At 36.1% G+C, this 57,671-nt stretch carries 53 protein-coding genes, 11 tRNA genes and 4 rRNA genes (2 of these 68 only partly in view); 1 reads left to right on the forward strand and 67 read right to left on the reverse strand.

Annotation, left to right across the window (positions count from 1 at the left end; genetic code table 11):
* From ABID96_RS20300 to metG, 58 genes are all read right to left on the reverse strand, one after another.
* Positions 1 to 121, reverse strand: a 16S ribosomal RNA gene (locus tag ABID96_RS20300) (it extends 1,429 nt beyond the left edge of the window).
* An 89-nt stretch (positions 122 to 210) separates the two neighbouring features.
* Positions 211 to 286 (reverse strand) — tRNA-Ala (locus tag ABID96_RS20305).
* Positions 287 to 296: 10 nt separating this feature from the next.
* Positions 297 to 373, reverse strand: a tRNA-Pro gene (locus ABID96_RS20310).
* 5 nt (positions 374 to 378) lie between these two features.
* Positions 379 to 455, reverse strand: a tRNA-Arg gene (locus tag ABID96_RS20315).
* Positions 456 to 465: 10 nt separating this feature from the next.
* Positions 466 to 552: transfer RNA gene (locus ABID96_RS20320), tRNA-Leu, on the reverse strand.
* Positions 553 to 560: 8 nt separating this feature from the next.
* Positions 561 to 635: transfer RNA gene (locus ABID96_RS20325), tRNA-Gly, on the reverse strand.
* Positions 636 to 658: 23 nt separating this feature from the next.
* Positions 659 to 742: transfer RNA gene (locus tag ABID96_RS20330), tRNA-Leu, on the reverse strand.
* Positions 743 to 762: 20 nt separating this feature from the next.
* Positions 763 to 838: transfer RNA gene (locus ABID96_RS20335), tRNA-Lys, on the reverse strand.
* 8 nt (positions 839 to 846) lie between these two features.
* Positions 847 to 919, reverse strand: a tRNA-Thr gene (locus ABID96_RS20340).
* A gap of 3 nt (positions 920 to 922) precedes the next feature.
* Positions 923 to 998, reverse strand: a tRNA-Val gene (locus ABID96_RS20345).
* A gap of 6 nt (positions 999 to 1,004) precedes the next feature.
* Positions 1,005 to 1,120 (reverse strand): 5S ribosomal RNA (gene rrf / locus ABID96_RS20350).
* Positions 1,121 to 1,247: 127 nt separating this feature from the next.
* A 23S ribosomal RNA gene (locus ABID96_RS20355) occupies positions 1,248 to 4,187 on the reverse strand.
* A 151-nt stretch (positions 4,188 to 4,338) separates the two neighbouring features.
* Positions 4,339 to 5,888: ribosomal RNA gene (locus ABID96_RS20360) — 16S ribosomal RNA — on the reverse strand.
* The 16S, 23S and 5S rRNA genes sit together here with 9 tRNA genes alongside, the layout of an rRNA operon.
* 385 nt (positions 5,889 to 6,273) lie before the next feature.
* Positions 6,274 to 7,755: a lysine--tRNA ligase gene (gene lysS / locus ABID96_RS20365; protein ID WP_088004100.1), complete on the reverse strand. Its 1,482-nt coding sequence runs from the start codon at positions 7,753 to 7,755 to the stop codon at positions 6,274 to 6,276.
* A gap of 132 nt (positions 7,756 to 7,887) precedes the next feature.
* Positions 7,888 to 8,886 (reverse strand): tRNA dihydrouridine synthase DusB, encoded by a 999-nt coding sequence (gene dusB, locus ABID96_RS20370; protein ID WP_192604350.1) that lies wholly within the window; start codon positions 8,884 to 8,886, stop codon positions 7,888 to 7,890.
* A 37-nt stretch (positions 8,887 to 8,923) separates the two neighbouring features.
* The gene (locus ABID96_RS20375; protein WP_088004095.1) at positions 8,924 to 9,124 is read right to left on the reverse strand and encodes a helix-turn-helix domain-containing protein; all 201 of its coding nucleotides are present in this window, start codon (positions 9,122 to 9,124) and stop codon (positions 8,924 to 8,926) included.
* Entirely contained in the window at positions 9,076 to 9,573 is a 498-nt protein-coding gene (gene folK, locus ABID96_RS20380; protein WP_192604351.1) for a 2-amino-4-hydroxy-6-hydroxymethyldihydropteridine diphosphokinase, read from the reverse strand. The genes ABID96_RS20375 and folK overlap by 49 nt, the downstream gene beginning before the upstream one ends.
* A complete protein-coding gene (gene folB, locus ABID96_RS20385; protein WP_088004091.1) occupies positions 9,566 to 9,931 on the reverse strand; it encodes a dihydroneopterin aldolase in 366 nt (121 codons plus the stop codon). Before folB ends, folK begins: the two co-directional genes overlap by 8 nt.
* Positions 9,931 to 10,767 carry a dihydropteroate synthase gene (gene folP, locus ABID96_RS20390; protein ID WP_192604352.1) on the reverse strand — a complete coding sequence of 279 codons (837 nt, stop codon included), beginning with the start codon at positions 10,765 to 10,767 and terminating at the stop codon, positions 9,931 to 9,933. The genes folB and folP overlap by 1 nt, the downstream gene beginning before the upstream one ends.
* Positions 10,768 to 10,769: 2 nt before the next feature.
* On the reverse strand, positions 10,770 to 11,636 hold the full coding sequence (gene pabC, locus ABID96_RS20395; RefSeq protein ID WP_192604353.1) for an aminodeoxychorismate lyase: 867 nt from the start codon (positions 11,634 to 11,636) through the stop codon (positions 10,770 to 10,772).
* Positions 11,633 to 12,220: an aminodeoxychorismate/anthranilate synthase component II gene (gene pabA / locus ABID96_RS20400; RefSeq protein ID WP_192604354.1), complete on the reverse strand. Its 588-nt coding sequence runs from the start codon at positions 12,218 to 12,220 to the stop codon at positions 11,633 to 11,635. The genes pabC and pabA overlap by 4 nt, the downstream gene beginning before the upstream one ends.
* The gene (locus tag ABID96_RS20405) at positions 12,217 to 13,632 is read right to left on the reverse strand and encodes an anthranilate synthase component I family protein (protein WP_192604355.1); all 1,416 of its coding nucleotides are present in this window, start codon (positions 13,630 to 13,632) and stop codon (positions 12,217 to 12,219) included. Before ABID96_RS20405 ends, pabA begins: the two co-directional genes overlap by 4 nt.
* 127 nt (positions 13,633 to 13,759) lie before the next feature.
* Positions 13,760 to 14,680, reverse strand: a complete 921-nt coding sequence (gene cysK, locus ABID96_RS20410; RefSeq protein WP_088004081.1) for a cysteine synthase A — start codon at positions 14,678 to 14,680, stop codon at positions 13,760 to 13,762.
* Between the two features lie 155 nt (positions 14,681 to 14,835).
* On the reverse strand, positions 14,836 to 15,711 hold the full coding sequence (gene hslO, locus ABID96_RS20415; RefSeq protein WP_192604356.1) for an Hsp33 family molecular chaperone HslO: 876 nt from the start codon (positions 15,709 to 15,711) through the stop codon (positions 14,836 to 14,838).
* Between the two features lie 13 nt (positions 15,712 to 15,724).
* On the reverse strand, positions 15,725 to 16,489 hold the full coding sequence (locus ABID96_RS20420; protein WP_192604357.1) for a type III pantothenate kinase: 765 nt from the start codon (positions 16,487 to 16,489) through the stop codon (positions 15,725 to 15,727).
* Between the two features lie 173 nt (positions 16,490 to 16,662).
* Positions 16,663 to 18,579, reverse strand: coding sequence for an ATP-dependent zinc metalloprotease FtsH (gene ftsH, locus ABID96_RS20425; protein WP_192604358.1), 1,917 nt, complete (start codon positions 18,577 to 18,579; stop codon positions 16,663 to 16,665).
* 80 nt (positions 18,580 to 18,659) lie between these two features.
* A complete protein-coding gene (gene hpt / locus ABID96_RS20430) occupies positions 18,660 to 19,199 on the reverse strand; it encodes a hypoxanthine phosphoribosyltransferase (RefSeq protein WP_088004071.1) in 540 nt (179 codons plus the stop codon).
* A gap of 9 nt (positions 19,200 to 19,208) precedes the next feature.
* Positions 19,209 to 20,597, reverse strand: coding sequence for a tRNA lysidine(34) synthetase TilS (gene tilS, locus ABID96_RS20435; RefSeq protein WP_192604359.1), 1,389 nt, complete (start codon positions 20,595 to 20,597; stop codon positions 19,209 to 19,211).
* A 70-nt stretch (positions 20,598 to 20,667) separates the two neighbouring features.
* Complete coding sequence (locus ABID96_RS20440) at positions 20,668 to 21,684, reverse strand: protein kinase domain-containing protein (RefSeq protein WP_192604360.1); 1,017 nt, start codon at positions 21,682 to 21,684, stop codon at positions 20,668 to 20,670.
* The gene (locus tag ABID96_RS20445) at positions 21,647 to 22,402 is read right to left on the reverse strand and encodes a VWA domain-containing protein (protein ID WP_483301295.1); all 756 of its coding nucleotides are present in this window, start codon (positions 22,400 to 22,402) and stop codon (positions 21,647 to 21,649) included. The genes ABID96_RS20440 and ABID96_RS20445 overlap by 38 nt, the downstream gene beginning before the upstream one ends.
* Before the next feature lie 60 nt (positions 22,403 to 22,462).
* Entirely contained in the window at positions 22,463 to 24,937 is a 2,475-nt protein-coding gene (gene spoIIE, locus ABID96_RS20450) for a stage II sporulation protein E (RefSeq protein WP_192604362.1), read from the reverse strand.
* Positions 24,938 to 25,337: 400 nt separating this feature from the next.
* Positions 25,338 to 25,409: transfer RNA gene (locus tag ABID96_RS20455), tRNA-Glu, on the reverse strand.
* Between the two features lie 10 nt (positions 25,410 to 25,419).
* Positions 25,420 to 25,496 (reverse strand) — tRNA-Met (locus ABID96_RS20460).
* A gap of 190 nt (positions 25,497 to 25,686) precedes the next feature.
* On the reverse strand, positions 25,687 to 26,157 hold the full coding sequence (locus ABID96_RS20465; RefSeq protein ID WP_088004059.1) for a S1 domain-containing RNA-binding protein: 471 nt from the start codon (positions 26,155 to 26,157) through the stop codon (positions 25,687 to 25,689).
* Positions 26,158 to 26,241: 84 nt separating this feature from the next.
* A complete protein-coding gene (locus ABID96_RS20470) occupies positions 26,242 to 26,619 on the reverse strand; it encodes an FtsB family cell division protein (protein WP_088004057.1) in 378 nt (125 codons plus the stop codon).
* Positions 26,620 to 27,231, reverse strand: coding sequence for a spore cortex biosynthesis protein YabQ (yabQ, locus tag ABID96_RS20475; RefSeq protein WP_192604363.1), 612 nt, complete (start codon positions 27,229 to 27,231; stop codon positions 26,620 to 26,622). It abuts the gene before it with no gap.
* Positions 27,228 to 27,536, reverse strand: coding sequence for a sporulation protein YabP (gene yabP, locus ABID96_RS20480; RefSeq protein WP_088004052.1), 309 nt, complete (start codon positions 27,534 to 27,536; stop codon positions 27,228 to 27,230). The genes yabQ and yabP overlap by 4 nt, the downstream gene beginning before the upstream one ends.
* Before the next feature lie 87 nt (positions 27,537 to 27,623).
* Positions 27,624 to 27,893 carry an RNA-binding S4 domain-containing protein gene (locus tag ABID96_RS20485; RefSeq protein WP_088004050.1) on the reverse strand — a complete coding sequence of 90 codons (270 nt, stop codon included), beginning with the start codon at positions 27,891 to 27,893 and terminating at the stop codon, positions 27,624 to 27,626.
* A 23-nt stretch (positions 27,894 to 27,916) separates the two neighbouring features.
* Entirely contained in the window at positions 27,917 to 29,371 is a 1,455-nt protein-coding gene (gene yabN, locus ABID96_RS20490) for a bifunctional methyltransferase/pyrophosphohydrolase YabN (RefSeq protein ID WP_192604364.1), read from the reverse strand.
* Positions 29,372 to 29,389: 18 nt separating this feature from the next.
* Positions 29,390 to 30,979 carry a putative polysaccharide biosynthesis protein gene (locus ABID96_RS20495; RefSeq protein WP_192604365.1) on the reverse strand — a complete coding sequence of 530 codons (1,590 nt, stop codon included), beginning with the start codon at positions 30,977 to 30,979 and terminating at the stop codon, positions 29,390 to 29,392.
* A gap of 428 nt (positions 30,980 to 31,407) precedes the next feature.
* Positions 31,408 to 31,944 (reverse strand): stage V sporulation protein T, encoded by a 537-nt coding sequence (spoVT, locus tag ABID96_RS20500; protein ID WP_088004044.1) that lies wholly within the window; start codon positions 31,942 to 31,944, stop codon positions 31,408 to 31,410.
* A 298-nt stretch (positions 31,945 to 32,242) separates the two neighbouring features.
* Entirely contained in the window at positions 32,243 to 35,773 is a 3,531-nt protein-coding gene (gene mfd, locus ABID96_RS20505; RefSeq protein ID WP_192604366.1) for a transcription-repair coupling factor, read from the reverse strand.
* Between the two features lie 124 nt (positions 35,774 to 35,897).
* A complete protein-coding gene (locus ABID96_RS20510) occupies positions 35,898 to 36,164 on the reverse strand; it encodes an anti-sigma-F factor Fin (protein WP_088004039.1) in 267 nt (88 codons plus the stop codon).
* A gap of 62 nt (positions 36,165 to 36,226) precedes the next feature.
* A complete protein-coding gene (pth, locus tag ABID96_RS20515) occupies positions 36,227 to 36,790 on the reverse strand; it encodes an aminoacyl-tRNA hydrolase (RefSeq protein ID WP_192604367.1) in 564 nt (187 codons plus the stop codon).
* Positions 36,791 to 36,885: 95 nt separating this feature from the next.
* A complete protein-coding gene (locus ABID96_RS20520; protein WP_088004035.1) occupies positions 36,886 to 37,839 on the reverse strand; it encodes a ribose-phosphate diphosphokinase in 954 nt (317 codons plus the stop codon).
* Between the two features lie 39 nt (positions 37,840 to 37,878).
* Positions 37,879 to 39,237, reverse strand: coding sequence for a bifunctional UDP-N-acetylglucosamine diphosphorylase/glucosamine-1-phosphate N-acetyltransferase GlmU (gene glmU, locus ABID96_RS20525; RefSeq protein ID WP_192604368.1), 1,359 nt, complete (start codon positions 39,235 to 39,237; stop codon positions 37,879 to 37,881).
* A 132-nt stretch (positions 39,238 to 39,369) separates the two neighbouring features.
* Positions 39,370 to 39,660: a septation regulator SpoVG gene (gene spoVG / locus ABID96_RS20530; protein WP_056474486.1), complete on the reverse strand. Its 291-nt coding sequence runs from the start codon at positions 39,658 to 39,660 to the stop codon at positions 39,370 to 39,372.
* 217 nt (positions 39,661 to 39,877) lie between these two features.
* A complete protein-coding gene (locus ABID96_RS20535; RefSeq protein ID WP_088004030.1) occupies positions 39,878 to 40,249 on the reverse strand; it encodes a RidA family protein in 372 nt (123 codons plus the stop codon).
* Positions 40,250 to 40,295: 46 nt separating this feature from the next.
* Entirely contained in the window at positions 40,296 to 41,132 is an 837-nt protein-coding gene (gene purR, locus ABID96_RS20540) for a pur operon repressor (protein ID WP_192604369.1), read from the reverse strand.
* A 53-nt stretch (positions 41,133 to 41,185) separates the two neighbouring features.
* Entirely contained in the window at positions 41,186 to 42,055 is an 870-nt protein-coding gene (ispE, locus tag ABID96_RS20545; protein ID WP_192604370.1) for a 4-(cytidine 5'-diphospho)-2-C-methyl-D-erythritol kinase, read from the reverse strand.
* Between the two features lie 164 nt (positions 42,056 to 42,219).
* Positions 42,220 to 42,399 (reverse strand): small, acid-soluble spore protein, alpha/beta type, encoded by a 180-nt coding sequence (locus ABID96_RS20550; protein ID WP_088004024.1) that lies wholly within the window; start codon positions 42,397 to 42,399, stop codon positions 42,220 to 42,222.
* 92 nt (positions 42,400 to 42,491) lie between these two features.
* The gene (gene veg, locus ABID96_RS20555) at positions 42,492 to 42,761 is read right to left on the reverse strand and encodes a biofilm formation stimulator Veg (RefSeq protein ID WP_069033953.1); all 270 of its coding nucleotides are present in this window, start codon (positions 42,759 to 42,761) and stop codon (positions 42,492 to 42,494) included.
* Between the two features lie 206 nt (positions 42,762 to 42,967).
* Positions 42,968 to 43,843 carry a sporulation peptidase YabG gene (gene yabG / locus ABID96_RS20560; protein WP_192604371.1) on the reverse strand — a complete coding sequence of 292 codons (876 nt, stop codon included), beginning with the start codon at positions 43,841 to 43,843 and terminating at the stop codon, positions 42,968 to 42,970.
* A gap of 221 nt (positions 43,844 to 44,064) precedes the next feature.
* Entirely contained in the window at positions 44,065 to 44,940 is an 876-nt protein-coding gene (gene rsmA, locus ABID96_RS20565; protein WP_192604372.1) for a 16S rRNA (adenine(1518)-N(6)/adenine(1519)-N(6))-dimethyltransferase RsmA, read from the reverse strand.
* The gene (rnmV, locus tag ABID96_RS20570) at positions 44,940 to 45,494 is read right to left on the reverse strand and encodes a ribonuclease M5 (protein WP_088004017.1); all 555 of its coding nucleotides are present in this window, start codon (positions 45,492 to 45,494) and stop codon (positions 44,940 to 44,942) included. Before rnmV ends, rsmA begins: the two co-directional genes overlap by 1 nt.
* Before the next feature lie 293 nt (positions 45,495 to 45,787).
* Positions 45,788 to 46,996, reverse strand: a complete 1,209-nt coding sequence (locus ABID96_RS20575) for a resuscitation-promoting factor (protein WP_192604373.1) — start codon at positions 46,994 to 46,996, stop codon at positions 45,788 to 45,790.
* Positions 46,997 to 47,179: 183 nt separating this feature from the next.
* On the reverse strand, positions 47,180 to 47,950 hold the full coding sequence (locus ABID96_RS20580; protein ID WP_088004013.1) for a TatD family hydrolase: 771 nt from the start codon (positions 47,948 to 47,950) through the stop codon (positions 47,180 to 47,182).
* Between the two features lie 423 nt (positions 47,951 to 48,373).
* Positions 48,374 to 50,353, reverse strand: coding sequence for a methionine--tRNA ligase (gene metG / locus ABID96_RS20585; protein WP_192604374.1), 1,980 nt, complete (start codon positions 50,351 to 50,353; stop codon positions 48,374 to 48,376).
* A 314-nt stretch (positions 50,354 to 50,667) separates the two neighbouring features.
* Here metG and ABID96_RS20590 point away from each other — a divergent pair, with 314 nt between their 5' ends.
* Positions 50,668 to 50,955, forward strand: coding sequence for an AbrB/MazE/SpoVT family DNA-binding domain-containing protein (locus ABID96_RS20590; RefSeq protein ID WP_088004009.1), 288 nt, complete (start codon positions 50,668 to 50,670; stop codon positions 50,953 to 50,955).
* 129 nt (positions 50,956 to 51,084) lie between these two features.
* On the opposite strand, the gene rsmI is transcribed toward ABID96_RS20590, so the two are convergent.
* From rsmI to ABID96_RS20635, 9 genes are all read right to left on the reverse strand, one after another.
* Entirely contained in the window at positions 51,085 to 51,963 is an 879-nt protein-coding gene (gene rsmI, locus ABID96_RS20595) for a 16S rRNA (cytidine(1402)-2'-O)-methyltransferase (RefSeq protein ID WP_192604379.1), read from the reverse strand.
* Complete coding sequence (locus ABID96_RS20600) at positions 51,963 to 52,226, reverse strand: GIY-YIG nuclease family protein (protein ID WP_192604375.1); 264 nt, start codon at positions 52,224 to 52,226, stop codon at positions 51,963 to 51,965. Before ABID96_RS20600 ends, rsmI begins: the two co-directional genes overlap by 1 nt.
* On the reverse strand, positions 52,213 to 52,950 hold the full coding sequence (locus ABID96_RS20605) for a tRNA1(Val) (adenine(37)-N6)-methyltransferase (protein ID WP_088004004.1): 738 nt from the start codon (positions 52,948 to 52,950) through the stop codon (positions 52,213 to 52,215). Before ABID96_RS20605 ends, ABID96_RS20600 begins: the two co-directional genes overlap by 14 nt.
* Before the next feature lie 198 nt (positions 52,951 to 53,148).
* Positions 53,149 to 53,508: a DNA replication initiation control protein YabA gene (yabA, locus tag ABID96_RS20610; RefSeq protein WP_142283146.1), complete on the reverse strand. Its 360-nt coding sequence runs from the start codon at positions 53,506 to 53,508 to the stop codon at positions 53,149 to 53,151.
* A 12-nt stretch (positions 53,509 to 53,520) separates the two neighbouring features.
* Positions 53,521 to 54,348, reverse strand: coding sequence for a PSP1 domain-containing protein (locus tag ABID96_RS20615; protein WP_088004002.1), 828 nt, complete (start codon positions 54,346 to 54,348; stop codon positions 53,521 to 53,523).
* 3 nt (positions 54,349 to 54,351) lie between these two features.
* Positions 54,352 to 55,347, reverse strand: a complete 996-nt coding sequence (holB, locus tag ABID96_RS20620) for a DNA polymerase III subunit delta' (protein WP_192604376.1) — start codon at positions 55,345 to 55,347, stop codon at positions 54,352 to 54,354.
* 12 nt (positions 55,348 to 55,359) lie between these two features.
* Positions 55,360 to 55,800: a YaaR family protein gene (locus tag ABID96_RS20625; protein ID WP_088003998.1), complete on the reverse strand. Its 441-nt coding sequence runs from the start codon at positions 55,798 to 55,800 to the stop codon at positions 55,360 to 55,362.
* A gap of 96 nt (positions 55,801 to 55,896) precedes the next feature.
* Entirely contained in the window at positions 55,897 to 56,526 is a 630-nt protein-coding gene (gene tmk / locus ABID96_RS20630) for a dTMP kinase (protein ID WP_192604377.1), read from the reverse strand.
* Between the two features lie 11 nt (positions 56,527 to 56,537).
* Positions 56,538 to 57,671: the 3' portion of an aminotransferase class I/II-fold pyridoxal phosphate-dependent enzyme gene (locus ABID96_RS20635; RefSeq protein WP_192604378.1), read on the reverse strand. Its footprint extends 285 nt past the window's final position; the window shows 1,134 of its 1,419 coding nt (coding positions 286-1,419); its start codon lies beyond the right edge, outside the window; its stop codon occupies positions 56,538 to 56,540.

Below are 57,671 nucleotides of genomic sequence, written 5' to 3' on the forward strand. Positions count from 1 at the left end.
ACGTGTTACTCACCCGTCCGCCGCTAACCTGCAGGAGCAAGCTCCTACAAGTCCGCTCGACTTGCATGTATTAGGCACGCCGCCAGCGTTCGTCCTGAGCCAGGATCAAACTCTCCATAATAGTTAAGTTTAAATCTTGTATTGCTCAAAAAAACTAATAATTGACGTTTTACTTCATGTTTTGTTTAGTTTTCAAGGATCATATATAAATGGTGGAGCCTAGCGGGATCGAACCGCTGACCTCCTGCGTGCAAGGCAGGCGCTCTCCCAGCTGAGCTAAGGCCCCGTAATGAAAATGGTCGGGAAGACAGGATTTGAACCTGCGACCCCCTGGTCCCAAACCAGGTGCTCTACCAAGCTGAGCCACTTCCCGTAATATGGCGCGCCCGAAAGGACTCGAACCCATAACCTTTTGATCCGTAGTCAAACGCTCTATCCAATTGAGCTACGGGCGCATATTAAAAATGGTACCGAGGGCCGGACTCGAACCGGCACGGGGTCAACCCCCGCAGGATTTTAAGTCCTGTGTGTCTGCCATTCCACCACCCCGGCAGCATATGTGGAGCGGAAGACGGGGCTCGAACCCGCGACCCCAACCTTGGCAAGGTTGTATTCTACCACTGAACTACTTCCGCATATATACTGTTTAACAAATAAATGGTGCGGGTGAAGGGACTCGAACCCCCACGCCATAGGCGCCAGATCCTAAGTCTGGTGCGTCTGCCAATTCCGCCACACCCGCATGCATTATTTACAAAAAAATGGTGAGCCATGAAGGATTCGAACCTTCGACCCTCTGATTAAAAGTCAGATGCTCTACCTACTGAGCTAATGGCTCGTAAAGAGTGCCGACTAAAGGACTTGAACCCTCAACCTACTGATTACAAGTCAGTTGCTCTACCAATTGAGCTAAGTCGGCATATGGTGGAGGATGACGGGCTCGAACCGCCGACCCCCTGCTTGTAAGGCAGGTGCTCTCCCAGCTGAGCTAATCCTCCATCAAAACCAAGCGACGTTCTACTCTCACAGGGGGAAACCCCCAACTACCATCGACGCTGAAGAGCTTAACTGCCGTGTTCGGTATGGGAACGGGTGTGACCTCTTCGCTATCATCACTTGATTCATTTTCTTTGGGACATTGATTATTATAACAAAATATCAATCAAAGTCAATACTTTTTTAAAGGATATTTTACAAGCTTACGCTTTTTATACCCTCAAAACTAGATAATGTCATTATCAAACTTGTTAGTTAAGTCCTCGACCGATTAGTATCAGTCAGCTCCACGTGTCACCACGCTTCCACCTCTGACCTATCAACCTGATCATCTCTCAGGGGTCTTACTAGCTTAACGCTATGGGAAATCTCATCTTGAGGGGGGCTTCATGCTTAGATGCTTTCAGCACTTATCCCTTCCACACATAGCTACCCAGCCATGCTCTTGGCAGAACAACTGGTACACCAGCGGTGTGTCCATCCCGGTCCTCTCGTACTAAGGACAGCTCCTCTCAAATTTCCTGCGCCCACGACGGATAGGGACCGAACTGTCTCACGACGTTCTGAACCCAGCTCGCGTACCGCTTTAATGGGCGAACAGCCCAACCCTTGGGACCGACTACAGCCCCAGGATGCGATGAGCCGACATCGAGGTGCCAAACCTCCCCGTCGATGTGGACTCTTGGGGGAGATAAGCCTGTTATCCCCGGGGTAGCTTTTATCCGTTGAGCGATGGCCCTTCCATGCGGAACCACCGGATCACTAAGCCCGACTTTCGTCCCTGCTCGACTTGTAGGTCTCGCAGTCAAGCTCCCTTATGCCTTTACACTCTTCGAATGATTTCCAACCATTCTGAGGGAACCTTTGGGCGCCTCCGTTACTCTTTAGGAGGCGACCGCCCCAGTCAAACTGCCCACCTGACACTGTCTCCGAGCCGGATAACGGCTCTAGGTTAGAATTTCAATACAGCCAGGGTAGTATCCCACCGACGCCTCCACCGAAGCTGGCGCTCCGGCTTCTCAGGCTCCTACCTATCCTGTACAAGCTGTACCAAAATTCAATATCAAGCTGCAGTAAAGCTCCACGGGGTCTTTCCGTCCTGTCGCGGGTAACCTGCATCTTCACAGGTACTATAATTTCACCGAGTCTATGGTTGAGACAGTGCCCAAATCGTTACGCCTTTCGTGCGGGTCGGAACTTACCCGACAAGGAATTTCGCTACCTTAGGACCGTTATAGTTACGGCCGCCGTTTACTGGGGCTTCAATTCAGAGCTTCTCCCGTAAGGGATAACCCCTCCTCTTAACCTTCCAGCACCGGGCAGGCGTCAGCCCCTATACTTCGCCTTACGGCTTCGCAGAGACCTGTGTTTTTGCTAAACAGTCGCTTGGGCCTTTTCACTGCGGCTCTCCCGGGCTTGCACCCAAAAGAGCACCCCTTCTCCCGAAGTTACGGGGTCATTTTGCCGAGTTCCTTAACCATAGTTCTCTCGCTCACCTTAGGATTCTCTCCTCGCCTACCTGTGTCGGTTTGCGGTACAGGCACCTATTTCCTCGCTAGAAGCTTTTCTTGGCAGCGTAGAATCAGGAACTTCGGTACTATATTTCCCTCGCCATCACAACTCAGCCTTAACGATGTGCGGATTTGCCTACACATCAGCCTAATTGCTTGGACGCGCATATCCAGCAGCGCGCTTACCCTATCTTTCTGCGTCCCTCCATTGCTCAAACGGAAATCAGGTGGTACAGGAATATCAACCTGTTGTCCATCGCCTACGCCTGTCGGCCTCGGCTTAGGTCCTGACTAACCCTGGGAGGACGAGCCTTCCCCAGGAAACCTTAGGCATACGGTGGACGGGATTCTCACCCGTCTTTCGCTACTCATACCGGCATTCTCACTTCTAAGCGCTCCACCAGTCCTTACGATCTAGCTTCAACGCCCTTAGAACGCTCCCCTACCACTGATACCATACGGTATCAATCCGCAGCTTCGGTGATACGTTTAGCCCCGTTACATTTTCGGCGCAGAGTCACTCGACCAGTGAGCTATTACGCACTCTTTAAATGGTGGCTGCTTCTAAGCCAACATCCTGGTTGTCTAAGCAACTCCACATCCTTTTCCACTTAACGTATACTTTGGGACCTTAGCTGGCGGTCTGGGCTGTTTCCCTCTTGACCACGGATCTTATCACTCGTAGTCTGACTCCTATGGATAAGTCATTGGCATTCGGAGTTTGACTGAATTCGGTAACCCGTTGGGGGCCCCTAGTCCAATCAGTGCTCTACCTCCAAGACTCTAACACATAAGGCTAGCCCTAAAGCTATTTCGGGGAGAACCAGCTATCTCCGAGTTCGATTGGAATTTCTCCGCTACCCACACCTCATCCCCGCACTTTTCAACGTGCGTGGGTTCGGACCTCCATTCAGTGTTACCTGAACTTCATCCTGGACATGGGTAGATCACTCGGTTTCGGGTCTACGACCACGTACTATATCGCCCTATTCAGACTCGCTTTCGCTGCGGCTCCGTCTCTTCAACTTAACCTTGCACGGGATCGTAACTCGCCGGTTCATTCTACAAAAGGCACGCCATCACTCATTAACGAGCTCTGACTATTTGTAAGCACACGGTTTCAGGTTCTCTTTCACTCCCCTTCCGGGGTGCTTTTCACCTTTCCCTCACGGTACTGGTTCACTATCGGTCACTAGGTAGTATTTAGCCTTGGGAGATGGTCCTCCCAGATTCCGACGGAATTTCACGTGTTCCGCCGTACTCAGGATCCACTCAAGAGGGAACGAGGTTTCAACTACAGGGTTTTTACCTTCTTCGACGGACCTTTCCAGGTCGCTTCATTTACCCCGTTCCTTTGTAACTCCGTATAGAGTGTCCTACAACCCCAAGAGGCAAGCCTCTTGGTTTGGGCTATCTTCCGTTTCGCTCGCCGCTACTCAGGAAATCGCATTTTGCTTTCTGTTCCTCCAGGTACTTAGATGTTTCAGTTCCCTGGGTCTGTCCTCAGTACCCTATGTATTCAGGTAAAGATACTACTCCATTACGAGTAGTGGGTTCCCCCATTCGGAAATCTCCGGATCAAAGCTTACTTACAGCTCCCCGAAGCATATCGGTGTTAGTCCCGTCCTTCATCGACTCCTAGTGCCAAGGCATCCACCGTGCGCCCTTTCTAACTTAACTAATTTTAAAACTTAAATTAAACTTACGCAGTTTAATGAATGACATTATCTAGTTTTCAAGGTACAAATTGAGAGTGAACTCTCAAAACTAAACAAAACAATGAAGAAACATCTTTTCATGCATGAACCAACGGTTCATGATGTCTCCATAGAAAGGAGGTGATCCAGCCGCACCTTCCGATACGGCTACCTTGTTACGACTTCACCCCAATCATCTGTCCCACCTTAGGCGGCTGGCCCCTAAAAGGTTACCCCACCGACTTCGGGTGTTACAAACTCTCGTGGTGTGACGGGCGGTGTGTACAAGGCCCGGGAACGTATTCACCGCGGCATGCTGATCCGCGATTACTAGTGATTCCGGCTTCATGTAGGCGAGTTGCAGCCTACAATCCGAACTGAGAATAGTTTTATGGGATTAGCTCCACCTCGCGGTCTTGCAACCCTTTGTACTATCCATTGTAGCACGTGTGTAGCCCAGGTCATAAGGGGCATGATGATTTGACGTCATCCCCACCTTCCTCCGGTTTGTCACCGGCAGTCACCTTAGAGTGCCCAACTGAATGCTGGCAACTAAGATCAAGGGTTGCGCTCGTTGCGGGACTTAACCCAACATCTCACGACACGAGCTGACGACAACCATGCACCACCTGTCACTCTGTCCCCGAAGGGAACGCCCTATCTCTAGGGTTGTCAGAGGATGTCAAGACCTGGTAAGGTTCTTCGCGTTGCTTCGAATTAAACCACATGCTCCACCACTTGTGCGGGCCCCCGTCAATTCCTTTGAGTTTCAGTCTTGCGACCGTACTCCCCAGGCGGAGTGCTTAATGCGTTAACTTCAGCACTAAAGGGCGGAAACCCTCTAACACTTAGCACTCATCGTTTACAGCGTGGACTACCAGGGTATCTAATCCTGTTTGCTCCCCACGCTTTCGCGCCTCAGCGTCAGTTACAGACCAGAAAGTCGCCTTCGCCACTGGTGTTCCTCCAAATCTCTACGCATTTCACCGCTACACTTGGAATTCCACTTTCCTCTTCTGCACTCAAGTTTCCCAGTTTCCAATGACCCTCCCCGGTTGAGCCGGGGGCTTTCACATCAGACTTAAGAAACCGCCTGCGCGCGCTTTACGCCCAATAATTCCGGACAACGCTTGCCACCTACGTATTACCGCGGCTGCTGGCACGTAGTTAGCCGTGGCTTTCTGGTTAGGTACCGTCAAGGTGCCAGCTTATTTAACTAGCACTTGTTCTTCCCTAACAACAGAACTTTACGACCCGAAGGCCTTCATCGTTCACGCGGCGTTGCTCCGTCAGACTTTCGTCCATTGCGGAAGATTCCCTACTGCTGCCTCCCGTAGGAGTCTGGGCCGTGTCTCAGTCCCAGTGTGGCCGATCACCCTCTCAGGTCGGCTACGCATCGTCGCCTTGGTGAGCCGTTACCTCACCAACTAGCTAATGCGCCGCGGGCCCATCTGTAAGTGATAGCCGAAGCCATCTTTCAATAAAGGAACAGGAGTTCCTTTATGTCATCCGGTATTAGCTCCGGTTTCCCGAAGTTATCCCAGTCTTACAGGTAGGTTGCCCACGTGTTACTCACCCGTCCGCCGCTAACCTGCAGGAGCAAGCTCCTACAAGTCCGCTCGACTTGCATGTATTAGGCACGCCGCCAGCGTTCGTCCTGAGCCAGGATCAAACTCTCCATAATAGTTAAGTTTAAATCTTGTATTGCTCAAAAAACTAATAATTGACGTTTCACTTCATGTTTTGTTTAGTTTTCAAAGTTCACTTCGTCGCTTCAGAAGCGACTTAAACATCGTAACATTTTCTTTCAAATGTTGTCAATGTTTTTTTGATTTTTTCTTTTGTCGTCGACATCGTTTTAATGTGACAACGTTTAATAATATAACATCAAAAAACTATAAACACAATACCTAAATTTAAATTCTTTTTATTCAGAATCTACATTCTAATCTATGTGCAAATTGAGTTTAATTAAGTACGCTTTTCTTAACGTCAATACGATACTAAATGGACAGAAAGAATTAAAAAAGCTGACTAAACTGTATTCGTTTAGTCAGCCAAATTCTATATTATTTATGTCTCATAAGCGGGAATAATAATACGTCACGAATTGAAGGCGAGTTAGTTAACAACATAACTAGTCTGTCGATACCAATTCCTAATCCTCCAGTTGGTGGCATACCATGTTCTAATGCTTCGATATAATCATCATCCATCATATGCGCTTCATCATTTCCAAGCTCACGTTCTTTCAATTGAGCTTCAAAGCGTTGTTTTTGATCAATTGGATCATTTAGCTCTGTGAATGCATTTGCATGCTCACGAGCTACGATAAATAATTCAAAACGATCTGTGAAACGAGGATCATCTGCGTTCTTTTTCGCTAATGGTGAAATTTCAACCGGATGACCATAAATAAATGTAGGTTGAATTAATGTTTCTTCTACTTTTTGTTCAAAGAACTCATTAATGATATGTCCTACAGACATATTGTTATTAATCTCTACATTATGCTCTTTAGCAAAATCCCTTGCTTGTTCTACTGACATTTCAGGCCAGAAATCCACTCCACATGCTTCTTTAATAGCATCAACCATATGAAGTCTTGTCCATTTTGGCTCTAAGTTAACTGTATACTCACCATAAGGGATCGTTGTTGTACCTAAAACTTCTTTAGCAATGTGAGCTATTAAGTTCTCAGTCAGTTCCATGATATCTTGATAATCTGCATAAGCTTCATATAATTCAATCATAGTAAACTCTGGATTATGACGAGTTGAAATACCTTCGTTACGGAATACACGACCGATTTCATAAACTTTTTCAAGTCCACCCACGATTAATCGTTTTAAGTGTAACTCAATAGCGATACGCATATATAATTCCATATCAAGTGCATTATGATGTGTGATAAACGGTCTAGCTGAAGCTCCGCCTGCGATTGCATGCAACATAGGCGTTTCAACTTCTAAATAACCTTGGCTATCTAAGTAACGTCTCATTGATTGGATGATTTTACTACGAGAAATGAACGTTTGACGACTTTCCATGTTCATTAAATCTAAGTAACGTTGGCGATATCGTTGTTCCACATCTTGTAAACCATGGAACTTATCTGGAAGAGGTAATAATGCTTTCGCTAGGAAAGTATATTCCTTTACCTTAATAGATAATTCTCCAACATTTGTTTTAAATACTTCACCTTTAACACCAACAATGTCACCTAGGTCAGTAATATCAAAGATTTCGTAGCTCTCTTCACCTACAGCATCTTTACGAACATAGATTTGAACTTGTCCATTTAAATCTTGTACGTGAGCAAATCCAGCTTTCCCTTTACCACGTTTCGTCATTACACGGCCTGCGAATGAAACTATAATTGCTTTTTCTTCTAATTCTTCTTTAGAAAATTGATCAAACTGTGCTAATAGTTCACTTGAAGAGTGTGAACGTATAAATTTTTTACCGAAAGGATCGATTCCTTTTTCTTCAAGAGTTTTCAATTTTTCCCTACGAATCAGGGCTTGGTCATTTAATTCTTCGTGACTCATCTTCTCATCTCCACGTTTTTATTAATAAGTATATAAATACAATTTGATTTTAATAGAAAAACTGCCAGGTATCTATCTGGCAGTTTTGTTTACTATATCATATTATATTTTGTCAAGGGAAACCTGTCAAACTTACAAAGCTTCAACAGCTTCCATTTTCGCTTCTACATCATTAACATACGCCGTTAATAGATTAACCATTTCTTCTCGAGTATTCACTTCGTTGATTTGGTTACGAACTGTTGTAGTACCTTTCATACCTTTTAAATACCATGCAGCATGTTTTCTCATTTCCAATACAGCAACATGTTCATTTTTCAATTCAATTAATCGGTCCATATGCAACAGACATACATCAATTTTTTCACGCGGTGCTGGCTCTGGCATTAAAATGCCTGATTCCAGATACTTAACCGTACGATAAATCATCCAAGGATTTCCTAGTGCCGCTCTACCAATCATTACACCATCACAGCCAGTTTCATCTAACATACGCTTAGCATCTTGAGGCGATTCTACATCACCATTTCCGATAACTGGAATTGAAACCTGATTTTTAACTTCTTTAATCCAGCTCCAATCAGATTTACCCTCATACATTTGATAGCGTGTACGACCATGAATTGCAACAGCCTTTCCGCCAGCAGCTTCAACAGCTTTTGCATTTTCCACTACATATATATGATCATCATCCCAACCAAGTCGCATTTTAACAGTTACTGGTTTACTTACATTTTGAGATACTGCATAAACCATTTCATGAATCTTATTAGGGTCTAGTAACCATTTTGCACCTGCATCAACTTTTGTTATTTTTGGTACAGGGCAACCCATATTAATATCAATAATATCTGCATTTGTATTTTGATCTACGTACTTAGCAGCTTCTACTAATGATGATTTTTCACCACCAAAGATTTGTAAGCTTAATGGTTTTTCTCGTTCATCCATATATAGCATATCTAATGTTCTTTTGTTGTTGTGAAGAATCGCTTTATCACTTACCATTTCAGCGCAAACTAATCCTGCGCCAAATTCTTTTACAGTTAATCTAAAAGCCGAGTTACATACCCCGGCCATTGGTGCTAGTACGACGGGATTTTTCATCTCGATGTCACCAATTTTCAGCACATCCCATCCTCCTTCCATTTTACTTCAAACCTAAAATCTATATCGATAGTTCCTCTACACTTACTTTTAATTGTTTTGCACACTCATGCAAAAACTGTTCCGATGGCATACGATTCCCACGTTCAACTTCTCCTAGAACGGAAACGGATACGCCTAGATTTTTTGCAAAACCTTCTTGGGTATAGCCTTTTAACTTTCTAAAAGCCCTAATTCTTCTCCCCCATTTTTCTGCTTCCATAATCGTACCCCTTTGTCTTCTAACAATTTATTTTCAACCTTAAATGATGGGTTAATTTCTTTTAAAGGTATTAATACAAAGCTTCTTTCAAACATTCTAGGGTGAGGTATTCTTAGGTGCTCAACTTCTATATTTTCTTGATTATAGAGTAAAATGTCAAGGTCTATTGTTCTTGGACCCCATCGTATTTCTCTCTTTCTACCAAGATTTTTTTCTATATTCTGTGTTGCTTCAAGCAATTGTAGCGGCGTTAAATTGGTAGAAATTTTAATGACTAAATTTAGAAATGGTTCTTGATCAATGTAACCTACTGGATCTGTTTCATATATTGATGAAACTTGTTCAAGAATTATACTTTCATGTTGTCCGATTTCTTGTGTTGCTTTTTTAAGAAAACCTTCTCGATCTCCTATATTCGTACCTAAACTTATGTATGATTGATTATTCATGACGGCCCCTTGTTATTTCTACTGCTACGTAATCATAATGACCCGGTATCGGCGGATCTGGTTTGATCACTTTCACTGTACATTGCTGTATTAAATCGTATGTATGTAATATTTGTGAGGCAACCTCTTCAGCCACTGCCTCAACTAAATCATACGGTTTACCTTGAACGACTTCTTCGCATGTCTTGAATAAATCTGCGTAACTTACTGAATACGCCAAATCATCCGTTTTTCCTGCTTTTTTTGTATCTAATTCGACAATTAAATCCACATTAAATCGTTGTCCAAGTGTTTTCTCTTCTTTGTAAACACCGTGGTACCCATAGAATTTCATCCCTGTTACATAAATTTTATCCATTATTGATCTCCTATCTGTAACATTGCATCCATCATTTTAGCCATTCGAGAAATCGGAAGAACATCATGAACTCGTATGATTTCACAACCCTTTGTTATACCAAGACAAACAGTCGCTCCTGTCCCTTCCAATCTCTCATCGACTTCAGTTCCAAGGACTTGTCCAATAAATCTTTTTTTCGAAGTACCAAGTAGAACTGGGTAATCTAGAGATTTAATTTGCTCTAATTGATTCATTACTTCTAAATTTTGTTTAGCTGTCTTTGCAAATCCGATTCCTGGATCGAGAATAATCATCTCATCTTTTACACCAGCACGCTTTGCAATTTGAATACTTTCAACTAAATCACATATCAAATCGCTCATCAAACTGTAATAATTTTCGCTTGTTCGATTATGCATTAAACAAATTGGAACATTGTAAGATGCTGCAACTTCTGCAATACGAGGATCTTTTTTCGCTCCCCAAACATCATTAATGATTGTTGCACCAGCTTCAACTGCTTGTTTTGCTACTTCAGATTTATATGTGTCTATTGAAATCGGAACGTCTATTTCATCAGAAAGAGCTTTGATGATTGGAACAACCCGTTTAATTTCTTCTTCCTCACTTACCACTGCCGCTCCAGGTCTTGTAGATTCTCCGCCTACATCTATAATCTTCGCTCCATCAGCAATTAGTTTCTTTGCATGTTGAATGGCTAGTTCTACCTCGTTATATTTGCCACCATCGGAAAATGAGTCTGGCGTGGCATTTAAAATTCCCATAATAATTGTTTCATTGTGTATTGGTAATGAATAATTCCCGCAAAGCAAAGGTGTTCTTGCTCTTCTCATGATTATTCACTCCTTTCTAATTCATATCTGCTAAATAAACGTGATGTGTAGTTATGATAATTTTTTTGAAGTTTATAAATAAGACTGTCCTCATGTAAGACATATTCATGCTTATCAATTGTCGTAATTGGAATCATTTCTTGGATTGAGTTTGTAATAAAAATCTCATCACTATCAATCAACTCTGCTTCTGTATAGAAACCTTCTTCGCAAATAATACCGTTTATATTTGACCAATGAAGTACAAATTGTCTTGTAATCCCATTTAATATTCCAGTATCGATGTGAGGAGTATACATTCTACCATTCTTTATAAAAAAGATATTTGAAACGATCCCCTCGGAAATGTATCCTTCCTTCGTTAAAAAAATCCCTTCTAAACTAGGGGAGCTACCGATTTCTTTCTTACCAATAATATTATTTAGATAATGATGCGACTTTAATCTTTCTTTACCTTCAGGAGAATTTCTTGGTGTATGTAGAATGACCCCTTCCTTTTCAGTAATGTTTGAATGGGGCATTGGTTTAACAAAGATGATCGTATTTGGTTTTTGATACATTCCCGTATATAGACCAATCTCTCCATCGCCTGCAGAAACATTTAAACGAATATAAGCATTGTTTAAATTGTTCATCTCAACTAATTGAATTAATATATCTCGTATTTCGTCATTTGACATATTCCACTCAATATTTAATTCATTTAAGGAATTTCTTAAACGATTAAGATGATCGAATAATAGGAATGGGTGTCCATCATAAATTCTAAATGTCTCAAACACACCTAATCCATATAAAAACCCATGATCAAATGGAGAAATCTTCACTTCAAAATCATTTAAGTAATCTCCATTGAAGTAAATCTTCATACTTTACTCCTAGATGGTTTATATAACTCTAAAAAGTTCTTAAGCATCTCTTTTCCAAACTGAGACATAATTGATTCAGGATGGAATTGAACACCTTCAATAGGCAATGTTTTATGTTTTAAGGCCATTATTTCTCCATCACTTGTCCAAGCGGTAACTTGTAATTGATCTGGGAAGCTTTTCTCATCAACAATTAAAGAGTGATACCTCGTCACATCAATCGGTGATGGCAAGTCGCTAAATAACCCCATGCCTTCGTGAGTAATAGAAGATGTCTTACCATGCATAAGTGTTTTTGCACGTATTACTTCACCACCGAACACTTGAGCAATCGACTGGTGACCTAAACATACACCTAAAATAGGAATTTTACCGGCGAAATATTCAATGGCTTTTAAACTTATACCTGCTTCATTTGGAGTACATGGTCCTGGTGAAATCATCAAATAAGTAGGGGCCATAGCTTCTATTTCCTCTAAAGTGATTTCATCGTTTCTTTTTACAACCAGTTCTTCACCTAGTTCACCTAAATATTGTACAAGGTTGTAAGTAAAAGAATCGTAGTTATCAATCATTAAAATCATGCTTGTATACCACCTAACTTAGCTTTTTGTTCACTTACCTTCTTTGCCGTCCATAACGCTTGAGCTTTCTTAATGCTTTCCAAATACTCGTGCTTAGGGTTTGAATCAATTACGATACCCGCTCCTGCTTGTACATATGCTTGTTGATCCTTCGTAATCATAGTTCGGATTGTAATATTTAACTCCATATCACCTGTAAAGCTAATCCAACCAACCGAACCTGTATAAATTCCTCGTTTGGTTGGCTCTAGCTCCTCAATAATCTCCATTGTGCGGATTTTAGGTGCACCTGTAATTGTTCCCCCGGGAAATACTGCTTTTAGCAAATCAAATGAATCTTTATCTTCTTTTAATTCTCCTCGTACATTTGAAACCAAATGCATAACATGTGAGTATTTCTCAATTACTAATAACTCATCCACTTCGACTGAACCATATTTACATACTCGTCCTAAATCATTACGCTCTAAATCAACTAACATAATATGTTCAGCCTGTTCTTTTTCATTCGAACGTAGTTCTTCCATTAATTGAGCTTCTTCCTCAGGTGTGTTACCTCGAGACCTCGTACCAGCGATTGGTCTTGTCCAAACTTCTTGGTCTCTCTTTGCTACAAGTAGCTCTGGTGAACAACTTACAATTTGAAATTCATCAAATTCTAAAAATGACATATATGGAGAAGGATTGATTTCTCTTAATTGCTCGTAAATATGAATCGGGTCTGTAACCAATGTTTCTGATTGAAGAACAGATAAATTCACTTGAAATACATCACCAGCACCAATATAATCCTTTACCTTCCCTACAGCCTCAGTAAAGATATCCTCAGACATATAAACTGTTTTTTGAAGCTGATCGGAGCTTTTTGTATCTATTTTTATTTTTTCCACTTCTTTTATAAAGAATGCTTCTAGTACTTCTAACTTCTCTAATGCAGTCTCTTTATTTTCAATTTCATCAATCGCAATTAAATATAATAACTGGTCTTTATGGTCGAAAATGATAACCTCATGAAATACAAGTAAATATACATCAGGTATGTTATATACGTCTTCTGCAAGACTTGGAATGTCCTCGATATAACGATTGCAATCATATGTGAAATACCCAATCGCTCCACCTTGAAATGGAGGTAAATCATCGCGCTTTTTGATTGTGAATTTCGTTAAATACTTTTTCGCCAAATCAATCGGATTACCGTTCTCTTCTGTTTTTCCTAAATGATCTTCTATTGTTAACTGATTATGTTTGCCATAAATTTTTGCAACGGGATTTGATGCCATAATTGAATATCTTCCATCACGTCCACTTTCAAGTAGTACGGCATTCTTTTTATCTTTGACCATCTCTACAAAGTGGTTGAAGAAAGATTTATTAAAATTTAATACTTTTGAAAATATTTCATACTTCATGAGAAATCCCCCTCTGATTGCTTCCTTTTTTCATTTTACACAAAAATTAGGAACTATACATCAAAGCATTTCATTGAATAACAAAAAATCCCTCCGCCTTAAGCAAAGGGATTGTTTAAACTTTATTTTATTCGAATTGATATAAAGCGGTACTTAAGTAACGCTCACCATTACTTGGAATAATAGCTAGCACTTTCTTACCTTTTCCTAGCTTTTTAGCGACTTGTTGAGCTGCATTGATAGCTGCTCCAGAAGAAATACCAACTAAGATTCCTTCTTCTTTTGCTACTTTTCTTGCAGTCTCCATTGCTACATCATTTTTAATTTGAATAACTTCATCATAAATTTCAGTATTTAAGATGTCTGGAATAAATCCTGCACCTATTCCTTGAATTTTATGTGGTCCTGGTTTACCACCTGATAAAACCGGTGAATCTTCAGGCTCAACAGCTACAATTTTTATACCTGGATATGCTTCTTTTAATACTGCTCCAGCACCAGAAATTGTACCACCTGTACCAACACCTGAAACAAATGCATCTAATTGTTCGCCCATTTGATCAACTATCTCAGGACCCGTTGTTAAACGATGTACTTCAGGATTTGATAAATTTTTGAATTGCTGCGGAATAAAGTATCCATGTTCTTTTGCAAGCTCATCTGCTTTACGAATTGCTCCACCCATACCTTCTGGACCTGGTGTTAATACTAATTCTGCTCCATAAGCACGTAGAAGATTGCGTCTTTCAATACTCATCGTTTCTGGCATTACTAATATTGTTTTATAACCTTTAGCAGCAGCAACCATCGCTAGTCCAATCCCTGTGTTTCCACTAGTTGGTTCGATAATTGTGTCGCCTTGTTTTAATAAGCCTTTTTTCTCTGAATCCTCAATCATTGCTAAAGCAATACGATCCTTTACACTGCTACCTGGATTCATAAACTCCAGTTTTAAGTAAATTTCCGCACTGTCCTCTTCTACAAATCTGTTTAGTTTCACTATTGGAGTTTGACCGATTAATTCATAAACCGAATTTGCAACCTTCATTTCCCTTCACTCCTAATCCCAAGTATATTGACCTGTTTAATATACATTATTATAAAAAGAAAAGAATCTGTCAAACAATTTATACTATTCACAAACTTGTATGCCTACATAACAAATTATGAATGGTTTATCTGACAAATTCCTAAATTTTCACCTTACATTTGGCTGATTAATTCTTTTAATTGCTCTTCTGAAAAATGGTAAGCTTCGTTACAGAAATGACATTTAACTTCTGCCTCACCATCTTCTTCTAAAATTAGTTGTAGTTCCTGTTTACCTATACTAACTAATGCCCCTTCGATTCTTTCTCTAGAGCATTGGCATTGGAATTTTACATCCATTGTTTCTAAGATTCGTACATCTTCTTTCCCTAAAACTTCATATAGAATTTCTTCCGGAGTAAGTCCTTCTTCAATTAATTTAGAAACTGGTTTAATTGTCTTTAAGCGATTTTCAATTTTTGTAATACACTCGTCGTTTGCGCCAGGTAGGATTTGAATAATAAATCCTCCACTAGCCAAAATCGTATGATCAGGGTTTACTAGAACACCTACCCCTACAGATGAAGGTGTTTGCTCTGATACTGCAAAATAGTATGTGAAATCTTCTCCTAGCTCACCAGATACAATTGGTACTTGACCAGTAAATGGCTCTTTCATACCAATATCTTTTACTACTGATACTGTGCCTACTGTCCCAACTGCCTTAGCAACATCAATTTTTCCAAATTGATTCAGTTCAGTTTGTACATGTGGATTCGCAACATAGCCACGAACCTCACCTTTTGCATTACTATCAACTAAAATATGTCCAAGTGGACCATTACCTTCAATCTTAAGTGTTAATTTTTCCTCACCTTTAAGCATAGCACCCATCATAGCTCCAGCAGTTAACGTACGACCTAAAGCTGCAGATGCATTTGACCATGTATCATGACGTTCTTGCGCTTCCCTTACGATGTTTGTTGATCTAACACTATATGCACGTACCTCACCATTAAAAGCCAATGCTTTTACTAAATAATCCTTCATGATAAACTCCTTTTTATGAATTTCGTTTATAAATTAAATGTAATCCTTTTAATGTTAAATATGGATCCATCACATCAATAATATCCGACTCTTTAGATATTAAAGATGCAAGACCACCAGTTGCTATTACAGTAGGTTCTACCTTTGCCTGTTCTTTCATTCGTTTCACAATACCTTCAACTTGACCAACATAACCATAGAGAATCCCAACCTGCATTGCCTCAACTGTTGTTCGGCCAACAATATTAGATGGTCTAGTTAGTTCAATTCGTGGTAACTTAGAAGCCTTTGTATAAAGTGCTTCTGTGGAAATATTAATTCCTGGTGCAATCGCTCCACCAATATAATTTTTATTTTCATCAATATAACAATATGTCGTAGCTGTACCAAAATCTACAATAATTAGAGGACTACCATATTGCGCAATTCCAGCAACAGCATTTACAATTCGATCTGCACCGACTTCTTTCGGATTATCATATTTAATGTTTAAGCCTGTCTTAATTCCAGGACCAACAATTAATGGTTTTTGTTTAAAGTATTTCGTAGCCATTCTTTCTAACGAAAACATGATAGGTGGGACTACTGATGAGATAATCACCGCGTGGAATTCACCAAACTGTATTCCTGCATATTGTAATAATGAACCAATCACCATTCCATATTCATCTTCTGTTTTATATCGATTTGTTTCGATTCTCCAATGATGTATTAATTCATCTTCTTGATATACACCAAGAACAGTATTTGTATTTCCAACATCTATTACAAATAACATAATATCCACCGACTCTCCATTTCAGAAATAAAACCGATAATTTTTTATATTTTTCGTTTCAAACCTCATTTTTATCACTATAAAAAATATGATAACACAAGTTATTATTAGATTAAAAATAGTTGCTTTGAGAACAAAAAAAGAAAGAGTGTCTGGATAGACACTCTCTATTTTTATTCTGTAATTTTTGGTTCAGTTGGTTCATCGTCCTTTTTAGGAGCAATGTTAACTTTAACCTCGTCAGTAGAAGCTGTTGATGTAGGAAGTGTACCTTGTTCCCAAAGACTCTTAATCGCTTTAGCATCTAGCGTTTCTACTTCTAATAAAGTGTTAGCAAGTAAGTCTAATTTATCGCGGTGCTTCGTGATAATATCAGTTGCCTTTGCGTAACAGTCTTTAATAATTGTTTGAATTTCCACGTCAATTTCATAAGCAATCTTATCACTGTAATTTTGCTCATTATTAAAGTCTCTTCCAAGGAATACGTTACCTCCTTGAGATTGACCGAACTGAAGTGGACCTAATTTATCACTCATACCAAATTCAGTAACCATACGACGAGCGATACCTGTTGCACGTTGGAAGTCATTATGAGCACCTGTACTTACTTCACCAAACACTACTTCTTCAGCTACACGTCCACCAAGTAAACCTGTAATTTTATCTAGTAATTCTGGCTTCGTCATAAAGTATCGATCTTCTTTTGGTAACATAACTGCGTAACCACCAGCTTGACCACGAGGTACGATTGTTACTTTGTGTACCATTTCAGCTTCATCAAGCACTTGGCCAATTACTGTGTGACCAGCCTCGTGGAACGCAACAATTTTACGTTCTTTTTCAGATATGACTTTGTTTTTCTTAGCAGGACCAGCAATTACTCGGTCAGTTGCTTCGTCAATATCAAGCATATCAATTTTCTTTTTATCACGACGAGCTGCTACTAAAGCTGCTTCGTTTAATAAGTTTTCTAAGTCTGCACCAGAAAATCCAGGTGTTCTTTGCGCGATCGCTTTTAAATCTACTTCCGGATCTAATGGTTTGTTTCTTGAATGAACTTTTAATACTGCCTCACGTCCCACAACATCTGGACGGTCAACTGTAATTTGTCTATCAAAACGTCCCGGACGTAATAACGCTGGGTCTAGTACATCAGCACGGTTTGTTGCAGCAATGATAATGATTCCTTCGTTTTCACCGAAACCATCCATTTCTACAAGTAATTGGTTAAGTGTTTGCTCACGCTCATCGTGACCTCCACCTAATCCAGCACCACGTTGACGACCTACTGCATCAATTTCATCAATGAAAATGATACATGGCGCATTTTTCTTCGCATTTTCAAATAAATCACGAACTCGAGAAGCACCTACTCCGACAAACATTTCAACGAAATCAGAACCACTGATTGAGAAGAATGGTACACCAGCTTCTCCAGCTACAGCTCGCGCTAATAATGTTTTACCAGTACCTGGAGGTCCTACTAAAAGTACCCCTTTTGGTATTCTTGCACCAAGTTCTGAGAATTTACGCGGATCTTTTAAGAATTCAACAACTTCAACAAGCTCTTGTTTCTCTTCATCTGCACCTGCAACATCTTTAAAACGCACTTTTTTCTTTTCGTCATTATAAAGACGTGCTTTGCTCTTCCCAAAGTTCATTACACGGCTTCCGCCACCTTGAGCTTGATTCATCAAGAAGAAGAACAGAATGAAAATGATAACAAATGGGATTAACGAAGTAAGTATTTGAACCCATGCACTTGTTGTTTCAGCTTGCTTAACGTCTACAACTGTATCTTTTTCTGCGATTGCAGCATTTATGATTTTAGTTGTTTCATCGCTAATAGGTACTTGTGTTTGGAATTGTTCTCCTTTTTTCGCACCTTCAAATTGCCCTCTTACTATGTATACTCCATTTTTAGGTTGGTACTCGAATTTAGTAACTTCACCTTGCTGTAACGCATTATAAAATTTATCGTAACTTACTTTCTTTACTTGAGATTCGGACCCATTGAAATATGTAACAACGCCGATCACAACTAAGAAGATTAATATGTAAAAGACTGTATTACGGAAAATTCGATTCATTCCAAACCTCCTCTCTTTCGATTTGATTACTTTATATAGTAGCATAGTTATACTATGTAAACAAACGAATAAAACTTGACTTATTTCGTATAAACTTCAGGCTTTAAAACGCCAACATAAGGCAGATTTCGATAACGTTCGATATAATCTAAACCATATCCAACTACGAAAGCATCAGGTACTTCAAAACCTACAAGATCTGCTTCAATGTTTGCTTTACGACCGCTTGGCTTATCTAATAAAGTTACAATCTTTACTGTATTAGCTTTACGGTGTTTAAATAATTCAACTAAATAGTTTAATGTAAGACCACTATCAATAATATCTTCTAGAATAACGACATCTCTTCCTTCGACAGAAGTGTTTAAATCTTTGACGATTTTTACCTCACCAGAAGAAACTGTGCTATGTCCATAACTTGAAACGTCCATAAAATCGATTTCAATATATGTATCGATATGTTTAATTAAATCAGACATGAAAGGAAGAGCACCTTTTAAAACACCCACTACAAGTGGAAAGCGATCTTTGTATTCTTCTGTTAGGACTTTACCTAATTCTTTCACTTTTTCTTGAATTGCCTCTTCACTAACTAATACTTGTTGAATGTCTTGTTTCATTTTTTCCTCCTAGAAACTCTTTGAAACGACCTGTATTGCAATAAGTGGTTCATCAACCGAAAAATTTCTTTCAAAAGCAGATTTTTTTACGAATGGAATCCAAAGGATCTGATCTTGACTATCGGTAACAATCGGCCATTCATTGCGTAATGATAGTTTCATTTTTTCATCAATAAATATATCTTTTATCTTTTTTGACCCATTCATACCCTTTAATGACATTCTGTCACCATTCTTTCTATTTCGAACGATGAGTGGAAAAGATACATCTTTAATTGAGCAAATAAACATATCATTTTTTGAGTCATGATATTCGCTTATATATTCAATTTTAAACGTAAAACCGTTCGGAGTTTCATATATACCTGGCTCTTGAATTGAAATAGTATAATACTTCACATTCACATCCGTGAACGCAAATGAACATTCATCATAAGAGCGTGTTACGATTAAACCTTCAGGTAAATGCTGTTCCCAAGCAGTTTTTCCGTCCTTAAACAAAGTCAGAATTGAATTTATATGACCTTGTGTCAAGCCATTAGGGATATGTAGGTAAACATATTCTAATATTAGTTGAATACATCTTCTTTGTAAAGATATAGGCATTTTTAATAACAGTTCTATATCAATAGTAACTGCTTGTTTTTGTTTATTTTTTATAACTGTATTCAAAGCTTCTACAGATAATTCCATTAAATAGTGCTCATCTTCAAGAAGTTGTCTGCTAAACGTTTGGAATCGTTTATGAGCTATTGGGTTCTCCTCAAAAATAAATGGAAGTACTTGATGTCTAAAGCGATTTCTCGTATAAACGTTTTTAGCGTTGCTTGGGTCTTGACGAGGAGTTATTTGATGATCTTGACAATAAGAAATTAAATCATGTTTTCTAAGCTCTAAAAAAGGTCGTATAATCTCTCCTGCACTAAATGGACGTCTTTCTCTTATTCCAGCATAACCTACTGTAGAGCTTCCCCTAACAAGTCTCATTAATATTGTTTCAATCTGATCTTCACCATGATGACCGAGCGCTAAAAAGTTTGCATGATATTTCTTCATGATTTTATCAAAAAATTGATATCGACATTCTCTTGCAGCTTGCTGAGAGCTTAAACCAGTTTCTTCTATAAACTGATTAACATTTATCCTCTCGCCTTCAAATACAACATTGTTTAGGAGACACCAGTTTCTTACATATTCTAAATCGTCTAATGACTCTTGTCCCCTAAACATATGATCAACATGAGCAACGACTAATGAGAAATCATACTCTTCTCTTACCGATGAAAATGCATGAGCCAAAGCCATTGAATCTGGTCCGCCAGAAACACCGATGACAATACAACTTTTTGATGGAATTCTATTTTGTTTGATAAAATCCTTCAATTGATTAATAACCATTTATTCCTACTCCTAATGAAAAGCAAAATTATATATATATGTTATCATTACTACACTTGGAGTACTATGATTAAAGCTGATAATAAAAATACAAGGCATAAGCTAATCCCAATAGTAAAACAATTGTTGAGGTTTCAAACCAATGGCTTCTTTTTTTCTTTTGCATCACTTTAACTTGAGTTCTAGTTGCGGCTTGCCCGGATCTAGTTATATTCGGAGTCTTTGCATTTGATGTTTTAGATACTTTTTTCATTTGATGATTTCTTTTCGTAATCTTCTGTTCATGCATTAGTAAATCCTGCTTCATTTGGTCGGCGCTTGTATATTTACCTTCTAATCCCTTTAATAAAAACTCTTTATAAGGTTTTAGTGATGGCGTTTGATAAATGACTTGTTCAATTTGTTTAATACCTTGTCCATTTTTCAAAAATTGCTTTTTAGAATGTAAATTAATAAAAATCATCGATACAGAAAATAAATCGTAGGAGACTTCCGCTTTCCTAGAGCCTAATCCCCAATATCCTCGATCGAAAAACTCCGTAAATTCTTTTACTGCCCTTCCCATTTGAGTTACGCCACCGAAATCAATCCACTGAATTTTATAGGGCTCTTTAGTGACTAGTAAATTGTCGGTCTTTAAATCTCCAAAAATATATCCCTTATCATGTAGTTTGGATAATAAAGATAGAAGTTGGATGATAAAAATACTGCTCCATTCCATTCCATTTCGTTCAATGAATTGAGGCAAGCTGACCCCGTTAACATATTCCATCACATAAAAATAATAACTTTCTTTCGTATATGGATCTATATAGTCATCCACATCTATAAAAGAAGGCCCGAGGAATGAACCTTGGACCTTTGTAATTTTTTTAAGTACATTTACTTCATTCGTTATATTTGTAGAATCTTTACTCAACTTTAATGCAATTTCACCGTTTTTAGATAAAGCCAGATATACGGTACCATTTGCCCCGTTTCCTAATAGACTCTTAATTTTATATTGATTTTTATTCCACTTACCAGTAATTAGAGTACCTGCCGCTAAATTAATCTGCCCATTCGATTGATTGTTCATCATCACCATCGTATTTACCCCTACTATAGCTTTGGTCGTTAAAATAATTTAGAGCTTCTCGTAAAGCTGGACCAGTCGGCGTTAGACCACCCATTGTTAACTTAGGAAAAATTGTATTTAGCTTTTCCAACTTAGGCGTCCAGTCGAGTATTTTATCAACATCATTATGTTTCCCTGGAAATATAAATAATGAAAATGCATTATCACCAGTTCTTGAATTTAAGCTGATTTGTAGATCAAACAATGATTCTTTTACAGTTTCTAACTTATCTTTCATACTAGCACTTGTATCTACTAAAATAATAACTTCTAAACTAACAGTTTCTCCAATATCTTCAACAACCTCATAAACCTCTTCACGCTTTGATGGAGGAAGCGATTCAATTGAATTACTTGAACCTAATATTTGTTTTAATTCCTTATTAACAAAACCTTGAATTGTCTGTGTCATTGCTTTTCTTGTAACCATTTGAACTGTTTGAGAGAGTTGCTTTGAATAAACAATTTGGCTAATCCCTCCACCAGCAATTGCAATATCTTCTATTTCTTTTAAACCATCCCCACTTTTAGACTTTTCATCTAAAATACCGATAACATTTACTGTAATGCCATATTCTTTTGCTAAGCTAGCTACCGCTAATGGATCTTCCCCGTGGTTTGAATAACCATCAGTAATTAATAGAATTTGTTTTAACTTTCCCTTATACATACTAAATCCCCTCCGCATAAAAGTTGTTACCATTTTGTCCAAATATGGGAGGGGATAAACCTTATATAATTTTATTTACTAAGCCATTGCACTGTATGAAGCAATAGAAGACCATTTAGGCATATTTCGTTTAACAACTGCAACGACTACAGTCATATCATCATTGATATCTCCAGTATTTGATCGAATAACCTCCTCTAGTAGTAATTCAGCAACTGCTTGAGGATCATCCGTTTCTAATTCACTTACTTTTCGTTTCATCCACATTTCATAATTTTCTACATGTCTAGGTCCTTCAAAAATTCCATCGCTCATCATGATTAATAAATCACCAGCTTTTAATTGCTCGCTAACAACTTCTACATCAAAGTCATCAATAATTCCAATTGGAAGATTACTTCCTTCTATTTTGATAACTTGTTTACCTCGCTTAACAAAACTCGGTGATGAGCCAATTTTTAAGAATTTTGCTGATGCATCATGTAAATCGACCATCGCTAAATCTAATGTAGCAAATACCTCCTCCGTTGTACGTAAGGATAATATTGAGTTAATTGATTTAATCGCAACAGTTTCTTCAATGCCAGAGTTTAATATTTTTTGTAATAGCTTTAATGTTTCATTACTTTCAATATGAGCGCGTTCGCCATTACCCATTCCATCACTAATTGCAATTGCATGTTTTCCTGCTCCTACATCCATGATTTTAAAGGCATCTCCGGAAATGAATCCACCACCTTTTGCAGCAGTAGCTACCCCTGTTTCAATGACATAGGCTTTATCAGAACCAAATGTAACTAAGTAATGTCCACTATTCGGAATTGCAGCCGATTCTTCTTTTAACACGACAATCGTCTCTTTTAAAATATCTGATAAAATAGGCGCAATTAATTTTTGACATTCACCATACTCATTCTCAAAAGGTATAAGAATATCAATATCTATATTCCCTTGCTCTAAATTGTATATTTCAACTTGGCTTACATCGATTCCGAAGTTTAGTAAAGCTTGAAGAATTTGATCTTCTTGCAATTGGTGATTTTCTTTTTCACGTTGGATTTCTTGTGCAAAATCAACCATTACTTTCGAAACGCCTTTTAATTGTTCCGCTACTAGTCTTCTACTTTCTTGGACTTGCTTCTTTAGTCGTTGATTAGCTCGGAAATAAAACACTTCTTGTTTCATCAGGTCAGCCATTTTTGAAGAACGTTGACAATACTTTTCCCACTCTCTCATAAATTGACCATTTTTAATGAGCTTGTCCTTCTCAACAAGATCCATCATATTTTCCATGTATTGATATGTGCGATCACCATGATTTGACCAACAATGATCTTTCTTTAAACAACTATTACAGCATTTGTTTGAAATACTACAAATAAACAACTCTTCATCTGTTAATTCATCTTCTATTTTGGAAAATTGACTTGGTTGAGAAAAACTTGCTGATAATGCTTCGAATACATTCGAAAACTGATTGATTCGATTAGCTGTTAAATCCCGTATTTTGCGAAGATATTGTTGTTGATCTGTAGAATGTTCTTCTGTACCTGGAACTAACTTCGCTAATTGTTTTAACAAAATTGTAGGCGTTAAAATAAACAACAAAATTGCTATAACTGATTCTATAATTGAAAAGATGATATCAGATTGCTTTGCAGCATAGAAGCTAATTAAGCAAGTACCTATTAGTAATCCCGCTGATGCTCCAAGACGTTTGCCTTCTTTTAACAAACCTCCTAATAATCCAGAAAATGCTAACAAGCTCATTTGATATAAACTTGATACACTTGCAAGGCTTAAAATTAATCCCGTTACAACACCAACAGTACATCCAACCGTTCCACCTGCAACAAACGCGAAAACTAAAACGATATATCTCGTAACGATATGCTGAATTGAAAGGTCTTGGATATACCAGTCAGTTGTCCCCGTCACAACTGAAGCTAATAAAATCACCAGACAGACAATTTCCTCAACACCTAAAAGTTGTTTTCTTTTTGGAATGGCAAGTAAAGGTACACTTTGGAAAAATATCATCGTCAGGATAAAGCTTAGCCCAGCTTCAACCGATGCCATTAAGACATCATACATTAATACTTCTTGTTGGAAAGCATATGAGATTAGTAAGTGACTTAGAAATACTGATAAAAATACTTGAAATGGAACAAGTCCAACATAATGGCGTTTAATTCTTGAAAAGAAAATATTGAGGATAAAGAATAATATGACAGTGGAAAACGCATAGCTAGCTGTTTCAAGCGAGACAGTTGCTGCACCTGCCATTAGTGCGATAAAGGCTACACCAGTGCGTTCGCGTTTCATCATATAAACAGAGGCAAAAAACGGTAAAACAAAAGGGAGAATATTTGATAAAATCAACGCACGTCCTAATAGAAAACCAGTTATAAAGATTAATAGCCCCCAATCAAATAGTGCCTTTTCTAACTTAGGCTTTATCGACTTAGAGGACTGCCGAAAAATAGATTGAAATCCGTTCATAGGGATCAAGCTTGGTGAAGTATTAGAAGATCCTCTTTGTAATTTAGACATGTTCCCACCCCATCCGATTTAGTTTATGTCCATATTTTAACTTGTCCCGTTGCAAGAATATGTCAAAATGACAAAGGATAATAAAAGTTTCCTTCGACGGAAAAAGCTTTATCCTACAACTGTTTTACAAATTATGAGAAAACCTAGCATCAGAATTACTCTAATCAAGTAAAAGAAGCGAATTTCTTAAATAATATGTCTATAAAAAAATAGAATAGGAATTAAAAAGTAAGGATATGGGACATGAATTATTTAATAGATTTAACGGTCAGGCGCAAACCACCTGAACCAATATTAGAGTTAGGATAATCATATACCATCACAGGCAGTTACACTTATCTAAGAATAAACAAAAAACGTCTAGCCTCTATTTGAGACTAGACGTTTTTTCTAGAAGATATGACCCGTACGGGATTCGAACCCGTGTTACCGCCGTGAAAGGGCGGTGTCTTAACCGCTTGACCAACGGGCCGTAAAATATATGGTAGCGGCGGAGGGAGTCGAACCCACGACCTCACGGGTATGAACCGTACGCTCTAGCCAGCTGAGCTACACCGCCATATAATTTAAACGACAAGATTTATAATAGCATGGGTAAATATACCCGTCAATATATTTTTTTCATAGATTACATGTTTTTTAACATTCATTTCGTCCCTTATAACAACTGATTCCTTACATACAAAAAACGCACTCACTTACTGAGTGCGTGTTCTATATAATCATTTATGTCCTGACAAGGTAGCAAATTAACCTCGACGAGCTCCACGACCACCGCGCTTAGATTCTGTGTTGCGTTTTAAAGAAGCTAGGCGATCTTCACTGTCTTTTAAAAATTTACTCATTTTTTGATCAAATGTTTCTTTAACTGGACGTTGATCTGAACGATTTTGGTTTTTACCACGGTTTCCACCGCCACCGCCACCATAAGCAGGTCTACTTGTGCGAGGTCTTTGCTCACGCTCTCCCTCTTTCACTGGTGGACGTTCTTTCGCTTTTTTAATTGAAAGTCCAATTTTACCGTCCTTTTCAACATTGATAACTTTTACTTCGACTTCATCGCCAACTTTTAAATGTTCATTAATATCTTTAACATAGTTGTCAGCTACTTCACTAATGTGAACAAGTCCAGTTACTCCTTCTGGTAACTCTACGAAAGCACCAAAATTTGTAATTCCTGTAACTTTCCCACTTACTTTGCTGCCTACCTCAATTGACATAAAAAAAATGCTCCTCCTTAAGTTGTATAACTGGATTTACTATATTATATAAAATAATAAAATCAAGTGTCAATGAAACGATAATTACTTAATATTGGGAAAGATGATTTCTCCCTCTTTTGAAAAAAATAAATTTTTTCGTGCCATTTCAATAATGAACTCATCATCACTCAATTGGTTGATTAAATGATTAGAATCCTCAATTTCACTTTTTGTATCTTTTAACTCTACCGATGCTTGTTGTAACTGATTCATTTTTGAAGAATAAAGCAGTTGTTGTGATTCAAAATGCGATTGTAATAATAAACATATAGGTATAGCAAACATAAAGAAACATGAAACACGCATGAAAAACTTCTTTATACTCCTTTTATTAGGAATATCGAATTGCTCCTCAACTAAAACAATTTTCTGTTTAACATATTCTTGTCTAGTTACATCCAACTTCCTAGCATGCTCCACTTATTTCTTCCTCCTATCTAAAAGGTTCTTTGCTTTTTTAATAGTAGTAAGGAAGATATTCTTTGATTTTTCTAAAATTCCTTTAAATCGTCCTAAATAGTTTTTGACTTGTTTTGGCACAAAAAACCAACATACTCTGACGAAAAACCTTAAAATTGATAGGACAACGTTGTAAAGTAAATGGATTAGTCGAATAAGGACACCATAAATAAATAAAAGAATGACAATCACAAGCTGAATTAGCCACTTAATTGGTATGACAATCAATACATTAATAATCTTCACGATTATACGGTACAATCTAACCACAAGTTGTACCGTAAACTCTAGAATTTTTTTATAAGTAGATTTTAGTAAGCTTTGATAAGCAGCAAATCCACATAATAATGCTAAAAGTAGATAAAAACGTAATGCTCCCTCATTCACCAGATATAACACATAAAAAACTAGTAATGACTGAAAGATCCAAAACAAAATATCCGTACCAAAAACAAGATATTTATTACTTCTACCTCGATATAAAAAACGATGGTATGTATCTAGCGCCATACCAAGGTAAGCACCCATACCGACCATCGCCACCATTGAGTAAAACTGAACGTTTAAGCTCATTTAAATAGCTTGCTAAAGATTCCTTTAGCTTTCCCCGAGTTATATTCATCGATATAACATAATTCGTTTATTTTCCCTTTTATTGCAACATGTCCTTTTTCTACATCGAGGTTTTTCATTTGTAGATTATGGCCTTTAATGTGCAAAAAACCTAATGTTGTTTCTAGTAAAAACTCTTCGCTATCGAAGCTCTCTACTTGTTTTACACCGGTAATTTCTAGATATCTTCTACTCTTTAGCGATAAATCCTGTTCAATTAACTGATTTGTATTTTTCGCATTCAACTCATACGGATTATTATTCATAACGTCCCTCCATGTACGTAAACATACTTGTATGAATGTAAATTCAATACAGCTTTATTTGTACAAGTATATGAAGGGACAACTATTTTAGAACAAGCTATCAGTTAGTTTTTCTTCACTAATAATTGAATACATCGCATCCGCTTCTTCTTTGCGGACTGTTTCTTTTAATAAATTAATTTTTGCTGTAACAATTTTTTGTCCAAAGCGAATCTTCAACTCGTCTCCAACTTTTACTTCAGTAGAAGCTTTTGCTACCGTACCATTAATTGTAATTCTTCCTTGATCGGCTACTTCTTTAGCAAGTGTACGTCGCTTAATAATTCTTGACACTTTTAAAAATTTATCAAGTCTCATCTATCTCTCACCTTACTTTCAATTTACTCTAGCTCTTTTGCTTCATTCCAGAATTCATCCATTTCCTCAAGAGACACATCTGAAAATGTTTTATTTATTTCATTCAGTTTTGATTCGATAAACTGAAAACGTTTTGTGAATTTCATATTGGTTCTTAAAATTGCTTGCTCAGGATTTACATCAATAAATCTAGCTAAATTAACGATGCTAAATAATAAGTCACCTAATTCCGACTCTATTTTTGACTGTTCCTTCAGCTCAATTGCTGCAAGTACTTCGGCTAGCTCTTCTTTAATCTTATCTACAACTGGCGGCAACTCTTTCCAATCAAAGCCTACTTTTGCGGCTTTACTTTGTAGCTTCTCCGCCTTAAGTAAACCCGATAATTCTTTTGGTATACCAGATAGAATCGTTGTAACGGCTTCACCTTTTTCAGCTTGCTTTAATTCCTGCCAATTTTTTAATACTTCTTCTTCATCTTCTACATTCACATCTGAAAATACATGTGGATGACGGTAAATTAGCTTACTTACTAGGCCTTTAATGACATCTTGGATAGAGAAATAACCTTCATCCTCTCCAATTTGAGCATGTAACATCACCTGAAGTAATACATCCCCAAGCTCTTCTATGATATGATCATCATCTTCCTCATCAATTGCTTCAAGTAGTTCGTATGCCTCTTCTAATAAATATTTCTTTAAAGATTCATGCGTCTGCTTTTGATCCCATGGACACCCTTCAGGACCCCTTAATGTTGCAATTACAGAACGAAGTGTTTCAAATTGATGATATAAATCTGCTTCATGCTTTACTGGCGGTACATACACGCTTGTTAAGTTGTTGATTGATGTATCACGATCTAATTCGAATAAAGGCACTGTTCTAATTTGCTCAGATTCACTACCTGCTGCAGTCACAATCGTTACCTCATAATCATCAGGTAATTGCTCCATTAATTTTAATTTTGCATGCGAAGCTGTCATTTGATCATAAACCTGGCAAATAATTAAATGCTGTCTAAACGTTATGTATTCTTGCTCTAAATCAGTGGCGTCAACGAATTGAAAGCCTTCAATTGGATCAATTTTCAAGCTAGTAAACATCGCATCTAAAAAGCTTTGTCCACCTTTAATATCTATTTCTACTTTTCCTTGATTAGATAATTCAATTAACAATTGAACTGTTTTCTCTGCTACAAGTGGGTGCCCTGGCACTGCATATGTAATTGATTTTTCCTTAGATTCTGTTACTAAAGAGTCCACAATTTCTTGATATACTTCCTCAAACTGATCATGCTTTTCATATACAGCGTCATAAGACTGATATGTAAGTCCCTCTGCCTCTAATTCTTGAATAACAGGATGGTCTTTTGTTCGTAAAAATAGATTTTCAGTCTTTTGTAATATTTTATAAATTCCTAATGGAAGCTGATCTAAATCACCTGCTCCTAGGCCTAAAACTGTAATCTTGTTCATTTTGCTCCTCCTGTTCTATTAAGAGAGCCATTTTTGTAATTTTTTACTTTTAATTAACGAGCTCAGCTCTTCAACTGTAAATAGTTTTATTTTGATTAAGACGATTGTAAAAACAATAGCGCCAACGCCTGCTGATGTTAAAGCTTCAACTAGCATACGTAAACGAAGCGGATTGATAAATAATGAATACTTCTCATAAATATATTCATATCCAAGTACACTGTAATACATAATCACCAGGGAAAGTAATAGCTTCAATATAAACATTAATCCAAAAAATTTTACTTTTGAGAGTTTATATATATAAGCTAAATTTAAAATTGTTACAATGATTAAAGCAATAACTGTTGAATATGCCGCTCCTTTAGAACCAATTTGCTCCATTAAAATAACATTTCCAATGAATTTTACACATCCACCTGCGAATACATTTAATGCCGGAATCAAACTTTTCCCTAGACCTTGTGCTATAGATGAAGTTGTAATTGAAATACCTGCAAAAAAGATTGATATACATAAAATCGACAGTACATCTGTACCTAAATCATTTCGATATAGCATAATATTTGTTGGATGAATGATGGAAACTAGTCCAACAGTTGCAGCAGCTCCAACTACAATACTCACTCTAATTGCTGCTGAAATTCGGTTATTAATTGAAGAATGTTCTTTTCTAACTAATTCCCTTGATAAATACGGTATTAAAGCTAATGAAAATGACGAAGCAATTACAGCTCCTAGTTGAATTAACGGAAATCCTCGATCATATATACCTTTAACTAACTTAGCTCCTTCTACATGATATCCATATTGCACTAAAAGTGGATAAAAGGAGATTGAATCGATAAATTGTATAAATACAAGTACTAAGCTACTTAAGCTAAGTAGTATACCTTGATAAAGGATTGTTTTCAGTTCAAAACGATACTTCTTTACTAAACTGAAAGATGGAATCGTTAAACCGGAACCTTTAAAAGATACCCAGTAAAAGAAGTACAATATTGCAGCAATACTTCCCAATATTGAGCCTGAAACTGCGCCTGCTCCTACAACATAAAGATTATTTGTAGTTTGCAGTAAATAAATTGATAGTACTAAAATCGTTACTACACGAATTAATTGTTCAATTACTTGACTGATAGAAGTAGGTCCCATATCCCCTAAACCCTGATAGTAGCCTCGGAAGGCCGATGTAATTGGGACGAATAAGAATCCAATGCTGACAACTCGAATCAGCATAGCAAGATGTTCGTCTCGCATAAACTGCGCTATGCTATTACTTCCTATGTAAAGAGTCAAAAAACACAAGGTACCAATTAATAAAAGCATCATAAAAGTCGCATACACTAGCTCTTTGGCACCCTTTTCATCTTTTTTTGCTAATCGTTCAGCTACATAAGATGATAAAACTAAAGGAAAACCATATGTGGAAAAAGCTAAAGCAATTGCATAAACAGGATACACCTGTTGGTAAATATAGTAACCTACATCACCAGCAATATTTTGATATGGAATTTTATAAAATGCACTTAATACCTTTGATAATAAAGATGCAATTGTAATAAATAAAGCTCCTTGTAAGGCTGCTTTTTGCTTAGCTTTTTGCAAAAGGATAACAACTCCTTTAATAGATGGTTCACCCTTTAATGTATTACATTATTGGGGTTTATGTAAAGAGTTGCCAAAAGAAAAACCATTCCTGTGCCAAATCCGGCAATAGAATGGTTTACTTTTTTGGTTTTTTTAGTTTCAGCCACTAGCTAAACCAGGCGCTTCCACTTTTCGGCATGTCTAGTTCCGGCTCCTAACTCCTCGAGGTCATAAGCCAAGCTCCAATAAAGGTTAAAAAGCAACCTTTATCAAACCTTGTCTTATGCTTGTCGGAGCTAAACAGTCGCCTCCACTTTTCGTACTGTCTAGTTCCAGCGCCTTGCCCCTCGAGTCATAAGCCCAATCCCCAAGAAGGTAAAAAGCACCTTCTTCGTGCTTGTTCTTATGCTTGTCGGGGCAGAGCGAGGCGCTTCCACTTTTCTATTTCACTGCTCCATTTGTCTTGCTAAGAAGTTTGTTGCTGTGTCGATTGCTTTTTTCTCGACGTCTGTGATCGTTTTATCTTTTGAGAAGATAACGACTGCTCCAATAGGGTCGCCACTTGCGATGACAGCTCCTACGGCATAGGATTGGTATTTTTCAATTACACTTTCGATAAAAGAAGCTTCACCAGGCTCACTTATTACTTTTGAATTTCGTTCAGCCATGATTTTTTCAATAATATCACCAATATTTTTGTTTAAGTATTCTTTCTTAGAAGCCCCCGCAACTGCAACTACTGAATCACGGTCACTAATGATAACAGTGTGACCAAGTGTATCGTATAATGCATCTGCATACTCCTTAGCGAAATCACTTAATTCACTAATAGGCGAATATTTCTTTAAAATTACTTCTCCATCTCGGTCTACAAATATTTCTAATGGATCACCTTCACGGATTCGCAAAGTTCTCCTGATTTCCTTGGGTATTACTACTCGACCTAAGTCGTCAATACGTCGTACAATTCCTGTTGCCTTCATACTTACAAAGCGCCTCCTCACTTACTTGCTTGTCTACGTTTATGAAAGAGAGTGACAATGAGGTAAGGTCACCCTTAATTAATGATAGTATCCTTCACAACTTCCGTTCTATACAAAATAAGTGAGATTTTTTGACACCTTTACTAAATTTATAGTAGTGTAAGCACATTTTGGTAACTTTTCTTTATTTTTAGGATGTGTTGTTAGCCAGTTTTGGTCTTATGTCATCTTTGTTATAAGGCTGTTTGGACCAGAAATTACGTTTGTACGTGCCGTACGAACATCAAAAAATAATTCGTTAAGCATTTACGCTTTCTTTTTTCACATTTTTAAGCCCTGTTATTAATCCTTCAAGCGTCGTTAACCAGTCCGCTGGTTTTTTCCCTTTAACATCTAGTGTAATTTTTAGTTTGGTACCATCCATGCCAAGTCCAATTCCTCTTCCGTAAGAATTGCAAAGCTTGAATAGTTTTCCACCATCAATATTTGCACTTGCTGCTTCTGAGAAGTATATACTTACCTCTGATTTAACTTGCTTAATTAGTTCAATTTTCTCTGCATTTGCTAATAACTTAATATGTGCAACTTGACATAAATAACCAACTTCTACAGGGAATTCTCCAAAACGGTCCATCAGTTCATCTTGAACATCATTTAATTCATCAAAAGTTTCAACTCTTCTAAATTGCTTGTACATTTCAATTTTTTGCTTACTGTCTTGAATATAAGTATCAGGTAAATATGCGTCTACCTCGATATCAATTTCAACAGTAATTAAATCTTCCTTCTTAACGCCTCTACGTTGCTCAATTGCATCCTTCAGCATTTGTGAGTATAAGTCAAATCCGACAGAGTCGATAAAGCCGTGCTGTTGTGCCCCAAGAAGATTACCTGCTCCACGTATTGATAAGTCGCGCATGGCAATCTTAAATCCTGAACCGAGCTCAGTAAATTCTTTAATTGCTTGTAGACGTTTTTCTGCAACCTCAGTTAAAACTTTATCTTGTTTGTAGGTAAAATACGCGTATGCAACACGATTTGATCGTCCTACTCGACCCCTTAATTGGTAAAGTGTCGATAATCCCATACGGTCGGCATCATACACGATTAATGTATTAACATTTGGTATATCTACACCAGTTTCAATAATCGTTGTACTTACAAGAACATCATATTGCCCATCTAAGAAGGCATACATAACTGATTCCAGTTCTCCTTCGTTCATTCGACCATGAGCCACGGCTACTTTCGCGTCAGGAACCAGCATTGAAATTTGTTCTGCCATACGCTCAATATCTTCTACACGGTTATATAAGAAGTAGATTTGACCGTCTCGAGACAACTCTCTTTCAATTGCTTCTCTAACTAGTGCTGCATTGTATTCAACAACATATGTTTGAACCGGGAAACGATTTTCTGGCGGTGTCTCAATAACAGATAAATCCCTAACACCTAGCATAGACATGTGTAGAGTACGTGGGATAGGTGTTGCCGTTAACGTTAATACGTCAATATTAGCTTTTAACTGTTTAATTTTTTCTTTATGTGAAACGCCAAATCGTTGCTCTTCATCAATTATCAATAAACCTAAATCTTTGTACACTATGTCTTTTGATAATAATCGATGTGTTCCAACTACAATATCAACAGAGCCTTCTTTTAACCCCTTCATTGTTTCAAGTTGTTGTTTACGAGAACGGAAACGATTTAGTAATCCAATATTAATTGGGAAATCTTGAAATCTTTCACGTAAAGTTTCAAAGTGCTGTTGTGCCAAAATAGTAGTTGGAACTAAAAATGCTACTTGTTTTCCTTCTACAATCGCTTTAAAGGCAGCACGAATTGCCACTTCAGTTTTTCCGTAACCTACGTCTCCACATAATAAGCGATCCATAGGACGTTCTCTTTCCATGTCTTTCTTAATCTCATTAATAGATCGAATTTGATCGTCTGTCTCTTGATAAGGGAATGAGGATTCAAACTCTTGTTGTTCTAGTCCATCTGGAGAGAAAGCATATCCTCTTGATGCTTCTCTTTCTGCATATAATTTAATTAAATCGTCCGCTATGTCTTGAACAGAGCCTTCAACTTTTTTCTTAACTTTTTTCCAATCTGACCCACCAAGCTTGTAAATCTTAGGTTCTTTACCTTCAGATCCTACATATTTTTGCACTTGATCAATTTGCTCGATTGGAACAAATAACTTGTCATCACCATGGTATCTAACGTGTAAATAGTCTTTATGAATGCCATTTATCTCAAGTGTCTCAATTCCTAAAAACTTACCTATACCATGATTAACGTGTACAACATAATCCCCGACTTTAAGTTCAGAGTAATTTTTAATTCGTTCTGCATTCGATAGTTTTGTATTAACTCTTTTTTGTTTTTTCGCTTTCTTTGTAAAAAGCTCTCTCTCAGTAATTAAGACGAATTTTTCTAAAGGGAGTTCAAAACCTGAAAGGAGTTCCCCCTTCATAATATACACTTCGCCGCTCTTAATCTGATCAATGGAAGATACAATTTTGCCTTCCATTTTATAATCTTCTAAAATATTTTCTATTTTAAAAGTTCTTTCGTCACTTTCACCGAGCATAACAATTGTATATTTGTTTTTCTTCCAACGATCTAATTCATTTTTTAACAAATTCATTTGCCCATGAAACTCTTGCGTTGACTTACATTGAATCGACACAACTTGTTCAGGGTGTGTATGAGGAACTCTTCTAGGAAATAGACTAGTATGTATTTGTTGGCGCTTTCTAGATTGAAGCAACTGGAAAAAATCATGAGAGAAAGTGACACCTTGTAGTGCATTTCCTTCAGCTAACAACGATGTATACCACTCAGCCTCATCCTTCTTCATTTGTTCTACTACTTCATGAACCCTTGATATCTCATCAACCATTACGATTGAATCATTTGGTATATAATCTAGTAAACTAAATTGTTTTTCATAGATTAAGCCAAAATACTTATATATTTGGTCAATTAATTGACCTTGTTTTAACTGCTCAATATCATATGTCACTTTTTCAACTAAAGTCTCTTTTAATTGTTTGTCAGTAGTTTTTGAAAGTGTTGATTTAAACGCATCTTCAATACGCTGAACGCCTAATTGCAAGTCAGCTTTAGGGATAATTCTCTCTGTTGCTGGTCCAATCTGAACAGTTTCATACTTATTGATTGACCTTTGGTTATCTGGAGAAAAAGAACGGATCGAATCTATTTCAGTATCAAATAATTCTATTCTGATAGGATCCTCATATGTTAGTGGATAAATATCTAAAATACCTCCACGTACGCTGAACTCACCTTTACTTTCTACCATTCCAACTCTTACATATCCCATTTGGACAAATTGAGATACTAGTGTCGTTAAATCTATTTCTTCACCTAGTTCAAAATGAAGCTGGTAGCTTGCCCATAGCTCCGGAGATGGCAAATAGCCTACTAAACCCGAAACAGGCGTTACGATGACTGATGCTTTATTAGCCATTAAACTATTTAATGCTATTAATCTTTGTGATCTTAATTCGGGACTTGAAACTGCGATTTCCGAAGCAATCAGTTCATTTGCTGGATATAAGAAAACCTGTTCTTCTCCCAATATAGACTTTATATCTTCGAACACTTTTTGAGCTTGCAGAAGATTATTCGTTACGATTAATTGAGTCTTTTTAGTTTCTTTATAAACAGCTCCAGCTAATATCGTTTTAGCAGAGCCAGTTAAATTGGTAACTAATTGCTCTCTTAGTCCGTTTCTTAGTCCGCTTATTATTTTTTTTATATCATTATACCGGTTAAATTGTTCAATTAAACCAATCACGAAGTCAATCTCCCCTAACAGTCAATCTAAGTCTATTTCAAAAAACATACCCTTAGTTGAAACATATTTGTCATTATTCGAAATAAAAAACAGAAAAACGCCTTAGGTAGGTACCAAAGGCAATTTAATGTATGAAATTTTTATATTGATGGTAATGTGGGTATTCTGAAAGTGTCATTTCACAATCCTCGCATACAATTTGAAAAACTTGGTTAGGAGATTGAATAAATTTTACAAAATCACTTAATTCCGCTTCAAATGAATGGCAATAATAAGAGGTTAATTGTAGTAATTGATTCTTTTCAAGTCTACCTATTACCGTGTTACAGTATCTACACTGACATTCTAATAATTCCAAGACATGATGCCTCCATACGTCAATAAAATTCATATATACAGTATGGATTGTACTTACTATACTTATTCAATACCAAGGCGCAAATTCCTGTTTTTTTATTTTTTATTAAATTGATTCATCACTTCAACAAACGGATGCTTTAAAAAGTATTCACATGCGTCAGCAGCTCGCTTTACACCGTCAACTACATCTGCTACTTCCTCTTCATAAAAATTGGAGAGAACATGATTTACAACACTCATACCATTACTTGGACGGTCTACGCCGATACGAATTCTTTGAAATTCCTGAGTACCCAAGTGTTGGATTAAAGACTTAATTCCGTTATGACCACCAGCGCTACCTTTCCCACGTAATCGAAGCTTACCAGTTGGAATATCCATTTCATCATAAAGTACTACTAAGTCTTCGATATCAATATCAAAGTAGTCCATAAATGGTCTAACACATTCTCCTGATAAGTTCATATATGTTAATGGTTTAAGTAGAAATACTTTTTCACCATTTATCATTCCTGATCCATAAATACCATTAAATTTTTGCTGATTTAATGATATTCCATGACGATGTGCTAATTCGTCAATCGCAATAAACCCGATGTTATGTCTCGTTCTTTCATACTCTCTTCCTGGGTTTCCTAACCCTACAAAAAGTTTCATCTTTTTACCTCCTTGAAACAAACCTACTGATATTACGAAAAGACGTAACCACTTCTGGCTACGTCCTCTTATATTTTCAAACAACATGCAAGATATTAATCAAATAATGTACTTACAGATTGCTCTTCATATACACGAATGATTGCTTCGCCAAGTAGGCCAGCAACAGATAATTCAACAAGCTTTCCTGCTTTTTTCTCTTCAGCAAGACAGATTGAATTTGTTACGACTAATTCTTTAATGCAAGAGTTTTCAATACGATCAATTGCCGGTCCAGACAATACAGGGTGAGTACAACAAGCATATACTTCTTTCGCTCCATGCTCTACTAAAGCATTAGCAGCAAGTGTAATCGTACCAGCTGTATCAATGATATCATCGATTAAGATTGCTGTTTTGCCTTCAATGTTACCAATAATATTCATAACTTCAGCAACATTTGGTCTTGGTCGACGTTTGTCAATGATAGCAATAGGCGCTTTAAGACGATCAGCCATTTTACGCGCTCTAGTTACTCCACCATGATCTGGAGAAACGATTACGATATCATCAAGCTGTTTTTTTCTAAAATAGTCAGAAAGGATAGGTACACCTAATAAGTGATCAATTGGAATATCGAAGAAACCTTGAATTTGTGGTGCATGTAAATCAAGTGTAATTACTCGAGTTGATCCAGCTGTTTCAAGTAGGTTTGCAACTAATTTAGATGTAATCGGCTCACGTGAACGAGCTTTACGATCTTGACGAGCATAACCATAATACGGAATTACAAGGTTAATTGTTTTTGCAGATGCACGTTTTAACGCATCAATCATAATTAATAATTCCATGATGCTCTCATTTACTGGGAAGCTAGTTGATTGAATGATAAATACATCACAACCACGAATACTTTCCTCTATATTAATTTGCACTTCTCCGTCACTAAAACGAGAAACAGAGCATTTACCAAGCTCTACGCCAATATGTTTTGCGATTTCTTCTGCTAATTTAGGATTCGAATTAAGAGTAAATACTTTTAAATGCTTGTCTGGATAATGATTAGGCATGTTTCGTGTACCCTCCGCTTTTTTTCTTTTTATCTATAATTAATTTTTATAGTATCCTTCTTTGTTCACTTGCCTTGCTCTTGCAATTGCAAGTGAATCTTCTGGAACCTCATCAGTAATTGTTGAGCCAGCCGCGATATATGAACCTTTTTTCACAGTTACAGGTGCAATTAAGTTAGAGTTACAACCAACAAAGACATTATCTTCAATAATTGTTTTAAACTTATTTTTCCCATCGTAATTAACAGTAATTGAACCACAACCAAGATTAACACCTTGGCCTACTTCTGCATCACCAATATAGCTTAAGTGAGACGCTTTACTGCCATTTCCAAATGTAACTTTTTTCGTTTCTACGAAGTTACCGATACGAACTTCATTACCTAATGTTGTAGCTGGACGAATATGGGCAAATGGTCCAACAGATGTTGAGTCACCAATTTTGCTTTCGTGTACAACTGATTGTTTAATACTTGTTTTATTACCGATTTCACTATCGATTATTTCAGTATTTGGTCCAATTACACAATCAGAACCAATTATACTATTTCCATAAATCATTGTGCCAGGATAAATAATTGTGTCTTCACCAATTACTGTATCAGCAGAAATATAAGTACTTGCTGGGTCAATGATTGTAACACCATTTAACATATGTTTTTTATTAATAACTTTACGCATTAATGTTTCAGCCATTGATAATGCATATCTATCATTTACACCTAATGTTTCATCGAAATTTGGTGTTTTGTATGCTGCTACGATTTGATTTTTTTCTTTTAATATTTCAATAACGTCTGGTAAATAGTATTCACCTTGTGAGTTATCATTATTAACTGCGTTTAATGCTTCGAATAATGCCTTATTATCAAAGCAATATGTTCCAGTATTAATTTCTTGAACAGTTAGCTCTTCAGGAGAAGCATCCTTGTGTTCAACAATTTTTTGTACTGATCCATCATTGCTCCTAATTATTCTACCATAACCTGTCGAATCCTCAAGGTGAGCAGTTAAAATGGTAGCTTTTGCCTGTAATCTTTCATGTTCTTCAAAAAGTGCCTGTATTGTTTCTGGTGTAATTAGTGGTGTATCTCCACAAATTACTAAAGTTGTTCCTTCTTTATCCTTTAAAAGAGGAGCCGCTTGAATAACTGCATGAGCAGTTCCTAACTGATCAGCCTGTAGAGCGTATTCACTATTTTCACCTAATTGTGTTTTCACTAATTCAGCACCGTGACCAACTACAGTGACAACATTTTGTACGCCTACTGATTTTACATGATCTACAACATGTTGTACCATTGGTTTACCACATACAGGATGAAGTACTTTATATAATTTTGATTTCATTCTAGTACCTTTACCTGCCGCTAGAACAATCGCATATTTATTTGACATTTTCGTCCTCCATCAATCTATATACATAAATTAAAATGTAATTATTAACATTTTTTAACGATATACATTCATGTTATTATACCATAAAAAAAGAACCCATTATACATTAACGGGTTCTTTTTAGTCATATTTTTAAGAAGCACCTGCTTCTTCAAAGTCTTCTTCTAACTCACCTACACGGTGATATTCAGCTAATACAGAATCTTGTATTTTGCTACGAGTTGAAGAGTTGATCGGATGAGCGATATCACGGAATTCTCCATCTGGAGTACGTTTACTTGGCATCGCTACAAATAAACCATTATTACCATCAATAACTCGAATATCATGAACGACAAATTCATGATCTAGTGTGATTGATGCGATTGCTCTCATACGACCTTCCGTATTTACGCGGCGTAGTCTTACGTCTGTCACTTCCATCTTGTTCACCACCTTTATCATCTTTAAGCAATACTAGTTAGTTTCAACAGTTATCAAAAATTTCCTTCTTTTTGGAAAATTTTTTATGTAATAAATTTTTAGATTTTTTAAAAATATTTGTTAAATAAGAGGCCTCAAGTAATTTATCGGAATTTTTTATGTAAAATTTAGGAATTTAGAAAAAAATATAAAAAAAAACCTGAAAAAGTTTCAGGTTTTACACAATTGCTATACATTCGATCTCAACAAGCACATCTTTTGGTAATCTTGCTACCTCTACACAGCTTCTTGCAGGCTTATGTTCATTAAAGTATTCTTCATAAACACCATTGAAATCAGTAAAAGTTGTTAAGTCTTTTAAAAATACAGTTGTTTTTACTACTTTTGATAAATTAGTACCAGCTTCTTCAAGTACCGCCTTTAAATTCGCAAAAACTTGTTTTGTTTGTTCTTCGATTCCGCCTTCAACAATTGTCCCATCAACACGTAATGGAATTTGTCCAGAAGTGTACAATAAACCATTAGCTATCAAAGCTTGTGAATATGGACCAATAGCCTTTGGGGCATGATCAGTATGAATAATTTGCATGTTCTCTCTTCCCTTCTAATATTATGACAAACAATTGCTCGAGGCACTATTCTGATTTCATAAATGATTCTTCAAGGAAATTGCCTTTTTCTACACGTATTAGTTGTTCTCTTTCATTCACTTCTGATAATTTCACAAGTGATATGTAATCTTCAACCAATCTCTCTTCAATATTAACCGCTTCTACTAAAACGCCAATCCCTGCAACATTAGCTTGGAATTCCTTCAATAAATTCTTCATTCCAGTAATTGTGCCGCCAGCTTTCATAAAATCATCAATAATTAATACATTTGAACCAGTTTCAATACTTCGTTTCGCCAAAGTCATCGTTTGAATACGTTTTGTAGAACCTGAAACATAATTGATACTAACCGTTGAACCCTCAGTTACTTTATTGTCATGTCGAACAATAACTACAGGGACATTTAAGTAATTAGCAACTGAATATGCTAAAGGGATACCTTTTGTAGCAACCGTCATAACTAAATCTACTTTTTTGTCACCAAATATTGAAGCAAACATACGGCCAACACTATTTACATAGTTTGGATTACTCAATATATCTGTCATATAAAGGTATCCACCGGGTAACAATCTGTCTGGGGTTTGAATTAAGCTACATAGTTCTTCTATTGTAGTATTTACTTCTTGAATACTAATACTAGGAATATATTTAACTCCACCAGCCGCTCCTGGAACCGTCACGAGCGTTCCAATACCTTGCTGTTCAAACGTTTGCTTTATAATACCCAAGTCTTCACTGACAGAAGATTTAGCAGAGGCATATAGTTCAGCAAAAAATGTCAATGATACTAACTGTTGTGGGTGATGTAATAAGTAATGGGTCATACCTACAAGACGAGAGCTTCTTCTAATTTTCATGGAGCACCTCAAATCACGAATATTTTATAAAAATTTTATAATAACATTCGTATTTAATCAAGTTTTTCACGTTCACCTAACATACGAACAGCATAAACCTGGTCACAAAATCCCTTTAATCCATTGTAAACCCGATTCATTCTTGAATCATGTCTAACCAATCCGAATACAGTTGGACCACTACCGCTCATTAGGACTGCATCTGCACCGAACCTTTTCATTTGTTCTTTAATCATTGCGACTTCCGGATGTAATTGTAATGTAACTGATTCTAGTACATTACCTAAAGAATCACAAATTTCTTCATAGTCTTTTTCAGATATAGCTTGGACCATTTTATCTACGTCTGGATGCTTCACATCATCTAGTTTCAGCTTTTGATAAACAGTTGCAGTAGACACACCTTGAGCCGGCTTTGCTAAAATCACCCAACACGGTGGTGGTGTATCAATATGTTGGATCTTTTCTCCACGTCCAGTTGCAATTGCTGTTCCACCATAAACACAAAAAGATACATCCGATCCGATTTTCGAACCAATTTCGGCTAATTCATCTAGTGAGCAATTGAGATTCCAAAGTTTATTTAACCCTCTTAATACTGCTGCAGCATCTGAGCTTCCTCCTGCTAATCCAGCAGCAACAGGAATGTTTTTTGTAATAAAAATATGAGCTCCTTGCTTAATTCCGAACATCTCTTTCAATATTACTGCTGCCTGGTACGCTAAATTACGTTGATCATCAGGCACATATCGATTATGTGATGTAACAACAATCTTATCTTCTTGTAGTAGCTCTAACTCGATTCGATCAGCTAAATCAATTGTCGTCATAATCATTTTTACATCATGATATCCGTCGTCTCTTTTACCAACAACATCTAATGAAAGGTTTATTTTCGCTGGAGCCTTTACCATTAACTTCATTATTTTCACCTTCTTATGAACACTACTTTTTTGCTATTGTATCATAATTAACTCATAAGAAAAATCTACCATTATGAAAGTACTATTTACCCCTTCTTTTTCTGATACGAAAGGGCACAAAAAACCGAAGCAAATAGCTTCGGTTTTATCGAAGTGAATATTCATTACTGTTGCTTATTTGATAATTGTAACTCAGCCAATTGGATTGCTCTTTTAACCATGTTGCCGGCATCCTTCGCTCGGATGCCTCCCCAGCCTTCTTTTTGAACAACGTCATAGAACCCTAAATCTTTTGCAAGCTCTTCTTTAAACTTCTCTGACATAATTCCTCTTCTTCTTCCCAAAAAAAGCAACCCCCTTTTCAACTTCGACAGGGTTAGTATATGTAAATTTTTTTATTTCATTAGTCATAAAAAGAAAAGAGACAGTAGATAGTCTACTGTCCGTTCGCCATTAGTCCACTTGTATGGTCATCACAGAAAAACAATTCAACTGTTTCTGTTAAAATATCTGCATAACTGAAAGATAAGCGTTCAAATGCGTTCTCTTCTTGATCTAGTTGTACTACAAATATGGATGGATATGTTTCTGCTAATACACCGGATCTTTCTACAGTTTTTCTGCGTCCGCTGTTTGCCTTTAATGTAAGTCGTTGTCCAACATGACTATCTAAAGTATCCTTTATTTCAGATAATTTTTTTGCCATTTCATACCACCTCACTCTGACAAGTATACCATCTTATGTAAAATAAGTCAACAAAACATAAAATTATACCAACGAGACAGGATACATGTCAATAAAAAATTTACTTCACCACCATATTATTTGTTAGAATCCGCTATTTTATGTATGGAAATAAAAAAAGATTTTCTACAAACGAACTGTTTCGTTCAAGTAGAAAATCTTTCTTATTATTCTTCCATCGATTGAAAAGGTAATCCGGTCCTTAAAATCCCTTTGGTCTCTATACCACCAAGTCCTTTTTCACCTGTGATTGTATTTCGTACGACTTCATATACATTTACTCGGTCCATAAAAGAAGTAAAGCTTATTTTCCCTACCACATAAACTGGATCTAAAGCATGAATATTGACCCTTGTTGGGGAACTAGCGAAATTTGCACCTGCTCTTATAATTGCCTCAAAGTGTGACTGACATGCTCCAGCAAAAATGACCAAGTGATCCAGTGAAGGAACCTTCTTTCTTGCTTCCTTCACTGCTTCGACAAAAAACTTAGAATGTCGATATGCCTCTATATCTGTCACAAGACCTTTTGCTTTTGTATACGCATCATGACCTGTAATAACCAATATATCAGGACGATAATGATCTAAATAATAACCAATTTTTGATGGAAGCTCTCTTTCTTTACAATAGATTCCTTCTACAGGTACACCCATTTTGTTGTACATCTCGATACATTTCTTTAAGTAAAGTGGATCTCCATCAATGTGCAGTACTCTTCCAGGTATTTGAAACAAATTTACTTCGGTACGAAATCCATTTGTGGCTTCAAATTTACGTTTCTCTTTTTGCTCTAATGCCTCTCTTTTAAATAACTTATAATTTTCATCTATTTGGACAGACGATCTTCTACCTTTTTCGCGATACTCGGACTCAATGATTACTCGCAGGTCGGATAAAGGCGCGTCAGCAATTAAACGAAAATCGTCACCATATAAAATCGCGGTTACTTCATCTCCGTCTTGTTTTATCTCCACTACTCGAAAAAGTAAGTCATATTTATAAGATGCTCGCTCAACGATATCTCCTACATTAATATTCATGCCTTCCCCTCCAAAATGACTTAAATACACCACGAGTTGGCTCTCTTTTTTTAGGGTATGTGTCCACCTAGAAAAGGGTGATAAGTGGTTTTAAAAAGGAATAGAACCTTAAGGAGGGGCGTTATATGCTTTATCATCGCTAACGAACTTAGAAAATAGACGATAGACATAAAAAAAGACAGTAAACAATGGATTCATTGCTTACTGTCCTCTGCTACTACTTATTTTAAACTTTTATATAAGTTATTACTTAAAGTTGCAAATTCTTGAATACTTAGTGTTTCGCCTCGTCTTGTCCCTTCAATTCCAGCTTCCTCTAAACAAGCTTCCAGTTTAGATTTGTCCTTTTTCAGTAAAGGTAGGTTATTTAATAAATTATTATTTAAAGTCTTTCTTCGCTGCGCAAAACTAGCTCTAACTACTTCAAAGAAGAACGTTTCATCTATAACTTCCGCTGCTGGCTGATCTCTCTTTATTAGTTTAATAACAGCTGAATCTACATTTGGTTGTGGCATGAAAACCGTTCTAGGTACTGTCATGACTGTGGAAGCATGTGTATAGAATTGAATGGCAATCGAAAGTGAGCCATAATCCTTCGTTCCTGGTTTTGCAGAAATTCGATCTGCTACTTCCTTTTGAAGCATACAAACGATCCCTCGAATTGGTAATCCTTCAGTTAATAGCTTCATGATGATTGGCGTTGTTACATAATATGGTAGATTTGCAACCACCATAATATCCTTTTCATTTGGCAAACATTCTTCAATCGCTTTTTCTACATCTGCCTTCAATACATCCTCATTAATGACTTGAATATTATCATACGGAGATAATGTATCTTCTAATATTGGAATTAAACGATTATCAATCTCGAACGCCAATACTTTTTTTGCACGTTTCGCAATTTGCTCTGTCAGTGCCCCTATTCCAGGACCAATTTCAATTGCACAACTTTCTTCTGTTAAGTCTGCATAACTTACAATGTTCTCAAGTATATTTGTATCAATTAAGAAGTTTTGACCGTAATTTTTTTTAAAGAAAAAATCGTACTTAGCCAATATTTCTTTCGTACGACTAGGTGTTGCAATATCCTTCATCACTTTTCCTCCATTAAAACTTTTTTTACTGCTTGTCCAAATTCTTCTTTTGAAATTTGAAACATTTGCAGTCTTTTCTCTAATTGCTTGCCGTTTGTATAGCCAATATTCAAGAGCTTTCCTAGCTTATCTCGTCTTTCGCTCGATTTTGGATGTCCAATAAAACCTGCATCTACTAAGTCTTCCTTCGTTATGTCAGAGACCACTTCAACAAATTCTTGTTTTACATGGAGCAATGCATTTCGAATTGACTCACGTGTCGCATGTTCAATTCCTAATCCTTTTTTACCGGAACGAACTGCTTCTTCTTTTGATAAGAATGCATGCTTGCAACCAGGTATATTTTCCTTGATAATTGAACGGATGCGTTGTCCTGGATAATCAGGATCTGTAAATACGATAACGCCTCTCGTTTCTTGCGCATGTTTGATCAGTTTTAATGTTTCTTTATTGATTGCCGAGCCACTCGTTTCAATTGTATCTGCGTCTACAGCTCTCTTTATTGCCGCTGTATCATCTTTACCTTCGACAACAATGATTTCTTTAATCTTCATTTGTTCCTCCATACAGTTCAAGTATATGTAATCATACCATAAGGAAAAGAAAACTTCATATCATGTTAAATTTAGTATAAAAAAAAGCAGAAGGACTTATCCTTCTACTTTTCTAATCATCAATATTTATTTTAAAAATGATTGTTGATTTCCACTCTAGTAATCGAACATCCATAGTTTTTATCAAATTATACAAATTGTTTTATTTACCTAGAAACCCTACTAAAAACAATAGCCTCTTAATTGAAAGCCTTAAAACCAGACTATTAATAGGGAACCTACTTTAATCATAATCAATCAAGGATTCGAATTTTAACAGTACGACGACCGAAATCAAAACATTCGTCTTTCGTAGGCATTAAAATATCAATTCGACGTCCGTCGATTGCACCACCAGTATCTCCAGCAATAGCAACGCCATAGCCTTCAACCCATACTTTTGATCCTAATGGAATAACATCAGGGTCAACTGCAATTAACTTGGTATTTGGATTTTTACGGATATTAATCCCAGTAGCCGTAATACCACTCATACCAGCGTCATAAGGAGAATATGCTGTAGCTTCTACATACATTTCTTTTACCTTACCTTTTACTTTTGGTGCACTAGACTTTACCAATGCACTAGAAGCTGGTACAGATTTTGTACCTACAGCTACTACTCGGTCAACGGGTTCTTTCAAAATTTCTTCATCGATAATCGTTTTAGAAACTACCTTACCATTTTCTTTAATGATTTCGAAGTTTCGTTTTACAAGACCTTTAACACCTTCAGTAATAACTGCTGATTCATCTTTAAACATTGAAGAATCATTTTTCTCTTTTTCTTTATAATCTACTTCCTCTTCAACTACATCGTTGACCTTTTCAACGCGTATTACTCTAACTGTATCGTTTTGTTCAACCGTTTCATCAATCGCTGGTTCAACTCGATCATATTCATTTAAAGTAATATTTTGTTTATCTAAAAAGTCAGCGACAGTAGTCGAAGTTGAAAATACTTTTTTCGGTTTTCCACCATCATTAATTACTAAAGGAAAAGCTTTTTCATAAGTAATTTCTTCATTTTCTTCTAATGGTGTTGTTAATGCAGGCATGATTACATCGTCCTGATTTACTTTAATTTTTTCTTCGCTTAATAATTCTTGGACAGTTTGAGCAGTTGTCATAATCACTTTTTCTTGCCCATTAATCGTAAGCTTTACAGGTTTTGCATGTTGGATAATGATATCCATATCATCTGTTATTTTTGAATTAGCAGCTGGATACATTTCATCCTGGTTTGTGATTGTTACATTTTGTTCTTTTAATAATTCAGCCACAGTATTTGCATGTGTTTGAATAACCTGTTCTTTCCCGTCTACCTCAAGAGTTACCTGTTCTTTAAGTCCCTCATATGCTCCTGTACCTACTGATCCAGTGAAAACTAAAGCTCCTGCAAGTTGTACTGCTAGTTTTTTACTACTCCCAAGTCTAGAAAGTAACCTATTCGCGTCTATCACGATTTTACTCCTCCTTTACTATGAGAAAAAAGATTGACTAGCTCCAAACCTATTAACTAGCTTCTACTCTACTGAATGTATGTTTACTAGATTTAGAAGTAGAAGAGTTTTTTTTCGACAAATCCTTCAACTCTTCATACGTGAACTGTGACGAATGTTATCTATTCGTTAAAGTTCATAACATCATTTGTTAATCTGAAAAACTTTACACGCATTTTCAAACGTTCTCTTTTGAACTTCTTCAACTGGAATGTCTTTTAAACGAGCAATTTCTTCAGCAACAAGTGATACATAGCTAGGTTCGTTTCTTTTTCCTCTAAACGGGTGTGGGGTTAAGTATGGACAGTCCGTTTCGATTAATAAATTTTCTAACGGAATCTCAGTCGCTACTTCTTTTGGTTTTTTTGCATTTTTAAATGTAACAGGTCCTCCTAATGAAATATAGAAGTTCATATTGATACATTCTTTTGCAGTCTCCACACTACCGCCGAAGCAGTGCATTATGCCGCCTACTTCTGATGCATTTTCTTCTTTTAATATTGTAACAATATCTTCAGTTGCGTCTCGATTGTGTATTACAATGGGTAATTTCAGTTCTTTCGCTAGTCGAATTTGTTTACGAAAGACTTCTTGTTGAATTTCTTTAGGTGACTTATCCCAGTAATAATCCAAACCTGTTTCACCTATTGCTACTACTTTTGGATGTTTAGATAACTCTTTAATCCATTCAAAATCTTCTTCAGTTGCATCAATAGCATCAACAGGATGCCAGCCAATAGCTGCGTAAAGAAAATCGTATTCCTCTACTAACTCCATAGCCTTTGTAATTGTTGGTCTATCAAAGCCAACAACTACTTGATGAACAACTCCAGCTTCAAGAGATCGTTTAATTACTTCCTCAAGGTCTTCCTTGTATTGATCTGCATTTAAATGTACATGTGTATCGAAAAGCATTTTATATCTCCTTCGCTTATGAAATTTAGTCTAACATGCTATAAAATTTCTTACCTAACGCACAGTTAACAATTCCGTTACAAAAAGAAATGTCTTAAATTAACGATTTTCTAATCATTTTTTAATAGGTCTTTTAAGCTAATCCTATGAAATAGAAGGACTTTTCTAGTGCGCTATTCAAAATAAGACAATCTTTTTAATTTCATGATTGTAATCTATCTGTAACATTTTCCTCATATAATGACACATTCTAACAATCTGTCTACTGAAAGATTCCAAAAACCTACAAAATATTGGATTATTCTAAGTAACATAAATTTTTAGGCATAATTCTACATAGAATAACAATTATTTCAGGAAAATAACTCAATAAGAAAAAGTGTTCCATGTATAGTTTTACACGAAACACTTTTCTTAGTAACACTATTTAATAATCGTACCGTTTGGTAGAGATTGATCAATTGTTGCAAGAGAAAGCTTTCCATCTATACTGCCTGCTAGGATCATACCTTCAGATAATTCTCCTCTTAACTTAGCTGGTTTTAAATTCGTTACACAGATCACTTTTCTACCAACTAAATCTGCTGGCTCATAGTGTTCCGCTATTCCAGAGATGACTTGTCTTGATTCATTTCCTAAATCTAATTGAAGTTTTAGAAGTTTTTTTGCACCTTTTACAGCACTTGCTTCTTTTACTTCTGCAACTTTTAATTGTACTTTAAAGAAATCATCAATTGTAATTTCAGGAGTAGTATCTTCTACTTCCACTTTTTCCTCTACAGGTTTTACAGTACCTTGCATTTGTTCCTTAATATAAGCAACCTCTGGCTCAGTTTCTAAACGAGGGAATATTGGCTCTGCTTTTTGTACCTTTATCCCTTCATTTATTGCACCAAACTCGCTTAGACTTTCCCAAGTTAAGATACTTTCATTCGTTAAACCTAATTGAGCAAATATCTTCGCTGGAGTCTGTGTTAAAAATGGTTTTAATAGAATACCCACTTGGCGTAATGATTCTGCTAAATGTGCCATTACAGAAGCTAATTCTTCATTTCTACTTTCATCTTTAGCAAGTACCCATGGTTGTGTCTCATCAATATATTTATTCGTACGGCTAACATATTGCCAAATATGAGTTAATGCAACTGAAAACTCCATATTCTCCATTGCTTCTTCTACTGATGTTTTTGTATTTTTAGCAACTTGTTGAAGATTTTCATCAAACTCAGTAACTGTCCCTTTCACTGAAGGGATGTTTCCATCAAAATATTTTTCAATCATTGCAATTGTACGATTTAATAAATTCCCTAAATCGTTTGCTAGATCAAAATTAATACGATCAACAAAACCTTCAGGTGTAAATATTCCATCTGAACCAAATGGTACTTCACGTAATAAATAGTAACGTAGCGCATCTAATCCATAACGATCTATTAAAGTAACTGGATCGACAACATTTCCTTTTGATTTACTCATCTTACCGTCTTTCATTAATAACCAGCCGTGCGCAAAAACTTTCTTTGGTAATGGTAAATCTAATGCCATTAACATAATTGGCCAATAAATAGTATGGAAACGTACAATTTCTTTACCTACTAAATGTACATTTGCCGGCCAATATTTTTTATATAGTTCTTCGTTGTCAGTTCCATAACCTAGTGCTGTAATATAATTAGATAAAGCATCAATCCAAACATAAATAACATGTTTTGCATTTCCTGGAACTTTTACACCCCAATCGAATGAAGTTCTAGAAACCGCTAAGTCTTCTAAGCCTGGCTTAATAAAGTTATTAATCATTTCATTTTTACGTGATTCTGGTTGTATAAACTGTGGATTTTCTTCATAGTATTTTAACAGTTGGTCGGCATATTTGCTCATCTTAAAGAAATAAGACTCTTCTTTAACTAGCTCAACAGGATGACCGCTGTCAGGACTTTTTCCACCAACTACTTTTCCGTCAGCGTCATGAATTGGATCAACAAGCTGCGTTTCTGTGTAATATGTTTCATCTGGTACTGAATACCAACCCTCATATTCATCTAAATAGATATCACCTTGATCAAGTAATTGTTTAAAGATTTTCTCAACGATATCCTTATGTCTCGTTTCCGTTGTACGGATAAAATCATCATAAGAGATGTCTAACTTCTTCCAAAGGTCCTTAATCCCAACAACTATATCATCTAAGTAATTTTGAGGTGAGACGTTTAACTCTTCGGCTTTACGTTGAATTTTTTGACCATGCTCATCCGTCCCCGTTAAATAAAATACATCAAATCCTTGCAGTCTTTTGTATCTAGCCATTGCATCCCCAGCAACAGTTGTATATGCATGACCTATATGTAATTTTCCACTCGGATAATATATTGGAGTAGTAATATAAAAAGTCTTTTTACTCATTCCTAAATCTCCTCCTTCAATAAATTCTAAATATTGACACTAAATTATTCGCATGATTTTGCATTTCATTATAAAATGAAAATTGAGTTGTCTGCATATTCCATCTTTTCGCATAATCATACTTATTTTTCTAAGTTAAATTTTACACAATAGTAACATCTATTTCTATTATTTCTCATAAATATACATATTTTTTATGCTTCACCATTCTATTTAGACATATTTAATCATTATGTAACCATAAGTACTAAGTTCCCTTATACCGTTACATTTTTTGATATATTACATTTAATATTATTTTAGGAGGGCTAATCATGAAATCAACAGGAATTGTTCGAAAAGTAGACGAATTAGGGCGTGTAGTCATACCAATCGAACTTCGTAGAACACTTAACATCACAGAAAGAGATACTCTTGAAATATTTGTAGAAGAGGATCGTATTGTCCTAAAAAAATACCAACCAAATATGACTTGCTTGATGACTGGAGAAATCTCTAATCACAATCTTGAAATAGCAGAAGGTAAAATTGTACTAAGTAAAAAAGGTGCAGAATTACTGAAATTTGAAATTGAACAGTTTTTATCTGACATAAAAAATTAACTTTGAAGAGGCTGCCTGATTTAATTGCATTCTCCTCTACAAATCAATCATCTTACATGATTCATTCGTATAAATGATAAGAGAATTTACATTTAAATTAAGACAGCCTAACTTCATTTTACGCAAACATTATAAACCATGGTATTCCGCATAAACATCTCTTTTATGTAGATCACGATCCTTCGCAACTAGCTTAATTGCTTCCTTGCTTGATTCGTCCTTTTCATTAATATACCAATCGACATGTTCATTAATGGACAGAGCTTCCCACCAAGATTCCCCTTGATGATTAGCAACTTCTTCTTCAGAAGCACCCTCCAATACGATGACAAATTCACCACGTATTTCTTCATTAACAGACCAATCAATTGCATCACTTACAGAGCCACGTAAAAACTCCTCGAACTTTTTAGTTAACTCTCTACACAATACAATTTTTCGATTACCTAAAACTTCAGATATAGATTGTAATGTTTCCTTCAATCTGTGCGGTGATTCATAGAGTAATACTGTACTGCGTTGACCTTTTAATAACTCCAGGTGTTTTTTTTTGTCCTTTTTTTGACGAGGTAAAAAACCTATGTATAAAAATGAATCAGTCGGTAGCCCTGAAGATATTAATGAAGTTAATGCTGCATTCGCACCTGGTAAAGGCACTACTGAAATACCTTCTTCTAAACAAAGATTTACTAGCTCATAGCCGGGATCTGATATGCAAGGCATACCAGCATCGCTAACTAATCCTATTTTCATGCCTTTCTTTAAATCTTCGACTATTTTTATACCAACCTTTTCTTTATTATGTTCATGGTAACTAATTAATGGTGTAGTTATTTCAAAGTGGTTGCAAAGCTTTTTAGAATTTCGAGTATCCTCGGCAGCTATGTAATCTACTTCCTTTAAGATTCGGATTGCCCTAAAAGTCATATCTTCAAGATTTCCAATAGGCGTTGGAATTAAATATAAGCATCCTATTTCTTCATTTAAAAAGCTCTTTTGGCTTTTTATCATTGTTCTTTTCCTTCTCTCATATATCGTTCTTTATTCATCCTTGATAATTGTTTAAAAGCATATTCTGCTTGCAATGCTTCTCTTTTCGTATTGAATTCTTCCTGATAAATACACTTTACTGGAACTCTACCTCGGGTATATTTAGCACCTTTTCCTTCATTGTGCTGCCTAAGTCGTCGATCTAAGTCTGTTGTATACCCTGCATATAATGTTGAATCACTACATTCTAATACGTATAAAAAATGCCTACTGTTGTCCATATAACATTTCCTTCATATTTGCAGTGTACTCATTATTTTCTTCGTACACATAAACTGGTGGCAAAATCTTTAAGTCTGCTTTTCCACCTTTAATCCCTTCAATAAGTAAAGTATTTGCTTCCTTCCCCATTTTTGGGTAAACAAATTGAACTCTTTTTGGCTCTATCCCATGATTTCTCATTGTCGTAACAATATCTAACAGGCGACCTGGTCGATGAACCATAGCAAGCTTCCCACCATGTTTTAATAAAAGTTTACTAGCGTATATAACTTCTTCTAGATTCGTTTTAATTTCATGTCTTGCAATTGCATAATGCTCATTTGTATTTTGTTCAGATGTTGGTACATCTTGAAAATATGGTGGATTACATGTAACAACGTCTACAAATTCCCTACCGATTAGGTTTGGCGCATTTTTCAGATCATCATGTATCATCTTAATTTTTTGCTCTAATTTGTTATATTCAATACTTCTCATTGCCATATCATATAATCGTTCTTGTATTTCCACGCCAATTATATTTGCATGAGACCTTCTATGTAACATTAATGGTATAACGCCGTTTCCTGAACACAAATCGACAATTGTACCTTTTTGAATTGGAACGTATGTAAAATTTGATAAAAGAACAGCGTCTAAGGAAAATGAAAAAACGGAAGGACTTTGGATAATCCTCAAATCATCTTTTAATAAATAATCTAGTCGTTCGTCACCTTTAAGCATTTTTAATTCCTTTCAAAAATCACACAAAAGTTTATTTTTATATGATTTCCTTAATTTAAATAAATAAGTAGAAAACAATAAAAAAGAGGCTATTCCATGTGAAATTTCGTCAAATCACCATAGTAATCTTTCTTATATCTAAATAAGAAATGTACATTATATATGGTAATCCTTCGCTTCTACTGGAATAGCCTACTATTACTTTTTGTCAAAGAAAGATAAACAAAACAGACAGTCCTCATCGTGACGTACACTCCCATAATGAAGATTACATATATGAAAGCCTTCTTGGTAAAGTCTAGCTAAATTATCGTAGCCTTCACCGACATCTTTGTCTTTTTGTACTTTTTTCTTCTTCGAGTCTTTTACTTGTTCTTCTTTTTCCACACGTTGATCTAAACCTAAGCGATGACGCAAATGGTCATTCTCGATTTTAGTGTAGTGGTTTTCTTCTAGAAGCTCAGCAATATACTGTTTTAACTCACTAAGCTGTTTTGATAAATCTTGAATTTGTTCTTCCATATTGGATAGAGATAAGAATATATTCTTCTTGTCCAATCTTACCACCTCTTAATCTGTGGTTTGTATTGAAACGACTCCCTCGTGAATTAAATCATCCAGGGTATACTCCACAACGCGTTCTTTTTTAATCAATTCTACTTGAATAACTCGTTCTAAGATGTTTAATCCTACTACTTTTCCAGGGCCTTCTAAAGTTTCAATGATATCTTCTAAATCTGGTAGCTGTTCTTTAGCTGCCTCATACTCATCATTTTCATACTTCAAGCAGCACATTAATCGACCGCATAGTCCTGAAATTTTTGCCGGGTTAAGAGATAGATTTTGGTCTTTAGCCATCTTAATAGAAACTGGTTCAAAGTCGCCTAAAAACGTAGAACAACATAGCATTCTGCCACATGGGCCAATTCCGCCAAGCATTTTAGCTTCATCACGAACACCAATTTGTCTTAATTCAATTCGCGTACGGAATACAGCTGCTAAATCCTTTACTAACTCTCTAAAGTCTATTCTACCATCTGCTGTAAAATAAAAGATGACTTTATTTCGGTCAAACGTATATTCTACATCAACTAGTTTCATATCTAGTTCATGTTGCATAACTTTGCTAGAACAAACCTCATAAGCTTCTTTAGCTGATTGTTTATTCTCTTCAACTATCATACGATCATGCTCATCTGCTAATCGCATAACTTTTTTTAATGGAAGGACTACGTCATTTTCTCCGACCTTTTTATTTGAAACAACTACTTTTCCAAATTCAATCCCTCTCACCGTTTCTACGATGACAAAAGTATCTTTAGGGATTGCTAATCCATTTGGGTCGAAATAATAGATTTTACCTGCTTTTTTAAACCGTACCCCAACTACTTCGTACACAATCTACAATCCCTCCTGTAGCTCTATAATCATTTGCTCTAAAACTAACACCATATTTGCATTAGATGTTAATCGTTTTTTAGCATCAAGAATTTTTTCTAAACAAGTAGTAATCTTTTCTAATGAATAGCGATTTAATGCTTGTCTCATTAATGCTTCTTCAGAGCGAAAAACTATATTATTATCTTGTTCAGCATATATATATAACATGTCTTTAAAGGCTAATACAAGCATATCAAGCATTAATTGTACTTGTTCTTTCGTATCAAAATGTTTAGAAACATTTTGTTGTATAACTAAAAGACTATCTTTTTTAGTTGTTACTAATGCTTCATATAATTCTATCACTAAAGCTCTTGCTTGTGCAAACCATTCTTCTTGTGCGATTTCAACAGCGACTTGTTCACTATTGGTGATTCTTGCTAGCAAAGGGATTAACGCAGGTTGTAAATTTTTTTGATGTAAATGCTCTTCAAAATATCTCACCGGTAACGGGTTAAAGTGTATTGATTGGCATCGTGACTGGATAGTTGGTAAGATTTGTTGTACCTGTTCTGTTAATAAAAATGCCGTTGTAATAGAAACCGGTTCTTCTAAAAATTTCAATAAGGAGTTAGCCGCATTTGTGGTCATTTTGTCAGCATGATCGATTATATAAATTTTTCGATTCGATTCGACAGCCGTTTTTGCAAATTCTTCTTGAAGTTGTTGAATTTGATGCTTCTTTATAGAAGTTTCTTCTGGTTCGATTATATAAACGTTTGGATGATTACCTGAATCAACACGCTTGCAATTTCTACAATTACCACATGGAATCGCATTTATTACATTTTCACATAATAATACTTTTGTATAATACAAAGCAAGTTCTCTTTTCCCAGTTCCTCTTGGGCCCTCGAATAAATAAGCGTGAGCCACTCTGTCTTTTAATACTGCATTCTTCAACATTTTAGTGGCAACTGGTTGTCGCTCGCTTAACTCCTCCCAAGACGTCTTCATCTTTACACCTACTCATGTATATAAATTAATTAATAGTCCCTTTATTTCACCAATTGTATTCAATAAATGGATACTATCACTTTCGTTCTTCATCATATCGTTCGTTAATTCAATCAACTTCTCATCGATTAATTTTACAATTTGTAGCGAAGACATAGAACCTCCTGCACCCCAGCTAATTTGCTCAGATACTTCCATGCCATAATCTACTGATTCTTTTAAGAAACGTTTCACTAATTGTTTAAAACGAGCCAAATCTCGTAAATTTTTTCCTTTTGCTAAACGTTCTCCTTGAACCTCAATCTCTCCAATTAAACGATTCAATTGCTCTATCTGAAGCTTTGATTCATTTTTTTTAACTAAAGTATGAAAATTAGCAGAATTAGATTGAATTTGTTTTAAATCTTTTCTTTCATTATTTAATTTTGCTACTAAGTTTTGATCGATTTTCACTAAAGAACCTCCATTAAGTACAAAACTTACTTATACTCTATTATACCAGTTCAATAAATTTATGTTCACGTAATGATTTAACAAATTTATTTATTTTTAATGACCAATTTTTTCTAAAATCGCTTGTAAAGTCGCTTCATAAACTTCTTCAATTGTTCTAGAAGCATCAATTACTTTGAAACGGTTTGGTTCTCTTTTTATGATTTCATAATACCCGCATTGTACTTTTAAATGAAAATCTAGTTCTTCTAGATCTAATCTATTTATTTCTCTTTCATCTGCTTGATGTACTCTTTGTAAACCTATTTTCGGGTCTAAGTCGAAGTAGATTGTTAAGTGTGGCATTAATCCATTAATTGCAAATTCATTTATCTGATATATTTCGTCAATACCAATTCCTCGACCAACACCTTGATATGCAAGAGAGCTATCAATAAATCGATCACAAAGGACAATCCTTCCTTCTTCTAAAGCAGGTAAGACTTTTTCTGCTAGATGTTGTCTACGAGCAGCTGCATACAAGAGAGCCTCAGTCCGTATATCCATCTCTGTATTTTCTGGGTCTAAAATTATATTTCTTATATTTTCCGCGATACGAATTCCGCCTGGCTCACGTGTAGAAATAAAATTTAATCCTATTTTTTGAAACTCTTCTGTAACCATATTTATAATCGTCGTTTTTCCAGCACCTTCAGGACCTTCAAACGTAATAAATAAAGATTCCAACCTATTTCCCCCTAAATATAAACTTCAATTTGTAATTCTTCTTTTTTAATTAAATTATGAATCGTTAAACCATATTGATGAATCTTTACAATATATTCAATATGCTCTTTCGTAATAGTTTCACCTTGTAATAAGACAGGAACACCAGGCGGGTATGGGACAATATTATCTGCGGATATTTTACCTGTTGCTTCTATTAAATTAATTACTGTTTTTTTCATTCTTTTTAAAGAGGCATAACTATGTGATACAACACTATTAATATTTGGTACTGATGTATGGTAAAATTTTTGATCAATCCTTGTTAATCTTTTTGAAACATTTTTGATGCGTTTAAAATGCTCTTCATATTTCCATTTTTCATCTAATGGTAAGATCAATAGAACATGGGCCCAGTCTGACAGTTCAACATATATGTCCTCTTCCTCAAAAATAGCTTGAAGTTGCTTTCCAGTATGTCCTTCTGTACTCTTTAAAATCAGTTTTAACAAATCTTGCTTGTATAATAAGTTCTTCGTTTCTACTATTTGTAAAGCTGGTAACTCATGAATCAAATTCATAAAGGAATGAATTTGATTCTTTAATTCAATAACCTTTTCACTTGCAAAACTCTCTACAAAGCTTCTGGAATAATCAAGTGATGCCATGATTGGATATGAAGGACTACTGCTCTGTAGCATTCTAAGCATATCCTTAATTTTATCAGAACAAATAATTGATGATTTAATATGTAAATACGACCCCATTGTCATTGCAGGAAGTGTTTTATGTGCCGATTGAATGACAATATCAGCCCCCATAGATAAAGCATCTCTAGGAAATGGCTCACCTATCGTAAAGTGGGCACCATGTGCTTCGTCAATCATAACGGGTATATTCATAGTATGAGCTAAATTAATTAATCCATCTAAATCCTGAGACATCCCATAATAATTTGGATTGGTTAAAATGACGGCTTTCGCATTTGGGTATTTTTTTATGATTTCATTTGATTGGTCTATATTTACACCTAGTGGTTGGCCCAACTCTTGATCAATATCTAAAGGTAAAAAAATGGGTTTTGCCCCCGCAAGAGATAGACCATGAAAAATGGATTTATGGCAATTTCGTTGAACGATTACTTCATCATTTTCAGCACATAATGC

Source organism: Gottfriedia sp. OAE603, from assembly GCF_040543965.1.
GTDB lineage: Bacteria > Bacillota > Bacilli > Bacillales > Bacillaceae_G > Gottfriedia > Gottfriedia solisilvae.

Coding starts and splice junctions, on each gene's coding strand:
- rsmA (WP_192604372.1), bottom strand. CDS start 44,940: ATGAAGGATATTGCAACACCTAGTCGTACGAAAGAAATATTGGCTAAG.
- veg (WP_069033953.1), bottom strand. CDS start 42,761: ATGGCAAAAAAATTATCTGAAATAAAGGATACTTTAGATAGTCATGTT.
- hpt (WP_088004071.1), bottom strand. CDS start 19,199: ATGAAACAAGACATTCAACAAGTATTAGTTAGTGAAGAGGCAATTCAA.
- ABID96_RS20375 (WP_088004095.1), bottom strand. CDS start 9,124: ATGGAAGCAGAAAAATGGGGGAGAAGAATTAGGGCTTTTAGAAAGTTA.
- cysK (WP_088004081.1), bottom strand. CDS start 14,680: ATGAAGGTTGCAAATTCGGTTTATGAATTAATCGGTCAAACTCCAATA.
- yabN (WP_192604364.1), bottom strand. CDS start 29,371: ATGAACAAGATTACAGTTTTAGGCCTAGGAGCAGGTGATTTAGATCAG.
- tilS (WP_192604359.1), bottom strand. CDS start 20,597: ATGGTTATTAATCAATTGAAGGATTTTATCAAACAAAATAGAATTCCA.
- yabP (WP_088004052.1), bottom strand. CDS start 27,536: ATGAATAATAATCCGTATGAGTTGAATGCGAAAAATACAAATCAGTTA.
- ABID96_RS20535 (WP_088004030.1), bottom strand. CDS start 40,249: ATGCAAATTATTCATACTGATCATGCCCCAAAGGCTATTGGTCCATAT.
- ABID96_RS20485 (WP_088004050.1), bottom strand. CDS start 27,893: ATGAGACTTGATAAATTTTTAAAAGTGTCAAGAATTATTAAGCGACGT.
- ABID96_RS20445 (WP_483301295.1), bottom strand. CDS start 22,402: ATGCGGAGGGGATTTAGTATGTATAAGGGAAAGTTAAAACAAATTCTA.
- ABID96_RS20590 (WP_088004009.1), top strand. CDS start 50,668: ATGAAATCAACAGGAATTGTTCGAAAAGTAGACGAATTAGGGCGTGTA.
- spoVT (WP_088004044.1), bottom strand. CDS start 31,944: ATGAAGGCAACAGGAATTGTACGACGTATTGACGACTTAGGTCGAGTA.
- spoIIE (WP_192604362.1), bottom strand. CDS start 24,937: ATGTCTAAATTACAAAGAGGATCTTCTAATACTTCACCAAGCTTGATC.
- metG (WP_192604374.1), bottom strand. CDS start 50,353: ATGAGTAAAAAGACTTTTTATATTACTACTCCAATATATTATCCGAGT.
- ABID96_RS20440 (WP_192604360.1), bottom strand. CDS start 21,684: ATGGTGATGATGAACAATCAATCGAATGGGCAGATTAATTTAGCGGCA.
- ABID96_RS20405 (WP_192604355.1), bottom strand. CDS start 13,632: ATGAAGTATGAAATATTTTCAAAAGTATTAAATTTTAATAAATCTTTC.
- pabA (WP_192604354.1), bottom strand. CDS start 12,220: ATGATTTTAATGATTGATAACTACGATTCTTTTACTTACAACCTTGTA.
- ABID96_RS20600 (WP_192604375.1), bottom strand. CDS start 52,226: ATGGACAACAGTAGGCATTTTTTATACGTATTAGAATGTAGTGATTCA.
- spoVG (WP_056474486.1), bottom strand. CDS start 39,660: ATGGAAGTGACAGACGTAAGACTACGCCGCGTAAATACGGAAGGTCGT.
- holB (WP_192604376.1), bottom strand. CDS start 55,347: ATGAAGACGTCTTGGGAGGAGTTAAGCGAGCGACAACCAGTTGCCACT.
- ABID96_RS20510 (WP_088004039.1), bottom strand. CDS start 36,164: ATGAATTTTATTGACGTATGGAGGCATCATGTCTTGGAATTATTAGAA.
- yabG (WP_192604371.1), bottom strand. CDS start 43,843: ATGAATATTAATGTAGGAGATATCGTTGAGCGAGCATCTTATAAATAT.
- ABID96_RS20465 (WP_088004059.1), bottom strand. CDS start 26,157: ATGTCAATTGAGGTAGGCAGCAAAGTAAGTGGGAAAGTTACAGGAATT.
- ABID96_RS20605 (WP_088004004.1), bottom strand. CDS start 52,950: ATGCTTAAAGGTGACGAACGACTAGATTATTTATTAAAAGATGATTTG.
- pabC (WP_192604353.1), bottom strand. CDS start 11,636: ATGAAGATTTACTTCAATGGAGATTACTTAAATGATTTTGAAGTGAAG.
- ABID96_RS20520 (WP_088004035.1), bottom strand. CDS start 37,839: ATGCCTAATCATTATCCAGACAAGCATTTAAAAGTATTTACTCTTAAT.
- purR (WP_192604369.1), bottom strand. CDS start 41,132: ATGAAAATTAGAAGAAGCTCTCGTCTTGTAGGTATGACCCATTACTTA.
- ABID96_RS20580 (WP_088004013.1), bottom strand. CDS start 47,950: ATGCTTTTCGATACACATGTACATTTAAATGCAGATCAATACAAGGAA.
- ispE (WP_192604370.1), bottom strand. CDS start 42,055: ATGAAGTTAATGGTAAAGGCTCCAGCGAAAATAAACCTTTCATTAGAT.
- rnmV (WP_088004017.1), bottom strand. CDS start 45,494: ATGAAGATTAAAGAAATCATTGTTGTCGAAGGTAAAGATGATACAGCG.
- ABID96_RS20420 (WP_192604357.1), bottom strand. CDS start 16,489: ATGTTATTTGTAATAGATGTTGGAAATACAAATACTGTTCTTGGTGTA.
- hslO (WP_192604356.1), bottom strand. CDS start 15,711: ATGAAGGATTATTTAGTAAAAGCATTGGCTTTTAATGGTGAGGTACGT.
- yabQ (WP_192604363.1), bottom strand. CDS start 27,231: ATGAGCTTAAACGTTCAGTTTTACTCAATGGTGGCGATGGTCGGTATG.
- folK (WP_192604351.1), bottom strand. CDS start 9,573: ATGAATAATCAATCATACATAAGTTTAGGTACGAATATAGGAGATCGA.
- pth (WP_192604367.1), bottom strand. CDS start 36,790: ATGAAACTTTTTGTAGGGTTAGGAAACCCAGGAAGAGAGTATGAAAGA.
- folB (WP_088004091.1), bottom strand. CDS start 9,931: ATGGATAAAATTTATGTAACAGGGATGAAATTCTATGGGTACCACGGT.
- ftsH (WP_192604358.1), bottom strand. CDS start 18,579: ATGAATCGAATTTTCCGTAATACAGTCTTTTACATATTAATCTTCTTA.
- folP (WP_192604352.1), bottom strand. CDS start 10,767: ATGAGAAGAGCAAGAACACCTTTGCTTTGCGGGAATTATTCATTACCA.
- lysS (WP_088004100.1), bottom strand. CDS start 7,755: ATGAGTCACGAAGAATTAAATGACCAAGCCCTGATTCGTAGGGAAAAA.
- glmU (WP_192604368.1), bottom strand. CDS start 39,237: ATGTCAAATAAATATGCGATTGTTCTAGCGGCAGGTAAAGGTACTAGA.